We start from the raw sequence: 45554 nt of genomic DNA on the forward strand, positions 1-45554 counted from the left end.
TCGCCTATCTCAAGACAACCCTGACAGCGATCGCCAATGGTCATCCGCAAAGTCGCCTCGACGATCTGCTCCCGTGGAACTTCAAACCGTCAAGCTAAGTGGATGGTGCTGTCCAGCTACCGCTTACATAGGACCGACCATTCGTTCACAGCGCAGCATTCGTATTTGGCAACGGTACGAACTGAAGGACGGGTCGACTTGGCCTCGGCGGGTTATATCGCCTGTGTTGCACTCCTAAGTATTTGGAAAGTCTATGACAACGTCTTTTCCGAGGGTCAAACCCACGGCATTGCAAGCCGCCTGAATAATCCTCAGCTTCTCTCGATTGGCGATATTTGTCCCGATTAGCCAACCATCAATAATCTCTTCCGCGCGAGCCAAATCTGGCCGCTTTGGGTAGATTTCCTCCGGTGAGCGCGCGATGTGATTGCGAGATTTGCCACGAGCAGCGCGTGCGATATCGACCATTCGATCGGGATACCGTTTCGCAATTTCACCAAGAATCTCCACCAGCGCTGACTTCGCCGTGTTAGTTGTTCTCGCCTCACCGAAAAGTTCGAAAGCAACCTGTCTACCACTGGAACTGGGTGAGCTGTTCGTCTTGGATGGCGTGACGAGCTTCGCGGGTCTAACTGAAGCCTCGACCGCTTTTGGCACCACGAGTTGGTCAACGCTCTTCGTGAGCGAAAGTGATTGAAGGAACGCCAAAACAGCAGTGCTGGACGGCCTGACGCCAGAAATCGCTTCAGTTTGGTCTTGAAGCAATTCTACCAGCAGCTCTTCCGGTTCCCCCACCAATGACTGCCATGCTTGTGGTATGCTGCGCTGTGCCTCTCGACGAGACCGCAGATCACGGAAGTCCACATCAACCGCATCTCGGGCTTCACCCGTCCTCACCCTCTCTCTCTGAAGATAACGCCTGAATGTTTCCTCCAGCTGATTTTGGTCTCGCTCGACAAGGTGGAGCTTTTGAACTCGGCGCTGCGAGTAATCGCCCTCCCCTGGCGGGTAGTAGAAGCTCCATTCCCGGCCATCCGTGAGAACGCAAATCGGAACACCTTTGTGGAAAGCATACTCGAATAATTGTTTATCTCCGAAACCAGCGCGCCCCACCCCCTTGACCTCGATGAAGACGCTTGGCTGCCTCACGCCACCAAAAAGGGCAAAATCTACCCGACCACCTGGCATCGAGAACTCCGGAACAATTTGAGCGGGGTCAGCATCATCCCACCCAAGTGACCGAAGGATTGGGAGGACGACACCAACCGAGACTGCGGCCTCGTTTTGGTATGCGCCTTCCTCAAGTCGTGAACGTATAGATTTGATGAGGTTTTCTAAGGACATTCGCCATCATTGTTGCGGCTTGGTTCACTTTGCAAGTCTCCAAGAACACGTTCTGCCGCCCCATATGACCAAGAGTTTGGCATCACCTAAGTTCAAAACGCCTTTCAGTCGAAAGCCTTCTGCCCCCACGTCCAAGGAAAGGGCTGAACCCACCGATATATGACGTCAAGGTGGCAAAAGACACCAATACTGGGAAATTGGCCATTTATACGCGCCAAATGGCCAAAACTTTTGGGGGTGTCCGCAAACTGTGTTGGTGCGCTTCGTTATTTTGAAGAAAGGCCTATATTATTCCGCTTTTCCCGCGGAGGATGCCCTTGCTACACCACGACTTTCGCCGTTTTCTCGATGCCCTCGAAGACCTGAACCCGGCCCAGATCGAGGACGCACAAACGAAAATCCAGGATCTCCGACGAAAGACGGAAGCGATCTCGGAGATCGAAGCACGGACAAACCAAGATCACAAGTGCCCCTTCTGCGGCGACGAGCGCCGCCAGAAGTTGGGCCGCACGCGGACCAAAATCCAGCGCTACCGCTGCACCGGTTGCCAGAAGGCTTATTCGGGACGAACGGGCAGCGCCATCGGCCGCATCCATCGCCCAGACCTGTTCATGGTGGCGCTGCGGGATATGTTGGGCACCTCTGCACCGCAGTCGGTGCGCAAGCTCGCGAGACGGCTCGGGCTCAACAAATACACGGTCTGGCGCTGGCGGATTCTGGTGTTTTCGATCATCGGGAGCAGCATCTCATCGGCGAGCTTTTCTGGGATCATCGAGGCGGACGAGACCTACCAGCGAGAGTCTCGAAAGGGGTCTCGAGAATGGGTCCGCCACTTCGCCGATCCGCAGAACGTCCCGCGGCCGCCGCGCCCTCGTTGGGAAGACTTCACGACACAAGGGCTGAAGATGATGCGTGGTCTCTCAAGCTGGCAACTCCCCATCCTCACGGTCGCCGACCGTGGCGGTTCTCGCCTTTTTCGGCGGCTACCGAACCGCAAGAGTGCCACCGTGGAGCGCGCCATGAAGCCTCTGGTTCCGGATGATGCCGTGCTCTGCTCGGACGGAGGAACTGGCTACAGGAACCTCGCGGCGGCACGCCAACTGGAGCATTTTGTGGTCGGCAGCAAGCCCGGCAAACGCGTGGCCTCAGGCTGCTATCACATCCAGAATGTGAACTCACTCCACGCCTGCTACAAGAGGTTCATCAAGCCCTTCTGTGGTCCGGCCAGCAAGAACCTCAGCGGCTACATCCGTTGGCTCGAGGTGAGACTGGAGGGGATACGACCCGCGGAACTTGTCCGCGCATCGTAAATCTGGTGTCATGGCAGAGGTCCGCTTCAAGCCTGAAACGGACCGGGTTTGTAGGGCTTGGACCTATCGCTCTCGATCCGATTTCGCCTTCATTGCGCTGCGCACGAGCTTGCCAAAAGCACGATCCTTTTCTCGGCGTTCCGCGAGACTGGCAGAGTTGAAGGCGTCCTCGGCTTGGAGCTTGCGCCAGCGGGCGAGCCGGGCGGGGTCAAGGCTGGCGCCCTCAATCGCGGCCAGGATGGCGCAGCCGGGTTCGGTTTTGTGCTGACAGTCGGTGAAACGGCAGTTCGCGGCCAGCGCCTCGATATCTTCGAACACGTCGGCGATGCCTGCTGCGGCGTCGGTCAGCTGCAATTCGCGCATGCCCGGCGTGTCGAGAACGAGGCAACCGCTCGGCGTGGCATGCAGCTCGCGCCGGGTCGTTGTGTGCCGACCTTTGGCATCGTCATCGCGGATGTCTTGCGTGGCGATGGCCTGCGTGCTGAGGAGCGCGTTCGTCATGGTGGATTTGCCGACACCGGAGGAGCCGAGGAAAGCAACGGTGCGGCCGGGCTTGCACCAGTCGGCCAGCGCCTCAACCGGTTCGGCGCCGCGGGCGTCCAGCGCCACAACGGGCACCCTTTCGGACACGGCCTGCGCAGCGTCGATGTAGGGCACGGTGTCCTCTGCGATGTCCGCTTTCGTCAGGACGATCATCGGCTCGATCCCGGCTTCGAAGGCCAACGCAACGTAGCGCTCCAACCGCGCCACGTTGAAATCCGCGTTGCAGGATGTGACGACGAAGATCGTGTCGATGTTCGCCGCGATCAGCTGCACCTCGCGGCCGGTGCCCGGCGCTCGGCGCTTGATCAGGCTCTTGCGATCCAGCACCCTGCTCGACCGCGGGCGCGCGCGATCGAGCAACAGCCAGTCTCCCACGGTTGCCTCTGGTCCCGGCGGGATCGTCTCGTCGATGCCGTCGCCCGCCACCTGCAACCCGCTGCGATGCACCGCGACCACGCGAACTGGGGGCGTTTCGGTGAAGGCTTCGACGTCGATCTGGCTGGCCAAGGCTGGGCCCCAGCCGAGGCGTTCCAGCGCCGAGGGTGCGCGTCGCGCCGGTGTGGCATCCGGCAGGAAGGCGGAGTAGTCGCGGATCATCGGTCTACCAGAGCGCTGGATCGTCGAAAGCTGCAACGCAACGCGCAGGCCCGCGCAGGGGCGACAGCGGCACTCCCGTAAGGCTTTGGGCGATCCAGCCGTGTGGCTGCTGGAGCGGCTGTGGCGCGGGAAGGTCAGCCTCCGAAACGGGTTTGAACCCGACGCGGCCATAGAAGGCCGGGTCGCCATAGGTCACGGCGATATCCACGCCCTCCTGCCTGAGCAAGTCGAGACCGTGGGCGATCAGCCGCTGCCCTATGCCCTTGCCCTGATGCGCAGTGGACACCGCCACAGGGGCCATCATGAAGACCGTGCGCGGATCGTTTGCGTAGGTGAGGCGGGTGAAGATGATATTACCGAGTAGCGTGCCGTCCGCCCAGGCGGTGAAGACGCGCAGATCCTTAGCGGGTGTCTCCGTGATCAGTCGGCGCGCAAGGGCGCCGACCACCGCGCCTTCCTCCGCGCCCTCCGAAGCAGCGAAAGTTGATGCGAAGAGACCCGTGATCGCGTTGGCGTGTGTCTCGTAATCCGTTGAAAAGTTCATTGTCATGTCTCCATCGGCGGGCTGAACCCGCCAGTTGTTGGGAAATCGGTTCGCGCTGCCCGTCAGGACTTTTGCAGCACGAACATCTCGAAGCTCACGATCCCGTCGCAGGCATGGTAGGCGGCCAGTTCCGCGCGCAGATCCTCCACCACCCGCGTGCCTTCCAGCCGCTGCTCCATCTCAGCGACGCGCGCCTCGAGCGGGCGGTAGTAGGTGTCCATCGCCTCTCGCCCCATGTCGAAATGCCCGAGCAAGCGGAAGCCGGCGCGTTTCGCCTGTGCGAGCAGGACGGGCACGCGGGTCATCGCCGGGTATGCCGAGGCCCAGTAGGCGCGCAGCTCCTCGGGCGGTGTCTCGGTCCGCCAGACCATTTCGGAGAAGACGAGCGCGCCGCCGGGACGCAGGAGGGGCCGCCAGTTCCGCAGCGCACTCTCGACGCCGATGATGTAGGCGCTGCCCTCAGCCCAGATCACGTCCCACGGGGCGTCCGGCAGAGGCAGCTGCGCCATGTCCATGTTTCGCACCGCCACCCGGTCGCCGAGGTCCGCAGTCGCCAACCGCTCGCGCAGCCGCTCGAGCGCACCCGCGTCCGTGTCGGTCGCCAGGATGCGCGCCGAGGTCGCCTCGGCCAGAACCATCGTCGCCATGCCGGGGCCGCAGCCAATCTCGAGGATCGTTCTGGGCGCGAAGGGCACCATGGCGAGCGCTTTTCGCGTCGCGACCTCGGTCGCCGGCCCCCACCAGTCGAGGCTGGAGAAGACGTCCATGAAGCAGGCCATGTAGTCGTCGTGTGCGTTCATGTCCCTCGACAGCCACGCGACCCGCGCGGCCTCCTCACTGGAAAAACCCTGCATCATCAGCCAGGCGCGGTGCAGTTCGGGCGCCACGCGCTCGAGCTCCTCGTGCCAGTCCTTCAGGCTGCCGCGCCCGAGGAGCGCTGCGAGCAGGTCTCGCGACCGCGTCTTCTCGGTGATTTCGCGTTCCAATGTCTCAAGCCGATGGCCCAGCATCTCGCGGTCGAGCTTTCCATCGAGGCAGACCTGACACTCCTCCAAGCTGAGGCCGCCTGCCTGGAGCTGCTGCATAAGACGCAGCCGCTGCCGGTCAGCGTCGGAATATACGCGATAGCCATTCGCCTGCCGCTTGCCCTTCAGCAGGCCGAGCTTCTCGTAATAGAGCAACGTCGTGCGCGAAAGGCCCACGCTCTCCGCCAGTTCCGAAATCCGATACATCCGTCGCCCTACCCGCTAACACTGATTCTTGACCGTTGAAGCTGTCATAAGGTGTGAAGCTATAGACAGGTCAAGCTTCGGCAAGGAAGAAAGTCGGCTCCGTCCGCATAGTTGACCAACACGTTTTGCGGACACCCCCAAACTTTTTGTTTATATTACCAAAGAACTTGGAGATGGACGCGACTTGGTCGTCAAATGGTCATCTTAACGTGTCCGTGGTCAAGTTTTGGTGGTCGCTTCAACAATTCACCCCCAGAATTCACCCACACTTACTATGCCCACAGCTCCCGCAGGTCATGCAGCCCTCGACCATCCGCATGTCGAACTGACCGCAAGACGGGCAAGACTTGCCGCGCGGGGCGTCGAGGCCCACGACCTTCGCCTGCGGGTCGGTCTTCAGACCCATGCCCTCGCCCGCGATGAAGCCGGTGGCGATCATGTGGCGCTCGATCACGCCGCCGATGGCCGCGAGGATTGAGGGGATATATTTGCCCTGCATCCAAGCCCCGCCGCGCGGGTCGAAGACGGCTTTCAGTTCTTCCACCACGAAGGACACGTCACCGCCACGGCGGAACACGGCGGAAACCATGCGGGTCAGTGCCACGGTCCAGGCGAAATGCTCCATGTTCTTGGAGTTGATGAAGACCTCGAAGGGACGGCGGTGGCCGTTTAGCACGATGTCGTTGATGGTGATGTAGAGCGCGTGCTCGCTGTCGGGCCATTTGACCTTGTAGGTGTTGCCCTCAAGCTCCGCGGGGCGGTCCAGCGGATCGGACATATAGACGATCTCGCCGCCTTCGCTGACCTGATCGGGGCTGTCGGCGGGGGCCTTGTCGCTCTTCTCGGAAGAGACGCTCAGAACCGAACCGGTCACATCGTTGGGGCGATAGGTGGTGCAGCCTTTGCAGCCGGTGTCCCAGGCCTGCATGTAGACGTCCTTGAAGGCATCAAAGGAGATGTCCTCGGGGCAGTTGATGGTCTTGGAGATCGAACTGTCGATCCATTTCTGCGCCGCGGCCTGCATCTTGACGTGGTCGGCGGGCGACAGGGTCTGGGCGTTGACGAAATAGTCGGGCAGCGGCGCGTCACCCTTCAGCTCGCGCCACATCTGCACGGCGTAATCGACGACCTCTTCCTCGGTCCGGCTGCCGTCTTTTTGCAGCACCTTGCGGGTGTAGGCATAGGCAAAGACCGGCTCAATCCCCGAGGACACGTTGCCCGCGTAGAGGCTGATCGTGCCGGTGGGGGCGATGGAGGTCAAAAGCGCGTTGCGGATACCGTGCTCGCGGATCGCTTCGCGCACGTCATCGTCCATCTGCTGCATGGTGCCGGAGGCGAGGAACTTTTCGGCATCGAAGAGCGGGAAGGCCCCCTTCTCTTTCGCCAGTTCCACGCTTGCCAGATAGGAGGCGCGGGCGATGGCTTTGAGCCATGCCTCAGTCTGGGCCGCCGCCTCGTCAGAGCCATAGCGCAGGCCGACCATCAACAGCGCATCGGCAAGGCCGGTGACGCCCAGACCGATGCGGCGCTTGTTCTGCGCCTCGGCAGCCTGTTCGGGCAGCGGGAAGTTCGACACGTCGACAACATTGTCCATCATGCGAACGGCGGTGGCGACCAACTCGCTCATAGCGTCTTGATTGAGATGGGCGTCGTCCTCGAAAGGCTGTGCGACCAGACGGGCAAGGTTGATCGAGCCCAGAAGGCAGGCGCCATAGGGCGGCAGGGGCTGCTCGCCACAGGGGTTGGTGGCGGCGATGGTCTCGCAATAGTTCAGGTTGTTCGCGGCGTTGATGCGGTCGATAAAGATCACGCCCGGCTCGGCGTAATCATAGGTCGCCTGCATGATCTTGTTCCACAGATCGCGCGCCTGCACGGTTTTGTAGACCTTATCGCCAAAGACGAGGTCCCACGAGCCGTCGGCCTTCACGGCCTCCATGAAGGGGTCGGTGACCAGCACGGACATGTTGAACATGCGCAGACGCGCGGGGTCGGACTTGGCGGCGATGAAATCTTCCACATCCGGGTGGTCGCAACGCATGGTCGCCATCATCGCGCCGCGGCGGGAGCCTGCGGACATGATGGTGCGGCACATGGCGTCCCAGACATCCATGAACGACAGCGGGCCGGAGGCATCCGCAGAGACGCCCAGCACATCCGCGCCGCGCGGGCGGATGGTGGAGAAGTCATAGCCGATTCCCCCGCCCTGCTGCATGGTCAGCGCGGCCTCTTTCAGCATGTCAAAGATGCCGGACATGCTGTCGGGCACGGTGCCCATGACGAAGCAGTTGAACAGCGTCACGCGGCGCGCGGTGCCGGCGCCTGCGGTGATGCGGCCCGCGGGGAGGTATTTGAAATCCTCCAGCGCGTTGAAAAACTTGTCTTCCCAAACATCCGCCTTCGATTCGACCTGCGCGAGGTCGCGAGCGATGCGGCGCCATGTGTCTTCGACCGTGACGTCCTTCGGGGTGCCATCGGCCCCTTTAAAACGGTATTTCATATCCCAGATTTGTTCGGCGATCGGGGCGGTAAAGCGGGACATGAGGTAACTCCTGAGGTCAATGGCAGGGGCTCTTATTAGCTAGGCTCTGCCTGAGTGAAAACCGGAAAATTGCGCTCCATCATACAAGAATTTGCATGTGATTGAAATCCAACTACCTTATATGGCGTGGATCAAAGGAATCGCTGGGGGGCGATGTGACCGGTAAAATGAACCTGATAAAGCTTTCGGTCGGCACCGAAGGCGTCGAAAGCCTTGCCAAATGGCAGGCGCGCAAGGACGTGCGCACGCATGACGGCTTGCCGCGCCATGTGACCCGCATGTGGCCCAAGCGCGAGGCCGAGATTCTCAACGGCGGCTCGATCTACTGGGTCATCAAAGGCGTGATCCAAGCCCGCCAGCGCATCGTCCGGCTGGAAGAGGTCACCCGCGCCGACGGCATCCGCCGCTGCGCCATCGTGCTGGACCCCGAGATCATCCGCACCCAGAACAGCCTGCGCCGCGCCTTCCAAGGCTGGCGCTACCTCAAGCCGGAGGACGCGCCGCCCGACCTGCCCGAGGGCCGCGAGGCCGAGGCGGAACTGCCCGTGGAATTGAACCGCGCGCTGGCCGAGATCGGCGTGCTCTGAGCCTCAGTCGGCGTAGAGCGCCTCGATCTGATCCCCATAGAGTTCGTAGACCTTGGCCCGGCGCACCTTCATCGTCGCGGTTACCTCACCGTCGTCGTGATCGAGCTCCTTGCGCATCAGCCAGACCTTCTTGACCTGTTCGACCCGCGCCAGATCGCGGTTCTGCTTGGCCACCTCCGCGTCGATCAATTCCTGCACCTTGGGGTGCTCGGCGAGCGAGCGGAAAGTGGTATAGGCGATCCCATGCCCTTCGGCCCAGAGCCGCACCGTATCCATGTCGATCTGCACCAGCGCCGTCACATAGGGCCGTTTGTCGGCCACGGCGACGACCTCCTTGATGAAGGGGCTGGCCTTGATGACATTCTCGATATGCGCGGGCGCGAGGTTCTTGCCCGCGGCATTGATCATGATGTCCTTCTTGCGGTCGATTAGCGTGATCGAACCGTCGGCCTCCTCGCGGCCCACGTCGCCGGTATGCAGCCAGCCGTCACGGATCGTCTCGGCGGTGGCCTTGGGGTTCTTGTAATAGCCCTTGAAGATGGTCCCACCCGAGAACAGCACCTCGCCATCCTCGGCGATCTTGGTGCGCACCCCGCTGACCGGGAAGCCGATGCGCCCGTCGCATTGGCCCCAGGAGCGCTGGATCGTGCCCACGCCCGAGGTCTCGGACATCCCCCAAGCCTCGCGGATATTCACGCCGATCCCGCGCATGAAACCCAGAAGCTCGGCGCTGATCGGTGCGGCGGCGGAGATCGCGAAACTGGTCCGCCCGAGGCCGAGATAGCTGCGGATATGACGGTAGATCAGCGCATCCCAGAAGGCATGGGCCAGCCGGTCCCCGGCGCTCCATTTGTCGCGTCGGATCATGCCGCGCCGCTGCGCGCCCTTCAGCGCCATCAGCGTCATCGGCCCCTTGATCCTTCCGGCGGTCTGCGCCTGCACCAGCACGCCCGCCTGCATCTTCTCCCAGATCCGCGGCACGCCGAAGAACACCTGCGGCGCGACCTCCCGCAGGTCGAGCGTGATGGTCCGAAGGCTCTCGCCGAAGTTCATCACAAACTGCTGCGCCAGCCCGTTGATCACCGTCACCGCCTGTTCCGCGATGTGGCACAAGGGCAGGTAGCTCAGCACATCCGTCCCGGGCGGGTAGTCGCCGAAGACATCGTGCGCCACGCCCACGCCGGCGTGGATGTTGCCATAGGAAATCTCCGCCGCCTTGGGCAGCCCGGTGGAGCCGGAGGTGAAGACCATCATGGCGGTGTCGTCGGGCTCGATCCCCGCCTGCCGCGCGCGCAGGTCGTCTTGCAGTTCCGAAAGCCGCGCCCGGCCCCGGTCGAGCAGATCGTCGAAACTAATCAGCCCCAGCAGGTCCTCGCCCCGCGTGCCCTTGGGGTTGAAGATCACCAGCTGGCGCAGCTGCGGCACTCGGTCACCCAACTCCTTGATCTTGTCGAGCTGCTCCTGATCCTCAATGAACAGCACCGTGCTGTCCGAGGCGTTGATCAGATGCTCCAACTCCGCCGCCGGGCTGGTGGGATACATGCCCACGACCACGCCCGCTGCCGCGTTGATGCCGAACTGCGCCTGCACCCATTCGCTGCGGTTCTCGCTCAGGATGCCGACGTGATCACCCGCTTTCAGACCCAGATCGACAAGCCCTGCGGCGGCGGCCTGCATGATCTCCTGCAGGCCGGCCCAGGTGATCTCGTTCCAGATGCCAAATTCCTTTTGCCGCATCGCCACCCCATCGGGGCGGTTCTTGGCATGGTTGTGCACCATGCGCACCAGCGGCGCGAAGTCGCCCTTGAACTCGTCGAATGCCATCACGGGCCTCCCTAGCTGAGCCAGCGTTTGCGGCGCTTGTAATGTTTCACGTCGCGGAAGGACTGCCGCGCGCCGCCCTCCTCGCCCATGCCAAGGTAGAAGGACTGGATGTCCTTGTCCCCGCGCAGCTTCTCCACATCGCCCTCCATGACGATCTGGCCGCTTTCCATGATGTAGCCGTAGTCGGCCACCGAAAACGCCACGCCCGCGTTCTGCTCCACCAGCAGGATCGCGGTGCCGTCCTCTTGGTTCAGCCGCTTGATCGTGTCGAAAATCTCAGCCACCACCTTGGGCGCGAGCCCGAGCGACGGCTCGTCCATCAGGATGAGCTCGGGCCGCGCGATCATCGCCCGGCCAAAGGCCAGCATCTGCTGCTCCCCGCCCGAGAGATAGCCCGCGATCTGCCGCCGCCGCTCCTTCAGCCGCGGGAAGAAGGCATAGACCTTGTCGTAATCCGGCTTCGCCTGCCGCCGGTCCAGCGCGTAGGAGGCGGCGATCAGATTGTCCTCCACCGTCATCTCGCTGAAGATCCGCCGCCCCTCGCGCACGTGAAACAGCCCCTGCTGCACCAGACGGTCGGGCTGGATCGACATGATCGACTGGCCCTTGAAGGAAATCCGCCCCTCGCCCACCTCGCCGTTCTCGAGGCCAAGCAGGTTGCTCGCCGCCTTCAACGTCGTGGTCTTGCCCGCGCCATTGGTGCCCAGAAGCGTGACGATCTTGCCGTCGGGCACCTCCAGCGACAGCCCGCGCAGCGCCTGCACCGTGTGGTGGTAGGTCACTTCGATGTTCTCGATGGTCAGCACGGGCGCTCCTTTCTCTAGGGTGTGGGGCGCCCGCCGGACGCCCCGCATTCATCAAACGGTGAACCAGTCCGATTTCGGCGTGAACAGCCCATCCTCCGGGTTGTAGCCATAGACGCGGCCGGTCCCGATGGCGTTGTTCTCCATGCTCACGGGCCCGCCAAAGAAGCCGCCCGAATCCCAGTCCGAAATGCCCGAAAGCTTCTCGGCGATGTTGTCGGGGGTCAGTTCCAGCCCGGCTTCGGCGGTATCGCGGAAGGCCTTCATGGCGATCTCCAGCCCGCACATGGTCTGGATCGCCCATGTCGACATGTAGTTCTCCAGCGGCGTGCCCGCGAACATCTGCTTGCTGAGTTCGGCATACTGCTGGTAGCGCGGCGCGTCTTCGCGGTCGTAGAAATAGCGGTAGGGCATGACGCCTTCGTAGCCCGCAAGGAAGGGCCCGGCCTCGGCGGTGATCCGGTCGGCGATCAGTTTCTCCATGCCCCAGAAGGTGCCCTTGAACTTGACCGGCAGGCCAAACTGCCGCGCGCCGTCGATCAGCTGCGGCCAGACGCCGGTGACATAGCCCTGCAGGATGCAGTGATCCGCACCGGATTGCGCCAGTTTGGTGACATGGGTGGGAATGTCAGCGCCCTCGGCCTTGGTGCTTTCCTCCAGCACGACCTCGAGGCCCAGTTCCTCGGCGGTCTTGCGGCCATGCTCAATCGGATCGCGCCCGAACTCGGTGTTGGAGAAGATGAAGGCCACCTTCTGCCCGCCCTCGTTCTTGATGTTCTGCAGCAGGATATCGAACTGGCTCTGATAGGTCGGCCCCGAGAGATACTGGTAGGGGTGCGTCTCGGGGTTTGCCAGTTCCGAGGCAAAGGAGGTCGAGCCCATGATGCGGGCGTTCTCGCCCTTGAGTTCAGGCGCGATCAGCTTCATCGCGCCGGTGCTGTCGGCGAAATAGCCGATCATGTTCTTGCCTTCCGAGGCCAGCGCGCGCTGGTAGTTATTGAGCGCGTTCTGCGGCACGTAGCCCGAATCCTCGGTGACGAAGCGGATCGGCACACCGGCCACGCCGCCCTCGTCGTTGAACAGTTTCGCAGCCATGGCGAAGGCAGGCGCGACCAACTGCCCCGCCGTGGCGAAGGGCCCCGTGAGCGGCAGCGAGGCGCCGAGCACATATTCCTTGGGCTGGGCACGCAGGATCATCGGCGTGCCGATGGCCGCCGTCGCGGCAGCCGTGGTGGCGAGGAAGGATCGGCGGTTCATGGTCATCTGTCTTCTCCCTGATGTGGCCTTTTGATTACCCGCGCGCAAACGGCCAACGGTTTGCGGCGCGCAGGATGCGATCGACGATCTGGTTGATGCCCAAAGGCTCCTTGAGCAGGAACAACACCAGCAGCACGCCGAAGGCGATCTGCTGGAGGGGTGCGCGCAGCTGCCCCGCCCCGGCGCTGTCCCCGGCGAGCGCGCCGAAGAGCACCTTGATCACCTCGGGCACCATGACGACGATGATGACACCGAAAACCGGCCCCATCGTGCGCCCCATGCCGCCGATGATCAGCGCCGCCACGAGGTTGAGCGAGAGCGCCAGTTCGAACTGCTCGGGCAGGATACGGGCGTAGAAATAGGCGAAGAGCGCCCCGGCAAGGCCGCAGTAGGCCGCTGAGAGAGCGAAGCTCATCAACTTGTAGCGCAGAAGCGAGATGCCAAGGATCTCGGCGGAGTAGTCACGGTCGCGGATCGCGATGAAGGCACGGCCCACCCGGGTGCGGATCAGGTTCTGCGCCGCAAGTAGCGAGACGAGGCCGACGACGGCGATCAGCCCGAACATTTCGCGCTTGGTATCCAGCTCCCAGCCCAGCAAGTTGGGCACATTGGTGTTGAGCCCCACCATGCCGCCGGTCCAGGGGGCAAAGAGGTCTTCCTCAATCAAAAAGATCACGATGAAATTCGCCGCCAGCGTCGCCACGGCAAGGTAGAGCCCCTTGACCCGCAGGCTCGGCAGACCCACAAGCACCCCCACCGCCGCCGCCAGTGCGACGGCCAAGGGCACCGAGACGAAGGGCATCAACCCCGCCGGGATCACCCCCGCGCCGAGGTTGCCGAAGATCGTCACCGCATAGGCGCCGATGGCGACGAAAGCGCCGTGGCCCAGCGACACCAAACCGGTATAGCCGGTCAGAATGTTGATCCCCACCACGGCGATCAACAGGATGCCCATCTGGCTGGCGATCAGGATGAGGTAGTCGTTGCCGAACAGCGTGAACAGGACAAGCGCAAGGATCGACCCGTAGACAAAGGCCTGTTTGTAGCGGTTGTTCAGCACCCGCTCGTCGGCGGCATAGCTGGACTTCAGATTGGCGTTGATCATATCCGCTCGACCTCCTTTTGTCCCATCAGCCCGTGCGGGCGCCAGATCAGCACCACCAGCACAGTGACGTAAGGCACGATCTCGGCCCAGCCGCCGCCCATCTGCCACTGGGTCATGGCCTCCAGCACGCCCACCACCATCGCGGCGATCAGCACGCCCACGTAGCTATCCAGCCCGCCCATCAGCACGATCGCTAGCACCGAAAAGCCGAAGAGCCCGAGGCTTGGCGAAATGCCGTTGCGCGTGGCGAGGATTGCGCCCGCGATGGCTCCGGTGGTGCTGGCCAGCACCCAGGCGCGGGAGAAGACCTTGGGGACCGAGATGCCCATGGAATAGGCGGTGGACTGGTCCTCGGCCGTGGCGCGGATGGCGATGCCGCCCTTGGTGAACTTCACGAAGGCGACGATGCCGCCAAACAGCAGCAGCGCCACGGCCATGTTCACCAGATCGGTGCCGAAGAGGAAGATCATCGTGCCGAAAAGCTCGAAGCGGATCGGCATGTTAGGCGCGATATAGGGCACGCTTGCGGCATCCGCCGTCCAGATCAACTGCGCCGCCCCCGACAGGATCGAGATCAACCCCACCGTCACCATGATCATGGCAAAGATCGACTGCCCCATCAGCGGGCGCATCAGCACCCGCTCGATCACCCGGCCGAGGATCGCGTTGCAGACCAGCGCCCCCGCCAGTCCCAGCAGGATGCGCGGCAGGTTCGCCACCCAGTCGAGCACCGCCGCCACGGGCGAAAACATCGGCAAATCGCCCCGCATCTCGACCATCCAGCCGGGCTGCCACGAGGCCAGCCATGCGGGCGCCCAAGGCTGGGCGGGAACGATCACGGCGAAGGTGAAATAGAAATAGGCGCCGAACATGATCAGGTAGCCATGGGCGAAGTTCACCACCTTGGTGGCCTTGTAGACGCTCACGATGCCCACGGCGATCAGCGCGTAGATCGCCCCGGCCATCAGCCCGTTGATCGCAAATTGCACGAACTGCCCCATCAGAGCGCCTCCCTTTCCATACGCCCGGAATTTTTCAAAAATTCCGGCCCGATTTCTTTTAAAGAAATCGGCGTCATGCCGCGGCCCCCAAATAGGCTTCGATCACCGCCGGGTTGTTGGAGACCTCCTCAGGCGTGCCGCTGGCGATCTGCTGGCCAAAGTTCAGCACGACGATGCGGCTACAGATGTCCATCACCATGTGCATGTCATGTTCCACCAGCAGGATCGTGGTGCCGAATTGCTCCTGCACGTCGAGGATGAAACGCGCCATGTCGGCGGTCTCCTCGCGGTTCATGCCCGCAACCGGCTCGTCCAGCAGCAGTACACGCGGGCGCATCGCCAGCGCGCGGCCCAGTTCGACCCGTTTCTGCAAGCCGTAGGGCAGCATGGTGATCGGATATTTGCGGATATGGTCGATCTCGAGAAAATCGATCACCTGCTCCTCGATCTCGCGGCGCAGCTCCAGCTCGGCCTTCTGCGCCGCGCCGAAATAGCGCAGCGCCTGCCAGACATTGGTCTTGAGCCGCGTGTGCCCGCCGAGTTTGATATTGTCGAGCACTGTCATGCCGCGAAACAGCGCGATGTTCTGAAAGGTCCGCGCGAGGCCAAGGCCTGCGCGCTTGTCGGGGCTGAGCGTGGTGATATCCTCTCCGTCAAAGGCAACGCTGCCCCGGTCGGGCCTGTAAAACCCTGAAATCGCATTGAAAAGTGAGGTTTTGCCCGCGCCGTTGGGGCCGATCACCCCGGTGATCTCTCCGGCCTTGGCTTCGAAATTCACCCCCTGCAGCGCCTTGATGCCGCCAAAGGACAGATGCAAATCCTCAACCCTCAGCAATCGCCCACTCCCATGCGGCGACGGCTGCGGCCCCCCGCAAGGGGCGCGTGACATCCGATCATCGACGGATCCTCCCTATGTCCCGACCCCTGCCCCTTTTGGCGGTGCTTGTGGTATCGGCCTGTTGACCCTTTCACCCTATCCGAAGCGCGGCATCTCGCAAGTCTTTCGGTTAGGCGCGCGGGAAAGCGCCCCCGCGCCGGAGCGGCTCGGAAGGTGCAATGCTATGGAAGGGAAGGGAAAACCCCGTGGCTGTGACGCTACGTCAGGTCAGCTGTGCGATCAGGGTTTTCAGCGCTTTGCGGCTGTGATCCTCTAGGGGCGCCATGCGCGAGCGCCAGAGCGTCGCCTGCGATTGCAGGATCAGCCCGTCGCTGAGGATCTTCAGGTGATTGGCGCGCAGGGTTTCCCCGCTGGAGGTGATATCGGCGATGGCCTCGGCGGTCTCGTTCAGCACCGTGCCCTCGGTCGCGCCTTGGCTGTCGACCAGCGCATAGTCGGCCACGCCATGGGTGCGCAGAAATTCCCGCACCAGCCGGTGATACTTGGTGGCGATGCGCAGACGGAAGCCATGTTCGGCGCGGAAGGCGGCGGCGGCGGCGTCGAGATCATCCAGCGTGTCGACATCGACCCAAGCCTGCGGCACGGCAATGATTAGGTCGGCATGGCCGAAGTTCAACTCTTCCACCGGTTCGACCAACTGATCCCAAAGCGCCAGTTTTTCCTGCACCAGATCGGTGCCGGTGACGCCCAGATGGATCCGCCCCGCCGAGAGTTCGCGCGGGATTTCACCCGCCGAAAGCAGCACGAGCGAGACATCCTCGATCCCCTCGACCTTGCCCGCATATTCGCGGTCGGACCCTGTGCGTTGCAGGCTGACGCCGCGCGCGCCGAACCATTCAAAGGTCTTCTCCATCAGCCGCCCCTTAGACGGCACACCCAGTTTCAGCGTCATTGCCCGGCCTCCAGTTCCAGCATCAGGCCGGGGCGCATCACACCGCCCACCGCCGGGATTTCGTCGCCCTGCCCCAGCCGCCGGGTCAGCGCGTCATAGCGCCCGCCAGAGGCGATGCTGGGCAGATCGGGCCGCGAGGCGGCACGGAAGGCAAAGACGAAACCGTCGTAATATTCCATCGAAGACCGGCCATGGCTGGCCTCAAAGAGCAGCGCGTCGGTGTCGATGCCGCGGGCGCGCATTGCATCGGCGCGGGCCGCGACACGGGCCACGGCATCGCCGATGGCGGGCATGTCGACGGCCAGATCGCGCAGGCGGCTCAGCGCGTTGGGCAGGGTTTCCCGCACCTCCAACAGCGCCTCGAAAAGGTCGACCTGCTGTGCAGAGATCGGCGGCGTCTGCGCATCCTCGCGCAGGGCCGCGACGCGGGCTTCGATCTCGGCACGGGAGCGCAGCCCCACCATCGGCGCGTCGCATGTCACCTCGGCCTCGGCCAGCAACGCCTTGCGCCCCGCGGGCACAGGGCTGCGCCCGGCATAACGGTCAAGCAGCGCACGAAAGCGGCGTGGGCGCCAGATGTGGCGCATCAACGCCTGTTTGCGCGCAGGCGATGTGCCCAAGCCCTGCACCGCCGCCATCAGCACGCCGATGTCGCCGGTCACCGGGCGCACCGGCAGCCCCTGCATCGCCTCGGCGATCAGGGCGAAAACCTCGGCATCCGCCGCCGCCGGATCGGCACGGTCGAAGACCTCGAAACCCACCTGAATATACTCATTGGCGCGGTTCGGGTCGTGTTCCTGACGGCGGAAAACCTCGCCTGAATAGGTGTAGCGCGCGGGCTCGGCCCCATGGGCCATATGCATCTGCACTACGGGCACGGTGAAATCGGGGCGCAGCATCTGCTCACCGCGCAGCGCGTCCGAGGTGACATAGGCCCGGGCGCGGATATCCTCGCCATAGAGGTCCAGCAGCGTGTCCGCCGGTTGCAAGATCGGCGGCTCGACCAGAACGGCGCCCTGCCCCTCGAAAATCGCGCGCAGGGAGGCCGCGCGCGCCAGCGTTTCGGAACGTGTGGGCATCAGCTTGTCCGATCCAGAATATCGCGCACCGCTTTGATCAGATCGCCGCGCGGCATCTCATATTGGTTGGGGCGCTCTTTCCACTCGTCATGGCTGGCCTCTTGCGCCAGTTGCGCACCCAGCACCATGTCCTTGATCTGCACCACGCCGCGGTCCTTTTCGTCACCGCCCTCGATGACCACCACGGGGCTTTGCCGCTTGTCGGCGTATTTCATCTGGTTGCCGAAGTTCTTCGGATTGCCGAGGTAGACCTCGGCCCGAATGCCCGCCTGCCGCAGCTCGGCCACCATGGCTTGATAATCAGCCATGCGGTCGCGGTCCATCACGGTGACGACGACGGGGCCTGTCGCTTCGGCCTCAAGCCGCCCTTTGGCGGCCAGCGCGGCGAGAAGACGGTCAACACCGATGGAGACGCCGGTCGCTGGCACTTCCTGCCCGGTGAAACGCTTCACCAGATCGTCGTAGCGCCCCCCGCCCGCGACCGAGCCGAAGTTCCGCGCGCGGCCCTTTTCGTCTTTGATCTCGAAGGTCAGTTCGGCCTCAAAGACCGGGCCGGTGTAATAGCCAAGGCCGCGCACGACCGAGGGGTCGACGACAATTCGATCGGAATGATAGCCCTGAGCATTTAAGAGATCAGCAATCTCTCCAAGCTCGTTGGCTCCTTCCAACCCCACTGCAGAACCCTCGACAATCTCTCGTAGGTAAGAAATTGTTAGCTTATTTCTTAATTCACTCGGCGCAACACCCTCGTTACTACTGTTCATAGCAACTTCTTGAGCATGATCGCGGAACTTGCGTAGGAACGGTCGCCCTTCTGCATCATTGCCCGTCATATCGTAGGAACCCAAAAGGCGGATGCGACTTTCGATTGTTTCATTTGCCCCGACAAATCTCATCACTGTGTCGACTTGCGCCTCGCCCAGCCCCGCACCTTTGGTGAAATCGCCACTGTCGTCCTTGCGGCCCTCACCCAAAAGCGCGCGCACGCCGTCGGGCCCCAGCCGGTCGAGCTTGTCGATGGCGCGCAGCACGATGCCGCGCTCAGCCTCTTTGTCGTCGCCCGAAAGCCCGGCCACTTCGAGCACGCCGTTCAGCACCTTGCGGTTGTTCACCCGCACCACATAGTCGCCACGTGCGATGCCGACTTCCTCAAGGCAGTCGGCCAGCATGGCGCAGATCTCCGCATCCGCCGCCACCGAAGGCGCGCCCACGGTATCGGCGTCGCATTGGTAGAACTGCCGGAACCGCCCCGGCCCGGGCTTCTCATTGCGCCAGACCGGGCCCATGGCGTAGCGCCGGTAGGGCATCGGCAGGTCGTTGCGGTGCTGGGCATAGACCCGCGCCAAGGGCGCGGTCAGGTCATAGCGCAGTGCGAGCCAATCGCCGGGCTTGTCGCCCTCGGCATCCTCCTGCCAAGCAAAGACGCCTTCGTTCGGGCGGTCAACGTCGGGCAGGAACTTGCCAAGCGCCTCAACCGTCTCCACGCCCGAGCTTTCCAGCGCGTCGAACCCGTAGCGGTGATAGACGGCGGCGATCTTGTTCAGCATCTCGGCCCGATGGGTCACCTCGGTCCCGAAATAATCGCGGAACCCTTTCGGGGTTTGCGCCTTGGGACGGGGGGTTTTCTTGGGCTTTGCCATGGCAAGGATCCTCGGTGCATCAATTGGCCTCGCGTCTAGCCCAAGCCCCCCGCAAGAGCAAGCAACGCGGCATCCCGCCCCTGTCCCGCGCCGCCGGTCCGTGCTAGATCGCGCAAAAAGGATGCGCGCCATGACTGACCAAAGCCCTGATCACACCCCAGACCAAACAGCCGAGCATATCAGCCGCCTCGAAGAGCAGATCGCCCATCTGACCCGCGCGGTCGACGATATGTCAGAGATCGTCACCCGTCAGGAGGCCGAGATCGTCACCCTGAACCGCCGCGTCCATATGCTGATGCAGCGCGAAGGAGAGCGGGACGCTTCGGGCGGCGGCGCGGTGCTTTTGGGCGATGAGCGCCCCCCGCATTACTGAGCGGCAGCGCCGCGCACCCGTCAATTGGCTGATTTCATTGCCACGGCGGCGACGGCCCCGTCGTGCACCAGCACTTCGGACCAGCGCGCGGTCTGGCCCAAACGCTCATAGGCGCTGACGAAAAAGGTGGTCTTGTCGAGTTTGCCGATCTGCCGCCCGCAGGGTTTCCCGCGCCCCGCACCGCAGAGACGGGCCTTGATCGCCTCATAGGCCGCGTCGGTCTCGGCGGTGGGCAGGTTCTCTCCCCCCGGGCCGTAGTGTAGTTGCTCATAGACCGAAGGTGTGCCGAACAGCACATTGGCCGCCGTCAACTGACGCGCGCAATCATCCGCAAAGCCGGTGATGTAGAAACTGCGCGCCCCGGCGCTGCCGGGCTGCGAATCGAACAACCGATAGCCCCGCGCCGCGGGCTCCTCGACCAGTTGCCCCAATTCGCTCAGATCCAGATCGCAGACACGGGCCACCTCACCGAACGGCAGGACGGTGCCGAATGAAACCTCGGAGACCTGCGGGTTCGGCGCCGTGGGGGCCATGGCGCAGGCAGACAGCAACGCCCCCATAATCAAAAGGCCGATGCGTCGTTTCATGCTCTGCTCCCCATTGCTTGGCAGGCAGGTAGCGCAGCCACCCGCCGCCGTCCACTGGACGCGTAAATGACGCGGCGGCCGGGGCGGCGGGAAGGTCAGATTTCCTCGACCTCCATCACCCCGTCGAGCGAGCGGATCGCGCCCTTGATCTGCGGTGTCACCGGGAATTCGCGCCCCAGATCGACCTCGACCTCACCGGGCAGGCTTGGGTCCATCAGGCAGAACTGCACCGGCCCTTTGCCCGCCGCCTTCACTGCCTGACGCGCGCCGTCGAGCACATCGGCCACCGATTGAATGGCCCCCGGCCCGTCGATGAAGACGCGCAACCCCATGCTGCTCGCATCCGCCACCGCCGCGTCGATCGGCCCGATGCCGCGTGCCAGCAGCTTAAGCTGGTCGCTTTCCATCGTCGCCTCGACAGTGATGACGACCTTGGAGCCGACCTCAAGATGATCGCGCGAGGCTTCGAGCACGTCGGAGAAGATCGTCACCTCGTAGCCGCCCGTGGGGTCCGAGAGTTGCGCAAAGGCAAAGCGGTTGCCCCGCGCCGACTTGCGCTCTTGCCGCCCCGCCACCACGCCCGCGAGCCGCGCGTTCATCGCGCCGCGGGTCGAGACCTTTTCGTTGAGTTCGTCGAGCGTGAGGAAGGGCAGACCGGTCTCGCGCGCCCATTTGCGCTTCAGAGGCGGCATGTAATCGTCCAGCGGATGGCCCGAGAGGTAGAAGCCCACGGCCTTGAACTCCTCGGCCAGACGCTCCGCCGACTGCCAGTCGTCGCAGGGCAGCATCCGCGGCTCGGGCAGGTCGTCCCCCGCCTCGCCAAACAGCGAGACCTGGTTGCTGGCCTTCTGCTCGTGAATCGCCGCCGAATAGCTTACCAACCCGTCGAGCGATTGGAACACCCGCCGCCGGTTGCTGTCGAGCTGATCGAAGGCGCCCGAGCGCACCAGCATCTCCAAGGGGCGTTTGCCCACTCGTTTCAGGTCCACCCGCCGCGCGAGGTCAAAGAGCGTGGCGAAGGGCTTGTCGACGCCATCCACCTTGCGCCCCTCGGTTACCAGCCGCATCGCCTCCAGCCCGACGTTCTTCAACGCGCCCAGCGCATAGACCAGCGCGCCGTCGACCACCTTGAAGGTCGCATCCGAGCGGTTCACGCAGGGCGGCACCCACGGCAGTTCGAGATGTTTGCGCACCTCCTCGAAATAGATCGCCAGCTTGTCGGTGAGATGGATATCGCAGTTCATCACCCCGGCCATGAACTCCACGGGGTGGTTCGCCTTCAGCCATGCGGTCTGGTAGCTGACCACCGCATAGGCCGCGGCGTGGGACTTGTTGAAGCCGTAGTTGGCAAATTTCTCCAGAAGGTCGAAGACCTCCGCCGCCTTCTTCTTGTCGACGCCATTGGCCATCGCGCCCTTTTCGAACTTAGGGCGTTCCTTGGCCATCTCCTCGGCGATCTTCTTACCCATGGCGCGGCGCAATAGGTCCGCGCCGCCGAGCGAATAGCCCGCCATGACCTGCGCGATCTGCATCACCTGTTCCTGGTAAACGATGATGCCCTGGGTCTCTTCGAGGATGTAGTCGATGCTGGGGTGCACCGATTCCAACTCGCGCTTGCCGTTCTTGACCTCGCAATAGACCGGGATGTTCTCCATCGGGCCGGGACGGTAGAGCGCCACGAGGGCGACGATGTCCTCGATGCAGGTGGGCTTCATGCGCTTAAGGGCATCCATCATGCCGCTCGATTCCACCTGAAAGACCGCGACAGTCTTGGCGCTGGAATAAAGGTCGTAGGTCGCCTTGTCGTCGAGCGGGATGGTGGCCACGTCGTCGACATGGCCCTCAGGCGGCTCATAGATCTGGCGCCCGTCCGCGGCGATATGCAGATGCCGCCCGCCCGCCTTGATCTGGTCGAGCGCGTTCTGGATCACGGTCAGGGTCTTCAGACCCAGAAAGTCGAACTTCACCAGCCCGGCCTGTTCGACCCATTTCATGTTGAACTGCGTCGCCGGCATGTCCGAGCGCGGGTCCTGGTAGAGCGGTACCAGATGATCGAGCGGCCGGTCCCCGATCACCACGCCCGCCGCGTGGGTAGAGGCGTTGCGCAAAAGCCCCTCGACCTGCTGGCCGTAGGTCAGCAGCCGGTCGACGACCTCCTCGTTCTTGGCCTCCTCGCGCAGTCGCGGCTCATCCGCCAGCGCCTTCTCGATGGAGACGGGTTTCACCCCCTCCACCGGGATCATCTTCGAGAGGCGATCGACCTGCCCATAGGGCATCTGCAAGACGCGCCCGATGTCGCGCACCGCCGCCTTGGACAAAAGCGCACCGAAGGTGATGATCTGCCCCACTTTGTCGCGGCCGTATTTCTCCTGCACGTAGCGGATCACCTCCTCGCGGCGGTCCATGCAGAAGTCGATGTCGAAGTCGGGCATGGAGACCCGCTCGGGGTTGAGGAAGCGCTCGAAGAGCAGCGAGTAGCGCAGCGGGTCGAGGTCGGTGATGGTGAGTGCATAGGCCACCAGCGAGCCCGCCCCGGAGCCCCGCCCCGGCCCGACCGGGATGTCGTTGTCCTTGGCCCATTGGATGAAGTCGGCAACGATCAGGAAGTAGCCCGGGAACCCCATGCCTTCGATAATGCCCAGTTCGAAATCGAGGCGCTTCTGGTATTCCTCCACGCTCACCGCATGGGGGATCACCGCCAGACGCGCCTGAAGCCCCTCGTTGGCCATGCGGCGCAGCTCGGCGACCTCGTCGTCGGCGAACTTGGGCAGGATCGGATCGCGGCGGTAGGCCATGAAGGCGCAGCGCTTGGCGATCTCGACGGTGTTGCTCAGCGCCTCGGGCAGATCGGCAAAGAGCGTCGCCATCTCGGCTTGGGACTTGAAGTAATGCTGCGCGGTCAGACGGCGGCGTGGTTGGCTCTGGTCGACATAGGCGCCCTCGGCGATGCAGATCAGCGCGTCATGGGCCTCGTACATGTCGGGCTTAGGGAAATAGACGTCGTTGGTCGCCACCAGCGGGATGTCCATGGCATAGGCCATCTCGACAAAGCCACGCTCCGTCAGGCGCTCGGCCTCGGGCTGGCCGCCGTCTTCCGGGTGGCGCTGCAGCTCGACATAGAGCCGGTCGCCGAAGGCCTTGTGCAGCCGCCCCATCAGCGCTTCCGCCGCCGGGCGCTGGCCACCCTGCAAAAGCATCCCCACCGGCCCCGAAGGGCCGCCGGTGAGGCAAATGAGATCGGCGCTCAGCGCCTCGAGTTCCGCCAGCGTGACCTCCGCCGCCGCCCCGCCCTTGTCGAGGTAGAGGCAGGAATTGAGCTTCATCAGGTTCTCGTAGCCCAATTCACTCTGCGCCAGCAGCACCACAGGCGCGGGCGGGCGCGGTTTCTCGCCCGGCTGCACCTCGACATAGGCCACGTCGACCTGACAGCCGATGATCGGCTGCACGCCTGCGCCCGCCATAGCGACCGAGAATTCCAGCGCGGCGAACATGTTGTTGGTGTCGGTCAGCGCCAGCGCGGGCATTTCCGCGTCACGGCACATGCCGGGCAGCTTTTTCAGCCGCAGCGCGCCTTCCAGCAGGGAGTACTCGGAATGGCTGCGCAGGTGAATGAATCGGGGAGCATCTGACATGGGCGCAAACTATGCCAGCCGCCTGCCCGGCACCAGCGCCGGATGCGGCAGTGCTGCATTTTTCGCCCAAGGTATTTTTTCTTGCCAAAACGCCCCCCGCCCCGCTAGCCTGACCTCTACCTCGCCCGCGCCCGGTTCTACGCCGCATCGAACCCCGCGCATGTTTAAGGGCCACTTTGTACCGCGGCGGATGAGAACCAATGGACATCACTTTTCTTCTCAATGGAGAAGTCGTGTCACTCTCCAACGTGTCCCCGACCACCACCCTCCTTGACTGGCTGCGCGAAGAGCGTGGCCTGACGGGGACGAAAGAGGGCTGTAACGAGGGCGATTGCGGGGCCTGTTCGGTCATGATCAGCGACGAGAGCGGGCACCGCGCGCTGAACGGCTGTATCCTGTTCCTGCCGCAGATCAACGGCAAGGCGGTCACCACGGTCGAAGGCATGGCGGGCGCCGACGGCACCCTGCACCCGGTGCAGGAGACCATGGTCGAACATCACGGCAGCCAGTGTGGTTTCTGCACCCCGGGCTTCGTCGTCTCGATGGCCACGGCGCACCTCAACGGCTTGCGCGACCATGACTTGCAGCTTGCCGGCAACCTCTGCCGCTGCACCGGCTACGCGCCGATCATCCGCGCGGCCGAAGCCGCGGCGGACAAGCCCGTGCCAGACCATCTCTTGGGCCTCAAATCGAAGCTCAAGCAGGACATCCCCGCTCCCGCCAAGGCCGAGGGCGCGCCCCATGTGCAGCCCGAGAGCAGCGATGAGCTGGCCGCGTGGTACCTCGACCACCCCGAGGCGACGCTGATCGCCGGAGCGACCGACGTGGGCCTTTGGGTCACCAAGGGCTTCCGCGATCTGGGCGCCGTGGCATTCCTCAACCGCTGCGCCGATCTGCGCGGCATCACCGAGGACGAGACCGGCCTGCGCATCGGCGCCATGACGACCCTGACCGAGGTCGAGGCGAAGCTCTCCCCGCTGTTCCCCAGCTTGGGCGTGATGCTGCGCCGCTACGGCTCGACGCAGGTGCGCAACGCGGCGACTCTGGGCGGCAATATCGCCAATGGCTCGCCCATCGGTGACGGCCCGCCCGCGCTGATTGCGCTTGGTGCCACGCTGCACCTGCGCCGCGGCGACGACCGTCGCGAACTACCGCTCGAGGATTTCTTCCTCGACTACGGCAAGCAGGACCGCGCGCCGGGCGAATTTGTGGAGGCGATCACCGTGCCGCGCCAGCACGACACGCTGCGCTGCTACAAGCTGTCGAAGCGTTTCGATCAGGACATCTCTGCGGTCTGCGGCTGCATCTCGATCACCGGCAACGGTTCTGAAATCCTCACCGCCCGCGTGGCCTTCGGCGGCATGGCCGCCACCCCGAAACGCGCCGCTGCGGCTGAAGCGGCGCTCGTCGGCGAACCGTGGAGCGAAGACACCATCCGCAAGGCGATGGAGGCGATGCGCGACGACTTCACCCCGCTGTCGGACATGCGCGCCTCGGCCGCCTACCGGATGCAGGCCGCGCAGAACATGCTGCTGCGCTATTTCCACGACGCCAATGGCACCCCCACCAACCTGATGGAGGTCTCGGCATGAGCGTTGCAAAGCCCCTTCCCCATGACGCCGCGAAGCTGCATGTCACCGGCGCCGCGCGCTATGTCGACGACATCCCCACCCCGCGCGGCACGCTGCATCTGGCCTTTGGCCTCAGCCCCGTCGCGGCGGGCGATCTGACCGGTCTGGACCTTCAGGCGGTGCGCGAGGCTCCCGGCGTCGTCGCGGTGCTGTCCGCCGATGACCTCGCGCATGATTGTGACACCTCGCCCTCGAACCATGACGAGCCGCTTCTGGCGACCGATCAGGTGCACTACGCGGGCCAGCCGCTCTATCTGGTGGTGGCCACCAGCCACCTCGCCGCGCGCCGCGCCGCCCAGCTGGGCAAGCCGCAGATCACCCCGCGCGACCCGATCCTGACGGTGGAACAGGCGCTCGAAGCGAACAGCCGTTTCGAGGATGGTCCCCGCATCTACCAGAAGGGCGATGCCGAAGCCGCGCTGGCGAAGGCCAGCCGCCGCCTCTCGGGCCAGATCGAGATGGGCGGGCAGGAGCATTTCTACCTCGAGGGTCAGGCCGCCATGGCGCTGCCGCAGGACAACGGCGACATGCTGGTGCATTCCTCGACCCAGCACCCGACCGAGATTCAGCATAAAGTGGCCCATGCCATCGGTCGCCCCATGCATGCCGTGCGGGTCGAGACCCGGCGCATGGGCGGCGGTTTCGGCGGCAAGGAAAGCCAGGGCAACGCGCTCGCCATCGCCTGTTCCGTGGCCGCATCGCTGACCGGCAAGCCCTGCAAGATGCGCTATGACCGCGACGACGACATGATTGTCACCGGCAAGCGGCACGACTTCCGCATCAGCTATGACGTGGGCTTCGACGAGACGGGCCGCATCACCGCGCTGGACGTGACCCATTACACCCGCTGCGGCTGGTCGATGGACCTTTCGCTGCCCGTGGCCGACCGCGCCATGCTGCATGCCGACAACGCCTATCATCTGCGCGATATCCGCATCACCTCGCACCGTTTGCGGACCAATACCGCCAGCGCCACCGCCTTCCGCGGCTTCGGCGGGCCGCAGGGGATCGTCGGCATCGAACGGGTGATGGACCATATCGCGCATGAGCTGGGCCTCGATCCGCTCGCCGTGCGCCGGGCGAATTACTACAGCGACAACGCCCATCGTCCGACCGAGGTGGAGAACACCGGCACCGCAATCGACAACCGCACCCCGCCGGATGCCGAGGCCGATCTGTCATCACGCGGCGCGCCCCCTGCGCCCGGCGCGCAACCGTCGATCCCGGCCACCCCCTCGGACGTGCAGACCACGCCCTACCAGCAGCCGGTGACCGATTGCATTATCAACGCCGTGACCGACCGGCTGGTCGAGAGCTGCGATTACGAGGCGCGCCGCGCCGCCATCGCCGAGTGGAACGCGAAAAGCCAGCTGATGAAGCGCGGCATCGCGATCACGCCGGTGAAATTCGGCATCTCCTTCACGCTCACCCACCTCAATCAGGCGGGCGCGCTGGTGCATGTCTATCAAGACGGCTCAATCCACCTGAACCACGGCGGCACCGAGATGGGGCAAGGGCTGTTCCAGAAGGTCGCGCAGGTCGCGGCCTCGCGCTTTGGCGTCTCGCCCGAAATGGTCAAAATCACCGCCACGGATACCGCGAAAGTGCCCAATACCTCGGCCACCGCGGCCTCCTCCGGCTCGGACCTCAACGGCATGGCGGCGCAGAACGCCTGCGACACCATCCGCGACCGCATGGCCGCGCATCTGGCCGAACGCTACCAGACCACCCCCGATCAGGTGGTATTCGCCGACGGCATGGTGCGCATCGGCGGGGAGGAAATCACCTTCGCCGCCGCCGCCGCCTCGGCCTATGAGAACCGCGTGAGCCTTTCCGCCACCGGCTACTACAAGACGCCCGAGATCGAATGGGACCGGATCGCCGGACGCGGGCGGCCGTTCTACTATTTCGCCTATGGCGCGGCCTGCACCGAGGTGGTGATCGACACGCTGACCGGCGAGAACCGGATCCTGCGCACCGACATCCTGCATGACGCCGGCGCCTCGCTGAACCCGGCGCTCGACATAGGCCAGATCGAAGGCGGCTATGTGCAGGGCGCGGGCTGGCTGACGACCGAGGAACTCGTCTGGGACGAGACCGGCACCCTGCGCACCCATGCGCCCTCGACCTACAAGATCCCCGCCTGTTCGGACCGCCCGCCGGTCTTCAACGTGGCGCTTTGGGACCAGCCGAACCCGGCGCAGACCGTCTACCGCTCCAAGGCCGTGGGCGAGCCGCCCTTCATGCTGGGCATCTCGGCCTTCATGGCGCTGTCGGATGCGGTTGCGGCCTGCGGCCCGCATTATGGCGACCTGCAAGCCCCGGCCACCGCCGAGGCCGTGCTCGCCGCCGTTGGACGGGCGCGGAAATGACCGCGATCTTCGTCGAGGTCACCGCCACGCGCGGCTCGGCCCCGCGGGATGCGGGCACGGCGATGAAAGTCACGGCCGACAGTATCGACGGCACCATCGGCGGCGGGGCGCTGGAACATCAGGCCATCGCCCACGCCCGCCAGATGCTGGCCGAGGGCCGGTGCGAAGACAGCCAGACCCTGCCGCTCGGCCCCGGTCTGGGCCAGTGCTGCGGCGGCGCGGTCAGCCTGCGCTACACCACCACGCCGCGCCCGCTGGACGCGGCCACCCCCCAGCCCCTGCCGGATGTACAAGGCGACGCGCCGCTCTGGCTCTGGGGCGCGGGGCATGTGGGCCGGGCTGTGGTGGCCGCCTGCCCGCCCCGGGCCTTTGAGATCACATGGATCGACAGCGCCCGCGACCGTTTCCCCGACCAAATCCCGCCCCATGTCACCGTCACCCCCGCCGCCGACATGCCCCGGCTGGCCGCCCATGCGCCGCGCGACGCGCATCACCTGATCTTCACCTATTCCCATGACATCGACCTCGCGCTCTGTGCCGCCTTGCTCAAACGCGGGGCTGCGAGCGTCGGGTTAATCGGCTCTGACACAAAAAAGTCACGGTTTTCCCGCCGCTTGCGTGACATGGGGTTGGATCCCTCTGGCATCACCTGTCCAATTGGCGATAAATCGCTGGGCAAGCTGCCTGCGCAAATTGCCCATGGCGCGCTGATCGCCCTCATCGCCCGGACCCAGACAAAGGTTTCCGCATGACTGATTCACTTCTCGACCTCACCGGGTTGACCAAGGCCTACCCCGGCGTCGTCGCGAACGATGACGTTTCCCTGCGGATCGCTCCGGGCGAGGTTCACGCCCTGCTGGGCGAGAACGGCGCGGGCAAATCCACTTTGGTTAAAATGATCTACGGGCTGGTCAAACCAGACGCGGGCCAGATGCTAATGCGGGGCGAGAGCTTTGCCCCCACCGACCCGCACGCCGCACGGCAGGCGGGCGTGGGCATGGTGTTTCAACATTTCTCGCTTTTCGACGCGCTCAGCGTGGCGGAAAACATCGCGCTCGGCATGGAAAACCCCCCGCGGATGCGCGCGCTCAGCCAACAGATTCGCGATGTGTCGGATACCTACGGCCTGCCGCTTGCGCCGGACCGCACCGTCGGTGACCTCTCAGCGGGGGAGCGTCAGCGGGTTGAGATCATCCGCTGCCTGCTGCAAGAGCCGAAGCTGTTGATCATGGACGAGCCGACCTCGGTCCTGACGCCACAAGAGGTTGAAATCCTTTTCAAAACCCTGCGCAAGCTTAGCGCCGAAGGCACCGCGATCCTCTATATCTCGCACAAGCTCGAAGAAATCCGCAGCCTGTGCGACAGCGCCACGATCCTGCGCTTGGGCAAGGTCGTCGGCCATTGCACCCCGCGGGAGACATCGGCCCGCGACATGGCCGAGATGATGGTGGGCTCTGCGCTGAAAACGCCGACCCGCGACAGCAAGGAACCGGGCGAAGTGGCGCTGACGCTGAACAACCTCTCGGCCCGGTCGGCCCATGCTTTCGGCATGCCGCTGCGCGATATTTCTGTCGAGGTGCGGCGCGGCGAGGTGCTGGGCATCGGCGGCGTCGCGGGCAACGGGCAGGACGAATTGCTCAACGCGCTCTCGGGCGAAACACTGGTCGGCGCGGGCATGATCACCTTTGACGGGCGCGACATTGGCCTGCTCGGCCCCACCGCCCGCCGCGCGCTTGGCGTCTTGACCGCCCCCGAGGAGCGGCTGGGCCACGCCGCCGTGCCGGATATGTCGCTGACGGAAAACGCCATGCTGACCGGGGCCGCCCGTGAGGGGCTGGAGCGGGGCGGCATGCTCGACTGGGGCAAGGCGCGCAGCTTTGCCGAGAAGATCATCAAGACCTTCGACGTGCGCACCCCCGGCCCGGCCAACGCGGCGCGCTCGCTTTCAGGCGGCAACCTGCAAAAGTTCGTCATCGGGCGCGAGGTGCTGCAACGGCCCGAGCTGCTGGTCGTGAACCAGCCCACATGGGGGGTCGATGCCTCTGCCGCCGCCGCGATCCGGCAGGCACTGCTCGATCTCGCCTCGGGCGGGACCGCGGTGATCGTCATCAGCCAAGACCTTGATGAGTTGATGGAGATTTCCGACAATTTTGCCGCCCTGAACGAAGGCCGCCTGTCGCCCTCTCGCCCCGCGCAGGGGCTGACCGTCGAAGAGATCGGCCTTATGATGGGCGGCGCACATGGTATGGAGGTCGCGCATGTCTAAGCCGAACCTCGCATCTTTCACTCTGACCATTGGGGGTGATCTGTGATCCGCCTTGAAAAGCGTCCGCAGCCCAGTCGGGCCCTCTCGCTGTCGACACCGATCATGGCGGTGCTGGCCACTTTCATCTTCGGCGGGCTTTTGTTCGCGGCCTTGGGCAAAGACCCGATCGAGGCGCTGCAAACGATCTTTTGGCAGCCCCTGTTTGGCGATTACGCTTTTTATTACCGCCCGCAACTGCTGATCAAAGGCGCGCCCTTGGTGCTGATCGCCATTGGCCTCAGCCTTGGGTTCAAGGCGGGCATTTGGAACATCGGGGCCGAGGGGCAGTATATCATGGGCGCCCTCTTTGGCGCGGGCGTGGGGCTGGCATTCTACCCGCTTGAGGCGTGGTATATCTTCCCGCTGATGGTCATCGCCGGGGCGCTCGGCGGATGGCTCTGGGCGATGATCCCGGCCCTACTCAAGGTGCGTTTCGGCACCAATGAAATCCTCGTCTCGCTGATGCTGGTCTATGTGGCGGAACAATTCCTTGCCTCCATGTCATTGGGATTGCTGAAAAATCCCGAAGGCTACGGCTTTCCCGGCTCGCGCAACCTGCAACAATACGCTTCTGCCCATAACGCCGAACTCTTCGCAGGCTCTGGCATGCACTGGGGCGTGGTCGCAGCGCTGATCGCGGTGATCTTTGCCTATGTCCTGCTCGCACGGCACCGTCTGGGCTTTGCCATCCGCGTCACCGGGGAGGCCCCCCGCGCGGCGCGCTTCTCCGGCGTGAACCCGGCGCGGCTGGTGCTGTTTTGCCTCGGCACCTCTGGCTTGCTCGCTGGTCTTGCGGGCATGTTCGAGGTCGCTGGCCCCTCGGGTCAGGTCACCATCGACTTTAACGTGGGCTATGGCTTCACCGCGATCATCGTGGCCTTCCTTGGCCGGTTGCACCCGATTGGCATCCTGCTTGCCGGGGCGCTGATGGCGCTGACCTACATCGGCGGGGATATCGCGCAGTCCAACCTCGGCCTGCCCGCCGCCGCCATTCAGGTCTTCCAAGGCATGCTCCTGTTCTTCCTGCTCGCGCTGGACGTTTTCACTCATTACCGGCTGCGCTTTGGCGCGGCGGAGGCTGCCTGATGGATCTTTCCGCAATCAACCCGCTCTTGTTCGTCGCAGGTTTCCTCGTGGCCGCGACACCGCTGATCTTCGCCGCCATCGGCGAATTGGTGGTCGAGAAATCCGGCGTGCTGAACCTTGGCGTCGAAGGCATGATGATCACCGGCGCGATCTGCGGCTTTGCCACGGCGGTCGAGACCGGATCGCCGCTTTTGGGCTTCGCCGCCGCCGCCGTGGGCGGTGCCGTGCTCAGCCTGCTCTTCGCCTTCCTGACCCAAGTGGCGCTGGCCAATCAGGTCGCCTCGGGCCTGTCGCTCACGCTCTTCGGCCTCGGCCTCTCGGCCCTGATCGGGCAGAGCTACGTCGGGATCAAGCCGCCGCGTCTGGGTGACATCGACTTCGGCCCGCTGGCCGATATCCCCGTGATCGGGCCGATCCTCTTCACCCATGACATCATCCTCTACCTCGGCATCGCGCTGGTTGCCGGGGTCTGGGCGGTGCTGAAATTCACCCGCGCGGGCCTGATCCTGCGCGCGGTTGGCGAAAGCCACGACGCGGCCCATGCGCTCGGCTACAAGGTCAAGCGCATCCGCACTGCGGCAATCCTTTTTGGCGGCGCTTGCGCGGGTTTGGGCGGGGCTTACATCAGCCTCATTCGCGTGCCGCAATGGACCGAAGGCATGACCGCTGGCATCGGCTGGATCGCCCTTGCCCTTGTCGTCTTCGCCTCCTGGAAGCCATGGCGCGCGCTTTTGGGTGCCTATATTTTCGGCGGCATCACCCAGTTGCAGTTGAACTTGCAAGGCGCGGGCGTTGCCATTCCGGTAGAGTATCTGGCAATGTCGCCGTATATCATCACCATCATCGTTTTGGTGGTGCTGTCGGCGGACAAAAGCGCCGCGCCGGCCTCGCTGGGCCGTACCTTCCACGCCTCGAACTAGGGGCATAACGTCACGCGGCATCGCCCGCACATCAAGCCCCGGCAAAGGGGCACGCAAACAGGGGAAACCTCATGAAACTAACCACCCTTATGACCAGCGCGGCCCTTGCGCTCGGCCTTGCTTCGGGCGCTGTGGCCCAAGACAAGACCAAGGTCGGCTTTGTCTTTGTCGGCCCCGTGGGCGACGGCGGCTGGACCTATGAGCATAACGAAGGCCGTTTGGCCGTCGAAGAAGAGTTCGGCGACAAGGTCGAAACCGTCTTCGTCGAAAGCGTGGCCGAGGGCCCCGATTCCGAACGTGTGATGACGCAGATGGCGCTCGATGGTGCCGACCTGATCTTCACCACCTCCTTTGGCTACATGGACCCCACCATCAATGTCGCCAAGAAATTCCCCGATGTGAAATTCGAGCACGCCACCGGCTACAAACGCGCCGACAACGTCTCGACCTATTCCGCGCGTTTCTACGAAGGCCGCGCCATTCAGGGCCACATCGCGGGTTCCATGACCGAGAGCAACATCATCGGCTACATCGGCTCCTTCCCGATCCCGGAAGTGATCCGCGGCATCAACTCTGCCTATATCCACGCCAAGAAGGTAAACCCCGACGTTCAGTTCAAAATCGTCTGGGCCTACACGTGGTTTGACCCAGCCAAAGAAGCCGACGCCGCCAAGGTTCTGATCGAACAGGGCGCCGACGTGGTGCTGCAACACACCGATTCCACAGCACCCCAAGCGGCTGCCCAAGAAGCGGGCAACGTGATCACCTTTGGCCAAGCCTCCGACATGGCGCAATATGCCCCCAAGCCGCGCGTGTCTTCGATCATCGACAACTGGGCGCCCTATTACATCGACCGCGTTAAAGCGGTGATGGACGGCACATGGGAAAGCCAAGACACATGGGACGGCATCGGGCCGGGCATGGTCGGCATTGGTGAAATCTCCGACGCCGTGCCCGCGGAGGTGAAAGCCGAAGCGCTGGAACTGAAAGACAAGATCGCATCGGGCGAATACCACCCCTTCACCGGTCCGATCAACAAACAGGACGGCTCCGCATGGCTGGCCGAAGGCGAGACCGCAGATGACGGTACGCTGGCGGGCATGAACTTCTATGTCGAAGGCATCGAAGGCACCATTCCTGAGTAAACCGAACCGGCTCACCGACGACAGGGGCGCACGGGCAACCGCGCGCCCCTTTTTCGTCGCCGCCCCGAACGGGGCTCATGCGCGCAGTCCCCGAGCGCCCCGCCGCCTGCCCCTGCGTAAACCCATTGCGCGCGAGCAGCGCACATGCCACCAATCTTGCATGACACAGATGCTCACCAGCCTTGATGGCACCCCCGCCAGCCGCCTCGCCTTCGGCACCATGCAGTTCGGCGGGCGCGCCGATGCGGCAGCCTCCCGCGCCATGTTCGACGCCTGTATCGAGGCCGGGATCACCCATTTCGACACGGCCCATGTCTATACCGACGGGGCGTCAGAGCGGCTGTTGGGCCAGTTCGTCCAAGACCGCCGCGAAAGCCTGATCATCGCCACCAAAGCCGCCTATACCGGCGGCGCGGGCCGGGCCAATATCCTCGCCTCTGCCGAGACATCCCGCCAGCGGATGCAGCTTGATACGCTTGATGTGCTCTACCTCCACCGCTTCGATCCCGACACCCCGCTGACCGAAAGCTTCGCCGCGCTGGCCGACCTGCAACAACAGGGCCATATCCGCCAAGTGGGCCTGTCGAACTTCGCCGCATGGCAGGTCGTCAAAGCCGCCCATATCGCCGCCGACTTCGGGCTTGAGATCGCGGTGATCCAACCGATGTACAACCTCGTCAAACGTCAGGCCGAGGTCGAGATCCTGCCGATGGCGCATGACCTCGACATAATGGTCGCCCCCTACTCCCCACTGGGTGGCGGGCTGTTGACCGGAAAATACGCCAAGGGCGGCACTGGCCGCCTGAGCGAGGATGACCGCTATGCCGCCCGCTACGGGCAAGAGAGGATGCACGGCGCCGCTGCCGGTCTTGCCGCCCTCGCGCGGGATCTCGGCACCCCTCCCGCAACCCTCGCCGTGGCCTGGGCGGCGGCCCATCCGACGAAGCCGACGCCGATCATCTCGGCCCGCTCCTTGGCCCAACTAGAGCCGTCGCTCGCCGCGCTGACCTACCTAATAACGCCGCAGACCTACGCCGCCATCTCGGCCCTGTCGCCCACACCGCCCCCGGCCACCGACCGGCTGGAAGAGCAGGCATGAGCCGCCTGCCCCCCAACGCCAGCGTCGCCGAAGAGGCAGGCGGCGACCGCCTCTTCGCCCCCGCCGCCGCGCGCAATCTCGACGCGCTTTGCGACCTGCTGGCCACCCACGCCCCGCCCCGGGGCCGTGCGCTGGAAATCGCCAGCGGGACCGGCCAGCATGTCGTGGGCTTCGCCAAACGCCTGCCGGGCCTTAGATGGCAACCCAGCGACATCGACACCGCCCGCCGCGCCAGCATCAACGCCTATGCAGCCGAGGCCGCTTTGCGCAATATCGCCCCCGCCCTGCCGCTCGACGCGACCGCGCCCGGCTGGGCGGGCGAACATGGCCCCTTCGACCTGATCATGCTGGCCAATCTGCTGCATCTGATCTCGACCTCCGCCACCCGGTGCCTGATCGAAGAGGCCGCCGCAGCCCTCGCCCCCGGCGGCACGCTGATCCTCTACGGCCCGTTCAAACGCGACGGCCAAACCACCTCCCCCGGCGATACCCGCTTTGACGCACAACTGCGCGCCGCCGACCCCGCGATCGGCTATAAAGACAATACCGAGATGGCCCGCTGGCTCAGCGATGCAGCCCTCAGCCCGATCGACGAAGTGGACATGCCCGCCAACAACCTCGCCTTCATCGCCAGAAAGCCCAGCCCATGATCCTCCGCCGCGCCTTGATCCTGTCGCTCCTCGCCCTCGCCGCCTGCGGCTCCCCCGGCAGCCCGCCCCCGGCCCCGCCCGGCGTGCTCTTCCCCGCTGCCTTCGGCGACAGCGATCCGGTGAGTTTCAAAGGCCGCACCCCCGCCGCCTACCCCGTGCACGGCATCGACGTGGCCCGTTTCCAAAACGATATCGACTGGAACACCGCCCGACGCGCGGGCGTGAACTTCGCCTTCATCAAAGCCACCGAAGGCGGCGACCTCAAAGACATTAACTTCGACAGCCACTGGCAAGGCGCGGGCCACGCCGCCGTGAAACGCGGCGCCTATCATTTCTACTATTTCTGCACCCCGCCCGAGGATCAGGCCCGCTGGTTCATCCGCAACGTGCCCAAGACAGGCGGCATGCTGCCTCCAGTGCTCGATATGGAATGGAACCCCTTCTCCCCCACCTGCGCCCATGTCCGCCCGCCCGCCGCCGACGTCCGCGATCAAATGCGCCGCTGGCTGCGCGTGGTCGAGGCCCATTACGGCCAACGCCCCATCATCTACACCACACCCAAATTCTACCGTGAGAACAACCTTAGCCGCTTCCGGGGGTACGACTTCTGGCTGCGCACCACCGCCAAAACCCCAGCCGAAACCTACCCCGGCCAAACATGGCGCTTCTGGCAATACAGCGCCACGGGCATCGTCCCCGGCATCGACGGCGACGTGGACCTCAACGCCTTCTCAGGCAGCCGCGCCGACTGGCAAAACTGGCTCGCCACCCGCGCCCTGCGCTAAAACCAACGGGAGGGCACCCCTCCCCCTCCTTCATCCTTTCTCAAATACCTCTGCGCCACCCCGCCGCAAAGGCGACGCGATCGGTTACCCCCCCAAACCAAACCCCTCCAACAAAAACGCCACCCCGCCCGCTTCATCCTTTCGCAAATACCTCTGCACAACGCCCACCCCAGACGCCACGCCAGCCTTCACCCCCGCGCATAATACCGCGCCACAACGAACAGTCCGCCCACCAACAAAAACGGCAACAAGAATATCCGAAACACATGCACCCCCAGCACCGCCAAAAGCGCGCCGATCAACTCATCCGCGCGGCTCCAAAGGTTGCTGGCAAGCTGCCGATACTCCGTCAAACCCGGTTCTTCCTCACCCAAAGCCTCGCTGCCGCCGACATGCGCGGTGATCTCCTCGATCACCTCCATGTTCCGCAGATAGACCCCTTCGGTAAGCTGTCCCGCCAGCGGCTCAGACACCACCAAGGCAAGCGGAAGCGCCAACCCCAGAAACCCGCCATACCATGCCAACCGCCGGGGCAGCCCGGCATGACCGCGCTTGCTCAAAGCCCAAACCGCCAGCGCCACGGACAACAGCCCCAACCCAATCGCACTGACCGGCCCAAGCGCCACAGCGATCACCCCCGTGGCTACCATGACACCGAAAACCAGCCCCGCGATCCGCTCCACCGTGTCGTCAATCGGCTCCAACACCTTCAGTGGCCGCGCCGAGCTGGAGGCGATGAAGGACAGCCCCACCTCGATCTCCTGCGCGGTCGAAAGAAAAGCATTCAACGTGCGCAGCGTGACATAAGAGGCCGCCGCCGTGGTCGCCACATCCGCGGCATAGCCCTGCGCCGCGCCGACCACGGGATTGTCGCGCAGCAGCGCCGCCGTCAGCGCCAATACGCAGAAAAGTGCAAGCAGCCCCCGCCGGATCAACCGTCCGCCCGGATGCGCTGGTTCTTCGGATCATAGGGGCTGTCTTCGACCACCTCGGCCTCCCACAGTTGATCAAGCATCTTTACCTTCAGCCTCGTGCCTACCACCGCATCCTCGGGTTTGACATAGCCCATGCCGATGCTCTTGCCGAAGGCCACGGAATAGCCCCCCGAGGTCAGACGCCCGGTCCGGGTCTCACCATTGTAAAGCACCTCACGGCCCCAAGGATCGGCATCCTCCGGCCCGTCGATCAGCACGGTCACGCATTTCGCGCGGATCCCGTGATCGACCATCGCCTGCTTCCCGTGAAACTCTTTGTTCAGGTCCACGAAGCGCGGCAAATCCGCTTCCAAAGGCGTCGCATCCCGGCCCAGCTCATGCCCAAAGGCGCGATAGCTCTTCTCCTGCCTCAGCCAGTTCTGCGCCCGCGCGCCGACCAGCTTCATCCCATGCGGCTTGCCGGCCTTCTCCAACTGGTCGAACAGATGGTTCTGCATCTCAATCGGATGATGCAATTCCCAGCCAAGCTCCCCGGTATAGGCCACCCGGATCGCGCGGACCGGCACCATGCCCAACTCGATGTCGCGCATGGTTAGCCATGGGAACCGCTTGTTGCCCAACACCGTCTCCGGCGCCGCATCCCGCACCAAGGCACCCAACACATCCCGCGACTTCGGCCCGGCAATCGCGAAGACACCCCACTGCGTGGTCACGTCATGGCACTCAATATAGCCGACCTCAGGCATTTTATCGGCAATCGCCTTGCGCAGGTAATCGCTGTCATAGGCCGTCCATGCCCCCGCCGAGACGAGGTAATATTCGTCCTGCGCCAAACGCACGATGGTATATTCCGTCCGCGTCGTTCCCGCCCCGGTCAAGGCATAGGTCAGGTTGATACGCCCCACCGAAGGCAGCTTGTTGCAGGTGAACCAATCCAGAAACGCCGTTGCCCCCGGGCCGCGGACCAGATGTTTGGTAAAGGCCGTGGCATCGATCAGCCCGACCCCCTCACGGATCGCCCGCGCTTCCTCTACGGCATATTGCCACCAGCCCCCGCGCCGGAACGAGCGGCTGTCATGATCGCTAAACCCCTCCGGCGCAAAATAATTCGGCCGCTCCCAGCCATTCACCTGCCCGAATTGCGCCCCCCGCGCCGCCTGCCGGTCATAGGCGGGCGAGGTGCGCAGCGGACGGCACGCGGGCCGCTCCTCATCAGGATGGTGCAAGATATAAACGTGGTCGTAGGCTTCCTCGTTCTTGCGCGCGGCATATTCCGTGGTCATCCAATCGCCGTAGCGTTTGGGATCGAGGCTCGCCATATCGATCTCGGCCTCGCCCTCCACCATCATCTGCGCCAGATAATAGCCGGTGCCGCCCGCCGCGGTGATCCCGAAGGAAAACCCTTCCGCCAGCCACATATTGCGCAGTCCCGGCGCTGGCCCCACCAAGGGGTTGCCATCGGGCGTATAGCAAATCGGTCCGTTGAAATCATCCTTCAGCCCGCAATCCTCGGCCGAGGGGATGCGGTGGTTCATCGCCATATATTGCTCTTCGATCCGCTCAAGATCGAGCTGAAACAGATCGGCCCGGAAACTGTCCGGCACCCCATATTCAAACCGCGCCGCGCGCCCTTCTCATAAACCCCAAGGATCCAGCCACCACGCTCTTCGCGCACATAGCTCTGCGCATCGGCATCGCGGATCACCGGATGCTCCCCGTTGCCCGCCGCCCGGTAATCGACCAAGACCGGATCGCGGTCCATGACGATGAACTGATGTTCCACGGGAATCGCTGGCATCTTGATGCCCAGCATCCGCGCCGTGCGCTGTGCATGGTTGCCGCTCGCAGTCACCACATGTTCCGCCGTGATGACGATCTGCTCCTCCGACGGCACAAGGTTGCCGCCCTTCTCGACCATCTTGGTGCAGGTCACTTCCCAATGCGTCCCATTCCAATGGAACCCATCCGCCTGCCACTTGCGCTCGATCGCCACACCACGCTGCCGCGCCCCCTTGGCCATCGCCATGGTCACATCGGCGGGGTTAATATAGCCATCGGTCTGGTGATAAAGCGCCCCCTTTAAGTCCGATGTCTCGATCAGCGGCCACTTCGCCTTGATCTCATCGGGGGTAAGCCATTGATAGGGCACACCACAGGTCTCGGCGGTGGAAGCATAGAGCATATACTCATCCATCCGCGCCTCCGTCTGGGCCATGCGCAGATTGCCCACCACGGCAAAGCCTGCGTTCAACCCCGTCTCCGCCTCCAGCGTCTTATAAAACTCGACCGAATACTGATGAATATGGGTCGTCGCATAAGACATGTTGAACAAGGGCAAAAGCCCCGCCGCATGCCATGTCGAGCCAGAGGTCAACTCGTCCCGCTCCAAGAGCATCACATCATCCCAACCGGCCTTCGCCAGATGATAGGCGATCGACGTGCCAACCGCGCCGCCCCCGACAACCAATGCTTTGACTTGCGTTTTCATCTGCCAATCCCCCTGCGCTAGGCCCACTCCCGTTGTACGCAGCAGCACCACGCCCCGCAGGCAGCAGCCGACCCAACATCGCCAAAAACCGACCTTACCCGCTCCCCCAAAGCGCCACCTCAGCCCCAGCGCGCGCGCCCCCCCCCCACCTTCATCCTTTCCCAAATACCCTGCACAACCTCTCCCACCGCACAACATCAAGGCAGACCACACCGCCCCCATCTTCATCCTTTCCCAAATACCCTGCACGACCCACCCCGCCGCACAACATCAGGGCAAAACACCCAACTCACCCCGGCAAAATCTTCCCCGGGTTCAAAATATTCTGCGGGTCCAGCGCCGCCTTTAGGGTCGCCATCACATCCACCGCGGCCCCCAATTCCTTGCGCAGATAGGGCCGCTTGCCCTGCCCGATCCCATGTTCGCCGGTGCAGGTCCCATCCATCGAAATCGCCAGTTCCGCCAACCTGCTGACGAATGCCTCGCCGCGCGCGACTTCTTCGGGGTCGTCCATGTCGATCAACAAGGACGCATGGAAATTCCCGTCCCCCGCGTGGCCCACGATGGGGGCGATCAACTGCAACTCTTCCGCCCGCGCTTGGGCCGCCACCACGGCATCGGCGAGGCGCGAGATCGGCACGCAGACATCCGTGGCCACCGCCTTGCAGCCCGGTCTCAGCGCCAGCACCGCCCAATAGCCGTCATGGCGGGCCTGCCATAGCTTGCTGCGCTCTTCGGGGGTCGTCGTCGCGGCATAGCCGCTGCCGCCGAACTCTTCTGAGAGCATGCCAAAGGTCTCGGCCTGTTCCACCACGCCCGCCTCGGAGCCGTGGAATTCCAGCAGCAAAAGCGGCGTTTCGGGCAGGGTCAGCTTGGAATAGGTGTTCACGGCCTTGACTACATCGGCGTCCAAAAGCTCAATCCGCGCCACGGGCAGGCCGTATTGGATGACCGCCATCACGGTCTCGCAGGCCGCCTGTACCGTCGGGAAGGAACAGCGGGCCGAGGACATCGCCTCGGGGATGCCTTGCAGGCGCAGGGTGATCTCGGTGATGATCCCAAGCGTCCCTTCAGAGCCCACAAAAAGCCGCGTCAAATCATAGCCCGCCGAAGATTTCCGCGCCCGCCCGCCGGTGCGGATCACTCGGCCATCGGCCAGTACCACCTCAAGGCTCAGGACGTTGTCCTTCATCGTGCCATAGCGCACCGCATTGGTGCCGCTGGCCCGCGTCGCGGTCATCCCCCCGAGCGACGCATTGGCGCCGGGATCGATCGGAAAGAACAGCCCCTGATCGCGCAGATGGGTGTTGAGCGCCTCGCGGGTCACGCCGGGCTGTACCCGGCAATCCAGATCGCCCGCGTTGACCTCAAGCACGCGGTCCATCTGCATGACATCGATGCAAATCCCGCCCGCGGGGGCGTTCACATGCCCTTCGAGAGAGGTGCCCGTGCCGAAGGGGATCACCGGCACCCGATGGGCGGCGCAGATACGCACCGCCTGCGCCACCTCTTCGGTCGAGCGCGCCATGACGACCGCATCAGGCGCCTGCGTGTCGATCCATGTGGTGGTGTGGCCGTGCTGTTCGCGAATGGCTTGGCCGGTCAGCAGATTGTCCCCGAAGGCTTGTTGCAACTCGTCCAGCGCGGCGGCGATCCCCACCTCATTTCGCGGCAAATCTGCGATCTTGGTCACGTCTTATCTCCCAATAGTATCCTCACGCCGCAAAATCTTGCGGCGGTATCTTTGTAAATTAATCACACGAAAGGCCCGCGTTGCCGCAGCCGTCCGTGGGTCAGAGCATGGAGGGCACAACCTGATCCGGCGGGCGGTGGCCGTCATCGAAGGTCTTGATGTTGATCAGGACTTTCTCGCCCATCTCGATCCGCCCTTCCAGCGTGGCAGAGCCCATATGCGGCAGCAGCACGACGTTCTTTAGCTCGCGCAGGCGCGGATTGATCTCGCGACCATGTTCATAGACGTCCAACCCCGCGCCCTTGATATCGCCCGAGCGCAGCATCCGCGTCAGCGCGTTCTCGTCGATCACCTCCCCGCGGGAGGTGTTCACGATCACCGCGTCGGGCTTCATCAGACCCAAACGGCGGGCGTTCATCAGATGGAAGGTGCTGGGGGTATGGGGGCAGTTGATGCTGATCACGTCCATCCGGCTGACCATCTGATCAAGGCTTTCCCAATAGGTGGCCTCTAGCTCGCCCTCGATCTCTTCGCGCAGGCGTTTGCGGTTGTGGTAATGCACCTGCATGCCAAAGGCCCGCGCCCGGCGCGCCACGGCCTGACCGATCCGGCCCATGCCCAGAATGCCCAGACGGCGCCCGCCAACGCGGCCCCCCAAGAGTGCCGTGGGCGCCCAGCCGTCCCAATTGCCCGATTGCATCACCGCCATGCCCTCGGGCATGCGGCGGGTCACGGCAAGGATCAGCGCCATGGTCATATCGGCGGTATCGTCGGTCAGCACGCCGGGGGTGTTCGACACCAGCACGCCGCGCTGGCGCGCGGTGGCCACATCAATGTGATCGACCCCTGCCCCGTAGTTGGCGATCAGCTTGAGCCGCTCGCCCGCTTGGGTGATCAGCGGCGCGTCGATCTCATCGGTGATGGTGGGCACCAGCACATCGGCCTGACGCATCGCCGCGCCCAATTCCTCGCGGGTCATCGGCCTATCATCTTCGCGCAGGGTCACGTCAAACAGCTCTGACAGCCGTGTTTCCACGGCCTCTGGCAACCGTCGCGTCACTACAACACTCAACCGCTTCTTTGACATGCCTGCTCTCCCGGTCTTGGCGTCGCCTCGTTTCGCGGGCATGGTGTCTCATGCAGCGACGAGGCACAAGAACTCGCGCCGGAAAAAGAGCAACAATAACCCGCAGATTTGCACAGCACCGACCCACAGCAGTGAACCGCATAGCAGGCAATTCAATGATAACCGCTTTCTTTCGCAGCGCCCTGATGGTGGGCGCGCTGCTTTTGGCACAGCCGACCTCCGGCCTTGCAGAAGAGGCGCGTGGTCAGGTCACGAACCTGCCCCTGCCCCGTTTCGTTTCGATGAAAGCCTCCGAAGGCAATGTGCGCCGCGGCCCGTCCCTGTCACACCGGATCGACTGGGTTTACAAACGCCGCGACCTGCCGCTGAGGATCACCGCCGAACATGGCCATTGGCGCCGGGTCGAAGACCGCGACGGTATGGGCGGCTGGGTCCACTACTCGCTTTTGTCGGGCACCCGCACGGTGCTGGTCGAACAGGACATGCTGCAACTGCGCATCAATCCCGACCCCAAAGCCGCCGTGGTGGCGCGGCTCGAGCTGGGCGTCGTGGCCCGTCTGGGCGAATGCACGCTGGAATGGTGTGAGCTGCGCTCGGGCGGTTTTACAGGCTGGGCGCCCAAGGTGCGGCTCTGGGGTGTTGGCCCCAAGGAACTGCGCGAGTAGCGCACCCCTCGCCGCAATTGCATGATCCCGGCGCATGCGCCACTCTGCCCGCAAAACTCAAGCCGGAGAGAGCGCCATGCAAGCCATCACCTATGACCAATTCGGAGCCGCCGCCGACGTGCTGCGCCTGTCGAAGGTCGACAGCCCCGCCCCGCAAGCCGGAGAGGTCTGCGTCGCGCTCAGCCATTCGGGCGTGAACCCATCGGACGTGAAGGCCCGCGCAGGCACCCGCCCCGGCGTCAGCAAACCGCCCTTCCCGCAGGTCATCCCCCATAGCGACGGCGCGGGAGAGATCGTCGCCGTGGGCGCGGGCGTCGATGCGGGCCGGGTGGGCCAGAAGGTCTGGATCTGGAACGGCCAGTGGCAACGCGGCTTTGGCACGGCGGCTGAGCAGATCACCCTGCCCGCCCATCAAGCCGTGCCCCTGCCCGATGGCGTCTCGTCCGAGGTCGGCGCGCAGCTTGGCATTCCGGGGCTGACCGCCTGCCACGCCGTCTTTGGCGGCGGCGGGGTGGCCGGGGAAACGGTGCTGATCCAAGGCGGCGCAGGCACGGTGGGGTATCTTGCCGTGCAACTGGCGAAATGGGGCGGGGCCAAGGTGATCGCCACCTGTAGCCCCCGCGACAACGATCTGCTGCGCGACGCAGGTGCCGATGCCGTGTTCAACTACGCCGACCCCGATCTCGCCGCCGCCGTGCTCGATGCCAATGGCGGCAAGCCGGTCGACACCATCGTCGAGACGGAGTTCGGCCTGAACATCACCACCGACACCGAGGTCATCGCCCCCAATGGCCGCATCGCCGCCTATGGCTCGGCGGCGGAGATGTCGCCGGTGCTGCCCTTCTATCCGCTGCTGTTCAAAGCGGTCACGATCGACATCATCCTGATCTATCTGCTGCCCGCAGGCCCGCGCGAACAGGCAATCAACCGGTTGCACCACGCGCTGGAGGACGGCGCCCTGCGCTGCCCCGTCGACACGGTCCTGCCGCTTTCTGAGGCCGCCCGCGCCCATGAGTTGGTCGAGGCCGGACAGCGCAGCGGGGCGGTGCTGCTCGATTGTCAGGGGTAACGCGCTAATTGGCCAAGCTGCCGCCCCGTCGCCCGGGGCGGTGGCCCATCCCGCTGACGGAGTTCCCCCATGCGCCTCACCGCCGCCCTGCCCCGCCTGTTTCTCTGCCTGCTGCTGAGCTGCGCGCTGCCCCTCACCCCGACCTTTGCGCAAACGAGCGACCAACCCGAAGGCACCATCGCCCTCGAAGGCGATGCCACGGCGGACGCCGCCATCGCCAAACGCATCCGCGCCATCCTGCGCGAGCTTGAGGGGTTCGAGAAGGTCCGCGTCTCTGTCGCCTCCGGCATCGTCACGTTGACCGGCACCACGCTCGACACCGCCAGCGCCGCGCGGCTGAACGATTTGGCGGGCCGTGTCGAAGGGGTGGTGGCGATCCGCAACGAGGTGCGCGAAAGCACCGATGTGGCCGAGCGGCTCAACCCCGCCGTAGAGCGTTTCCGGGACCGGATGGCGCAGGCCGTGGCCTTCCTGCCGCTGGCCCTGGTGGCGCTTGGGGTCTTTGGCCTGATCATCGTCGCGGGGCTGGCGCTGGCGCGGCTGCGCAACCCGTGGGATCGGCTCGCGCCTAATGCCTTTATCGCTGACATTTACCGCCAAATCATCCGGCTGGCCTTTGTCATCGCGGCATTGGTGGTGGCGCTGGATATCCTCGGCGCCACGGCGCTGCTCTCGGGCATCCTTGGCGCGGCGGGGATTGTCGGCCTCGCCATCGGTTTCGCGGTGCGCGACACGGTCGAGAATTTCATCGCCTCTATTATGCTGTCGATCCGCCAGCCCTTTCGTCCCAACGACACGGTCGAGATCGACGGCGACACCGGCAAGGTGATCCGCCTGACGAGCCGTGCCACGATCCTGCTGACCTTTGACGGCAATCACCTGCGCATCCCCAATGCCACCGTTTTTAAAAGCCGGATCACCAACTATTCACGCAACGCCGAGCGGCGGTTCACCTTTACCCTCTCGGTCGCCAGCGACGCCGATCTGGCCCGCGCCCGTGATTTGGCGCTGGAGGTGCTGAACGACCTACCCTTTGTCCTATCCAGCCCCGAAGCCGCCGCTTGGGTAGACGAGGTCGCCGATCACTGGATCAACATGCAATTCGCCGGTTGGATCAATCAAGAAAGCACCGATCTGCTCGCCGCCCGCAGCGAAGCGATTCGCCTGACCCTTTCGGCTTTCGATGCGGCGGGCCTCACCGCCGGGCCACCGGCCTATCAATTGATCTCTCATGGCGAATCGCCTTCGGACGGACCCATCGATTCGCCCCAAACGGCAGCCGCACCCACGAATCCCGCCGCTGTTCAGCCCGTCGAGCCCCAAACCGAGCGGGAATTGACCCGCATCGTCGCGCAGGAACGTGCCGAATTGCCCAGCAAAGACCTGCTCTCTGTTGATGCAGCCGAAGAATAGGCTAATTTCTTTAAAACGGGTCTTGCACCCCGGGCCAGAGAACTTTAGTTAGCGCCCTGTGTTGGGATGTAGCCAAGTGGTAAGGCAACTGTTTTTGGTACAGTGTACCGTAGGTTCGAATCCTACCATCCCAGCCATCACTCTCCCCGTCAGGTAGATAAGACACCCCGACCACCCGTAGGTCTCGGAGTGCCCCAGTTTAGTGCCCCACCGTTGACACACCTATAGCGGGTGCTGCGGGTGTGCCCCTCCCAGTTGACGGGAGAGGCGGGTTAGTGGGTTTTAAGTCGAGGTAGACTGCATAGCCACGGGCTAGAAGGCTCCCCAGTCAACACCGTTAGCGCGCCGATCAAACTCATCGTACAGGTTATCTCTCCGGTCACCGATAGTCAGATGATCCGGGTTGATGCAGCGCCGGTTATGA

At 64.0% G+C, this 45554-nt stretch carries 36 protein-coding genes, 1 tRNA gene and 1 pseudogene; 18 read left to right on the forward strand and 20 right to left on the reverse strand.

What is annotated here, in order from left to right; translation table 11 throughout:
* Positions 1-98: transposase domain-containing protein (locus FCK22_RS15535; RefSeq protein ID WP_136720389.1), on the forward strand; the 98-nt coding region annotated here is incomplete at its 5' end.
* 136 nt (positions 99-234) lie between these two features.
* Here FCK22_RS15535 and FCK22_RS15540 read toward each other — a convergent pair.
* Positions 235-1344, reverse strand: coding sequence for a hypothetical protein (locus tag FCK22_RS15540; protein ID WP_067260816.1), 1110 nt, complete (start codon positions 1342-1344; stop codon positions 235-237).
* A 317-nt stretch (positions 1345-1661) separates the two neighbouring features.
* On the opposite strand from FCK22_RS15540, the gene FCK22_RS15545 reads away from it, so the two are divergent.
* Positions 1662-2654 carry an IS1595 family transposase gene (locus FCK22_RS15545; RefSeq protein ID WP_169306096.1) on the forward strand — a complete coding sequence of 331 codons (993 nt, stop codon included), beginning with the start codon at positions 1662-1664 and terminating at the stop codon, positions 2652-2654.
* Positions 2655-2717: 63 nt separating this feature from the next.
* On the opposite strand, the gene rsgA is transcribed toward FCK22_RS15545, so the two are convergent.
* The 4 genes from rsgA to FCK22_RS15565 form a co-directional block, all read right to left on the reverse strand.
* Entirely contained in the window at positions 2718-3794 is a 1077-nt protein-coding gene (rsgA, locus tag FCK22_RS15550) for a ribosome small subunit-dependent GTPase A (RefSeq protein ID WP_067260820.1), read from the reverse strand.
* A 4-nt stretch (positions 3795-3798) separates the two neighbouring features.
* Positions 3799-4338: an N-acetyltransferase gene (locus FCK22_RS15555; protein WP_067260823.1), complete on the reverse strand. Its 540-nt coding sequence runs from the start codon at positions 4336-4338 to the stop codon at positions 3799-3801.
* A 62-nt stretch (positions 4339-4400) separates the two neighbouring features.
* On the reverse strand, positions 4401-5570 hold the full coding sequence (locus FCK22_RS15560; RefSeq protein ID WP_067260824.1) for a MerR family transcriptional regulator: 1170 nt from the start codon (positions 5568-5570) through the stop codon (positions 4401-4403).
* 259 nt (positions 5571-5829) lie between these two features.
* The gene (locus FCK22_RS15565; protein WP_067260827.1) at positions 5830-8109 is read right to left on the reverse strand and encodes an adenosylcobalamin-dependent ribonucleoside-diphosphate reductase; all 2280 of its coding nucleotides are present in this window, start codon (positions 8107-8109) and stop codon (positions 5830-5832) included.
* Positions 8110-8264: 155 nt separating this feature from the next.
* Between FCK22_RS15565 and FCK22_RS15570 the strand changes: the two genes are divergently transcribed.
* Positions 8265-8696, forward strand: a complete 432-nt coding sequence (locus tag FCK22_RS15570; RefSeq protein ID WP_136720548.1) for a DUF1489 domain-containing protein — start codon at positions 8265-8267, stop codon at positions 8694-8696.
* A gap of 3 nt (positions 8697-8699) precedes the next feature.
* Here the strand turns inward: FCK22_RS15570 and FCK22_RS15575 are convergent, their stop codons facing one another.
* The 9 genes from FCK22_RS15575 to hisS form a co-directional block, all read right to left on the reverse strand.
* On the reverse strand, positions 8700-10520 hold the full coding sequence (locus FCK22_RS15575) for a long-chain fatty acid--CoA ligase (RefSeq protein ID WP_067260832.1): 1821 nt from the start codon (positions 10518-10520) through the stop codon (positions 8700-8702).
* Positions 10521-10531: 11 nt separating this feature from the next.
* Positions 10532-11374, reverse strand: a complete 843-nt coding sequence (locus FCK22_RS15580) for an ABC transporter ATP-binding protein (RefSeq protein WP_067260834.1) — start codon at positions 11372-11374, stop codon at positions 10532-10534.
* A gap of 3 nt (positions 11375-11377) precedes the next feature.
* On the reverse strand, positions 11378-12586 hold the full coding sequence (locus tag FCK22_RS15585) for an ABC transporter substrate-binding protein (RefSeq protein ID WP_231886255.1): 1209 nt from the start codon (positions 12584-12586) through the stop codon (positions 11378-11380).
* Positions 12587-12614: 28 nt separating this feature from the next.
* Entirely contained in the window at positions 12615-13685 is a 1071-nt protein-coding gene (locus FCK22_RS15590; protein ID WP_067260836.1) for a branched-chain amino acid ABC transporter permease, read from the reverse strand.
* Positions 13682-14686: a branched-chain amino acid ABC transporter permease gene (locus tag FCK22_RS15595; protein WP_067260843.1), complete on the reverse strand. Its 1005-nt coding sequence runs from the start codon at positions 14684-14686 to the stop codon at positions 13682-13684. Before FCK22_RS15595 ends, FCK22_RS15590 begins: the two co-directional genes overlap by 4 nt.
* 73 nt (positions 14687-14759) lie before the next feature.
* Positions 14760-15575 (reverse strand): ABC transporter ATP-binding protein, encoded by an 816-nt coding sequence (locus FCK22_RS15600; RefSeq protein ID WP_067260846.1) that lies wholly within the window; start codon positions 15573-15575, stop codon positions 14760-14762.
* Between the two features lie 211 nt (positions 15576-15786).
* On the reverse strand, positions 15787-16476 hold the full coding sequence (gene hisG, locus FCK22_RS15605; RefSeq protein ID WP_067260848.1) for an ATP phosphoribosyltransferase: 690 nt from the start codon (positions 16474-16476) through the stop codon (positions 15787-15789).
* On the reverse strand, positions 16473-17555 hold the full coding sequence (locus FCK22_RS15610; RefSeq protein ID WP_067260851.1) for an ATP phosphoribosyltransferase regulatory subunit: 1083 nt from the start codon (positions 17553-17555) through the stop codon (positions 16473-16475). The genes hisG and FCK22_RS15610 overlap by 4 nt, the downstream gene beginning before the upstream one ends.
* The gene (gene hisS, locus FCK22_RS15615) at positions 17555-19195 is read right to left on the reverse strand and encodes a histidine--tRNA ligase (RefSeq protein WP_067260852.1); all 1641 of its coding nucleotides are present in this window, start codon (positions 19193-19195) and stop codon (positions 17555-17557) included. Before hisS ends, FCK22_RS15610 begins: the two co-directional genes overlap by 1 nt.
* 178 nt (positions 19196-19373) lie before the next feature.
* Between hisS and FCK22_RS15620 the strand changes: the two genes are divergently transcribed.
* Positions 19374-19568, forward strand: coding sequence for a SlyX family protein (locus tag FCK22_RS15620; RefSeq protein WP_082851915.1), 195 nt, complete (start codon positions 19374-19376; stop codon positions 19566-19568).
* Positions 19569-19588: 20 nt separating this feature from the next.
* On the opposite strand, the gene FCK22_RS15625 is transcribed toward FCK22_RS15620, so the two are convergent.
* Together FCK22_RS15625 and dnaE are read right to left on the reverse strand one after the other, a co-directional pair.
* Positions 19589-20155, reverse strand: coding sequence for a hypothetical protein (locus FCK22_RS15625; RefSeq protein ID WP_067260855.1), 567 nt, complete (start codon positions 20153-20155; stop codon positions 19589-19591).
* A gap of 95 nt (positions 20156-20250) precedes the next feature.
* Positions 20251-23787 (reverse strand): DNA polymerase III subunit alpha, encoded by a 3537-nt coding sequence (gene dnaE / locus FCK22_RS15630; protein ID WP_067260859.1) that lies wholly within the window; start codon positions 23785-23787, stop codon positions 20251-20253.
* 200 nt (positions 23788-23987) lie between these two features.
* Between dnaE and xdhA the strand changes: the two genes are divergently transcribed.
* From xdhA to FCK22_RS15680, 10 genes are all read left to right on the forward strand, one after another.
* Positions 23988-25379, forward strand: a complete 1392-nt coding sequence (xdhA, locus tag FCK22_RS15635; RefSeq protein ID WP_067260861.1) for a xanthine dehydrogenase small subunit — start codon at positions 23988-23990, stop codon at positions 25377-25379.
* Positions 25376-27790, forward strand: a complete 2415-nt coding sequence (gene xdhB, locus FCK22_RS15640) for a xanthine dehydrogenase molybdopterin binding subunit (RefSeq protein ID WP_067260866.1) — start codon at positions 25376-25378, stop codon at positions 27788-27790. The genes xdhA and xdhB overlap by 4 nt, the downstream gene beginning before the upstream one ends.
* Positions 27787-28542 carry a xanthine dehydrogenase accessory protein XdhC gene (xdhC, locus tag FCK22_RS15645; RefSeq protein ID WP_136720549.1) on the forward strand — a complete coding sequence of 252 codons (756 nt, stop codon included), beginning with the start codon at positions 27787-27789 and terminating at the stop codon, positions 28540-28542. The genes xdhB and xdhC overlap by 4 nt, the downstream gene beginning before the upstream one ends.
* Entirely contained in the window at positions 28539-30056 is a 1518-nt protein-coding gene (locus tag FCK22_RS15650) for an ABC transporter ATP-binding protein (protein WP_067263613.1), read from the forward strand. Before xdhC ends, FCK22_RS15650 begins: the two co-directional genes overlap by 4 nt.
* Positions 30057-30098: 42 nt before the next feature.
* Positions 30099-31181: an ABC transporter permease gene (locus FCK22_RS15655; RefSeq protein WP_067263611.1), complete on the forward strand. Its 1083-nt coding sequence runs from the start codon at positions 30099-30101 to the stop codon at positions 31179-31181.
* The gene (locus tag FCK22_RS15660) at positions 31181-32101 is read left to right on the forward strand and encodes an ABC transporter permease (RefSeq protein WP_136720550.1); all 921 of its coding nucleotides are present in this window, start codon (positions 31181-31183) and stop codon (positions 32099-32101) included. The genes FCK22_RS15655 and FCK22_RS15660 overlap by 1 nt, the downstream gene beginning before the upstream one ends.
* Before the next feature lie 71 nt (positions 32102-32172).
* Positions 32173-33246: a BMP family ABC transporter substrate-binding protein gene (locus FCK22_RS15665; RefSeq protein WP_067263602.1), complete on the forward strand. Its 1074-nt coding sequence runs from the start codon at positions 32173-32175 to the stop codon at positions 33244-33246.
* 160 nt (positions 33247-33406) lie between these two features.
* On the forward strand, positions 33407-34345 hold the full coding sequence (locus FCK22_RS15670; protein WP_067263586.1) for an aldo/keto reductase: 939 nt from the start codon (positions 33407-33409) through the stop codon (positions 34343-34345).
* Complete coding sequence (locus tag FCK22_RS15675) at positions 34342-34995, forward strand: DUF938 domain-containing protein (protein WP_067263584.1); 654 nt, start codon at positions 34342-34344, stop codon at positions 34993-34995. Before FCK22_RS15670 ends, FCK22_RS15675 begins: the two co-directional genes overlap by 4 nt.
* Positions 34992-35780 carry a GH25 family lysozyme gene (locus tag FCK22_RS15680; RefSeq protein WP_136720551.1) on the forward strand — a complete coding sequence of 263 codons (789 nt, stop codon included), beginning with the start codon at positions 34992-34994 and terminating at the stop codon, positions 35778-35780. The genes FCK22_RS15675 and FCK22_RS15680 overlap by 4 nt, the downstream gene beginning before the upstream one ends.
* Positions 35781-35968: 188 nt before the next feature.
* Here the strand turns inward: FCK22_RS15680 and FCK22_RS15685 are convergent, their stop codons facing one another.
* The 4 genes and pseudogenes from FCK22_RS15685 to FCK22_RS15700 form a co-directional block, all read right to left on the reverse strand.
* Complete coding sequence (locus FCK22_RS15685) at positions 35969-36715, reverse strand: hypothetical protein (RefSeq protein ID WP_067264089.1); 747 nt, start codon at positions 36713-36715, stop codon at positions 35969-35971.
* A pseudogene (locus FCK22_RS15690) lies at positions 36712-39203 on the reverse strand (FAD-dependent oxidoreductase). Before FCK22_RS15690 ends, FCK22_RS15685 begins: the two are co-directional and overlap by 4 nt.
* A gap of 289 nt (positions 39204-39492) precedes the next feature.
* Positions 39493-40896 carry an FAD-linked oxidase C-terminal domain-containing protein gene (locus FCK22_RS15695; protein WP_067262984.1) on the reverse strand — a complete coding sequence of 468 codons (1404 nt, stop codon included), beginning with the start codon at positions 40894-40896 and terminating at the stop codon, positions 39493-39495.
* A 100-nt stretch (positions 40897-40996) separates the two neighbouring features.
* Positions 40997-41983 carry a D-glycerate dehydrogenase gene (locus FCK22_RS15700; protein WP_067262987.1) on the reverse strand — a complete coding sequence of 329 codons (987 nt, stop codon included), beginning with the start codon at positions 41981-41983 and terminating at the stop codon, positions 40997-40999.
* Positions 41984-42168: 185 nt separating this feature from the next.
* Between FCK22_RS15700 and FCK22_RS15705 the strand changes: the two genes are divergently transcribed.
* From FCK22_RS15705 to FCK22_RS15720, 4 genes are all read left to right on the forward strand, one after another.
* Positions 42169-42648 (forward strand): SH3 domain-containing protein, encoded by a 480-nt coding sequence (locus FCK22_RS15705; RefSeq protein ID WP_067263001.1) that lies wholly within the window; start codon positions 42169-42171, stop codon positions 42646-42648.
* Positions 42649-42724: 76 nt separating this feature from the next.
* Entirely contained in the window at positions 42725-43717 is a 993-nt protein-coding gene (locus FCK22_RS15710; RefSeq protein ID WP_067262990.1) for an NADPH:quinone reductase, read from the forward strand.
* A 69-nt stretch (positions 43718-43786) separates the two neighbouring features.
* Complete coding sequence (locus tag FCK22_RS15715) at positions 43787-45130, forward strand: mechanosensitive ion channel family protein (protein WP_067262993.1); 1344 nt, start codon at positions 43787-43789, stop codon at positions 45128-45130.
* Positions 45131-45192: 62 nt separating this feature from the next.
* Positions 45193-45267: transfer RNA gene (locus FCK22_RS15720), tRNA-Gln, on the forward strand.
* Positions 45268-45554 lie beyond the last annotated feature (287 nt).

Origin of the sequence: Sulfitobacter sp. 15WGC (assembly GCF_005068605.1) — a bacterium.
GTDB lineage: Bacteria > Pseudomonadota > Alphaproteobacteria > Rhodobacterales > Rhodobacteraceae > Sulfitobacter > Sulfitobacter faviae.

Bases quoted from the DNA above. Each gene is read 5' to 3' on its own strand.
- xdhA (WP_067260861.1), top strand. From the start codon at position 23,988: ATGGACATCACTTTTCTTCTCAATGGAGAAGTCGTGTCACTCTCCAAC.
- FCK22_RS15600 (WP_067260846.1), bottom strand. From the start codon at position 15,575: ATGTCACGCGCCCCTTGCGGGGGGCCGCAGCCGTCGCCGCATGGGAGT.
- FCK22_RS15565 (WP_067260827.1), bottom strand. From the start codon at position 8,109: ATGTCCCGCTTTACCGCCCCGATCGCCGAACAAATCTGGGATATGAAA.
- FCK22_RS15680 (WP_136720551.1), top strand. From the start codon at position 34,992: ATGATCCTCCGCCGCGCCTTGATCCTGTCGCTCCTCGCCCTCGCCGCC.
- FCK22_RS15660 (WP_136720550.1), top strand. From the start codon at position 31,181: ATGGATCTTTCCGCAATCAACCCGCTCTTGTTCGTCGCAGGTTTCCTC.
- FCK22_RS15710 (WP_067262990.1), top strand. From the start codon at position 42,725: ATGCAAGCCATCACCTATGACCAATTCGGAGCCGCCGCCGACGTGCTG.
- FCK22_RS15560 (WP_067260824.1), bottom strand. From the start codon at position 5,570: ATGTATCGGATTTCGGAACTGGCGGAGAGCGTGGGCCTTTCGCGCACG.
- FCK22_RS15555 (WP_067260823.1), bottom strand. From the start codon at position 4,338: ATGAACTTTTCAACGGATTACGAGACACACGCCAACGCGATCACGGGT.
- FCK22_RS15670 (WP_067263586.1), top strand. From the start codon at position 33,407: ATGACACAGATGCTCACCAGCCTTGATGGCACCCCCGCCAGCCGCCTC.
- FCK22_RS15590 (WP_067260836.1), bottom strand. From the start codon at position 13,685: ATGATCAACGCCAATCTGAAGTCCAGCTATGCCGCCGACGAGCGGGTG.
- FCK22_RS15585 (WP_231886255.1), bottom strand. From the start codon at position 12,586: ATGACCATGAACCGCCGATCCTTCCTCGCCACCACGGCTGCCGCGACG.
- FCK22_RS15580 (WP_067260834.1), bottom strand. From the start codon at position 11,374: ATGCGGGGCGTCCGGCGGGCGCCCCACACCCTAGAGAAAGGAGCGCCC.
- FCK22_RS15705 (WP_067263001.1), top strand. From the start codon at position 42,169: ATGGTGGGCGCGCTGCTTTTGGCACAGCCGACCTCCGGCCTTGCAGAA.
- hisS (WP_067260852.1), bottom strand. From the start codon at position 19,195: ATGGCAAAGCCCAAGAAAACCCCCCGTCCCAAGGCGCAAACCCCGAAA.
- FCK22_RS15650 (WP_067263613.1), top strand. From the start codon at position 28,539: ATGACTGATTCACTTCTCGACCTCACCGGGTTGACCAAGGCCTACCCC.
- FCK22_RS15540 (WP_067260816.1), bottom strand. From the start codon at position 1,344: ATGTCCTTAGAAAACCTCATCAAATCTATACGTTCACGACTTGAGGAA.
- FCK22_RS15700 (WP_067262987.1), bottom strand. From the start codon at position 41,983: ATGTCAAAGAAGCGGTTGAGTGTTGTAGTGACGCGACGGTTGCCAGAG.
- xdhB (WP_067260866.1), top strand. From the start codon at position 25,376: ATGAGCGTTGCAAAGCCCCTTCCCCATGACGCCGCGAAGCTGCATGTC.
- dnaE (WP_067260859.1), bottom strand. From the start codon at position 23,787: ATGTCAGATGCTCCCCGATTCATTCACCTGCGCAGCCATTCCGAGTAC.
- FCK22_RS15625 (WP_067260855.1), bottom strand. From the start codon at position 20,155: ATGAAACGACGCATCGGCCTTTTGATTATGGGGGCGTTGCTGTCTGCC.
- FCK22_RS15575 (WP_067260832.1), bottom strand. From the start codon at position 10,520: ATGGCATTCGACGAGTTCAAGGGCGACTTCGCGCCGCTGGTGCGCATG.
- hisG (WP_067260848.1), bottom strand. From the start codon at position 16,476: ATGACGCTGAAACTGGGTGTGCCGTCTAAGGGGCGGCTGATGGAGAAG.
- FCK22_RS15610 (WP_067260851.1), bottom strand. From the start codon at position 17,555: ATGCCCACACGTTCCGAAACGCTGGCGCGCGCGGCCTCCCTGCGCGCG.
- FCK22_RS15595 (WP_067260843.1), bottom strand. From the start codon at position 14,686: ATGGGGCAGTTCGTGCAATTTGCGATCAACGGGCTGATGGCCGGGGCG.
- rsgA (WP_067260820.1), bottom strand. From the start codon at position 3,794: ATGATCCGCGACTACTCCGCCTTCCTGCCGGATGCCACACCGGCGCGA.
- FCK22_RS15675 (WP_067263584.1), top strand. From the start codon at position 34,342: ATGAGCCGCCTGCCCCCCAACGCCAGCGTCGCCGAAGAGGCAGGCGGC.
- FCK22_RS15715 (WP_067262993.1), top strand. From the start codon at position 43,787: ATGCGCCTCACCGCCGCCCTGCCCCGCCTGTTTCTCTGCCTGCTGCTG.
- xdhC (WP_136720549.1), top strand. From the start codon at position 27,787: ATGACCGCGATCTTCGTCGAGGTCACCGCCACGCGCGGCTCGGCCCCG.
- FCK22_RS15665 (WP_067263602.1), top strand. From the start codon at position 32,173: ATGAAACTAACCACCCTTATGACCAGCGCGGCCCTTGCGCTCGGCCTT.